The organism is Methylobacterium oryzisoli, from assembly GCF_046557895.1.
Classification (GTDB): Bacteria; Pseudomonadota; Alphaproteobacteria; order Rhizobiales; family Beijerinckiaceae; genus Methylobacterium; species Methylobacterium oryzisoli.
Window position 1 is genome coordinate 1 of record NZ_JBKIBX010000031.1, and the last position, 53,200, is coordinate 53,200.

At 72.8% G+C, this 53,200-nt stretch carries 59 protein-coding genes, 1 tRNA gene, 1 other RNA gene and 1 pseudogene (1 of these 62 cut by a window edge); 43 read left to right on the forward strand and 19 right to left on the reverse strand.

From position 1 onward, the window contains the following. Together ACKUB9_RS23810 and ACKUB9_RS23815 are read left to right on the forward strand one after the other, a co-directional pair. The coding region (locus tag ACKUB9_RS23810) for a winged helix-turn-helix domain-containing protein (protein ID WP_410825931.1) at nt 1-147 on the forward strand (147 nt) is incomplete at its 5' end. Next, nucleotides 147-701, forward strand: a pseudogene (locus ACKUB9_RS23815) (IS630 family transposase); the annotation flags it as partial. The gene ACKUB9_RS23810 and the pseudogene ACKUB9_RS23815, both read left to right, overlap by 1 nt. A 151-nt stretch (nt 702-852) precedes the next feature. Here ACKUB9_RS23815 and ACKUB9_RS23820 read toward each other — a convergent pair. The 6 genes from ACKUB9_RS23820 to ACKUB9_RS23845 all read right to left on the reverse strand — a co-directional run bounded on the left by ACKUB9_RS23820 (nt 853) and on the right by ACKUB9_RS23845 (nt 4,473). After that, the gene (locus ACKUB9_RS23820) at nt 853-1,674 is read right to left on the reverse strand and encodes a TIGR00282 family metallophosphoesterase (protein WP_407527815.1); all 822 of its coding nucleotides are present in this window, start codon (nt 1,672-1,674) and stop codon (nt 853-855) included. A gap of 2 nt (nt 1,675-1,676) precedes the next feature. Continuing rightward, the gene (locus tag ACKUB9_RS23825; RefSeq protein WP_407527812.1) at nt 1,677-2,264 is read right to left on the reverse strand and encodes a 5-formyltetrahydrofolate cyclo-ligase; all 588 of its coding nucleotides are present in this window, start codon (nt 2,262-2,264) and stop codon (nt 1,677-1,679) included. Between the two features lie 7 nt (nt 2,265-2,271). After that, a non-coding RNA gene (gene ssrS / locus ACKUB9_RS23830) (6S RNA) lies at nt 2,272-2,429 on the reverse strand. 57 nt (nt 2,430-2,486) lie between these two features. Continuing rightward, nucleotides 2,487-3,200 (reverse strand): RadC family protein, encoded by a 714-nt coding sequence (gene radC, locus ACKUB9_RS23835; RefSeq protein ID WP_407527809.1) that lies wholly within the window; start codon nt 3,198-3,200, stop codon nt 2,487-2,489. Nucleotides 3,201-3,208: 8 nt separating this feature from the next. After that, complete coding sequence (gene map, locus ACKUB9_RS23840; protein ID WP_407527806.1) at nt 3,209-4,033, reverse strand: type I methionyl aminopeptidase; 825 nt, start codon at nt 4,031-4,033, stop codon at nt 3,209-3,211. A 131-nt stretch (nt 4,034-4,164) separates the two neighbouring features. Next, entirely contained in the window at nt 4,165-4,473 is a 309-nt protein-coding gene (locus ACKUB9_RS23845; RefSeq protein ID WP_407527836.1) for a DUF456 family protein, read from the reverse strand. A 263-nt stretch (nt 4,474-4,736) separates the two neighbouring features. Between ACKUB9_RS23845 and ACKUB9_RS23850 the strand changes: the two genes are divergently transcribed. The 3 genes from ACKUB9_RS23850 to ACKUB9_RS23860 all read left to right on the forward strand — a co-directional run bounded on the left by ACKUB9_RS23850 (nt 4,737) and on the right by ACKUB9_RS23860 (nt 6,335). Continuing rightward, entirely contained in the window at nt 4,737-4,994 is a 258-nt protein-coding gene (locus ACKUB9_RS23850; protein ID WP_407527803.1) for a zinc-finger domain-containing protein, read from the forward strand. After that, nucleotides 4,981-6,189 (forward strand): FAD-dependent oxidoreductase, encoded by a 1,209-nt coding sequence (locus ACKUB9_RS23855; RefSeq protein ID WP_407527800.1) that lies wholly within the window; start codon nt 4,981-4,983, stop codon nt 6,187-6,189. The genes ACKUB9_RS23850 and ACKUB9_RS23855 overlap by 14 nt, the downstream gene beginning before the upstream one ends. A gap of 61 nt (nt 6,190-6,250) precedes the next feature. Then, nucleotides 6,251-6,335, forward strand: a tRNA-Leu gene (locus ACKUB9_RS23860). Between the two features lie 156 nt (nt 6,336-6,491). Here ACKUB9_RS23860 and nagA read toward each other — a convergent pair. Genes nagA through ACKUB9_RS23875 form a run of 3 tightly spaced genes read right to left on the reverse strand, consistent with a single transcriptional unit; the run spans nt 6,492 to nt 9,573 of the window. Continuing rightward, nucleotides 6,492-7,652 (reverse strand): N-acetylglucosamine-6-phosphate deacetylase, encoded by a 1,161-nt coding sequence (gene nagA, locus ACKUB9_RS23865; RefSeq protein WP_407527798.1) that lies wholly within the window; start codon nt 7,650-7,652, stop codon nt 6,492-6,494. Next, nucleotides 7,649-8,686 carry an SIS domain-containing protein gene (locus tag ACKUB9_RS23870; protein ID WP_407527795.1) on the reverse strand — a complete coding sequence of 346 codons (1,038 nt, stop codon included), beginning with the start codon at nt 8,684-8,686 and terminating at the stop codon, nt 7,649-7,651. The genes nagA and ACKUB9_RS23870 overlap by 4 nt, the downstream gene beginning before the upstream one ends. Beyond that, entirely contained in the window at nt 8,683-9,573 is an 891-nt protein-coding gene (locus tag ACKUB9_RS23875; protein WP_407527792.1) for an N-acetylmuramic acid 6-phosphate etherase, read from the reverse strand. The genes ACKUB9_RS23870 and ACKUB9_RS23875 overlap by 4 nt, the downstream gene beginning before the upstream one ends. A 171-nt stretch (nt 9,574-9,744) precedes the next feature. Here ACKUB9_RS23875 and ACKUB9_RS23880 point away from each other — a divergent pair, with 171 nt between their 5' ends. Continuing rightward, entirely contained in the window at nt 9,745-10,026 is a 282-nt protein-coding gene (locus ACKUB9_RS23880) for a hypothetical protein (RefSeq protein WP_407527790.1), read from the forward strand. 179 nt (nt 10,027-10,205) lie between these two features. Here the strand turns inward: ACKUB9_RS23880 and ACKUB9_RS23885 are convergent, their stop codons facing one another. Beyond that, nucleotides 10,206-11,138, reverse strand: a complete 933-nt coding sequence (locus tag ACKUB9_RS23885; RefSeq protein WP_407527787.1) for a homocysteine S-methyltransferase family protein — start codon at nt 11,136-11,138, stop codon at nt 10,206-10,208. A gap of 126 nt (nt 11,139-11,264) precedes the next feature. Here ACKUB9_RS23885 and ACKUB9_RS23890 point away from each other — a divergent pair, with 126 nt between their 5' ends. Further along, the gene (locus ACKUB9_RS23890) at nt 11,265-11,894 is read left to right on the forward strand and encodes a class I SAM-dependent methyltransferase (protein ID WP_407527784.1); all 630 of its coding nucleotides are present in this window, start codon (nt 11,265-11,267) and stop codon (nt 11,892-11,894) included. A 14-nt stretch (nt 11,895-11,908) separates the two neighbouring features. Here the strand turns inward: ACKUB9_RS23890 and ACKUB9_RS23895 are convergent, their stop codons facing one another. Continuing rightward, nucleotides 11,909-12,961, reverse strand: a complete 1,053-nt coding sequence (locus ACKUB9_RS23895; protein ID WP_407527782.1) for an HD-GYP domain-containing protein — start codon at nt 12,959-12,961, stop codon at nt 11,909-11,911. Between the two features lie 143 nt (nt 12,962-13,104). On the opposite strand from ACKUB9_RS23895, the gene ACKUB9_RS23900 reads away from it, so the two are divergent. The 6 genes from ACKUB9_RS23900 to ACKUB9_RS23925 all read left to right on the forward strand — a co-directional run bounded on the left by ACKUB9_RS23900 (nt 13,105) and on the right by ACKUB9_RS23925 (nt 17,871). After that, on the forward strand, nt 13,105-14,079 hold the full coding sequence (locus ACKUB9_RS23900) for an NADPH:quinone oxidoreductase family protein (RefSeq protein ID WP_407527779.1): 975 nt from the start codon (nt 13,105-13,107) through the stop codon (nt 14,077-14,079). A gap of 297 nt (nt 14,080-14,376) precedes the next feature. Further along, a complete protein-coding gene (locus ACKUB9_RS23905; RefSeq protein WP_407527777.1) occupies nt 14,377-15,813 on the forward strand; it encodes a cytochrome ubiquinol oxidase subunit I in 1,437 nt (478 codons plus the stop codon). A 10-nt stretch (nt 15,814-15,823) separates the two neighbouring features. Continuing rightward, entirely contained in the window at nt 15,824-16,831 is a 1,008-nt protein-coding gene (gene cydB / locus ACKUB9_RS23910; RefSeq protein WP_407527775.1) for a cytochrome d ubiquinol oxidase subunit II, read from the forward strand. Continuing rightward, nucleotides 16,831-16,962: a DUF2474 family protein gene (locus ACKUB9_RS23915; protein WP_407527772.1), complete on the forward strand. Its 132-nt coding sequence runs from the start codon at nt 16,831-16,833 to the stop codon at nt 16,960-16,962. The genes cydB and ACKUB9_RS23915 overlap by 1 nt, the downstream gene beginning before the upstream one ends. Before the next feature lie 10 nt (nt 16,963-16,972). Beyond that, nucleotides 16,973-17,551 (forward strand): GbsR/MarR family transcriptional regulator, encoded by a 579-nt coding sequence (locus ACKUB9_RS23920; protein WP_407527769.1) that lies wholly within the window; start codon nt 16,973-16,975, stop codon nt 17,549-17,551. Nucleotides 17,552-17,655: 104 nt separating this feature from the next. Next, nucleotides 17,656-17,871, forward strand: a complete 216-nt coding sequence (locus tag ACKUB9_RS23925; RefSeq protein WP_407527767.1) for a hypothetical protein — start codon at nt 17,656-17,658, stop codon at nt 17,869-17,871. A 91-nt stretch (nt 17,872-17,962) separates the two neighbouring features. Here ACKUB9_RS23925 and ACKUB9_RS23930 read toward each other — a convergent pair whose 3' ends face one another. After that, the gene (locus tag ACKUB9_RS23930) at nt 17,963-20,368 is read right to left on the reverse strand and encodes a DNA topoisomerase (RefSeq protein ID WP_407527764.1); all 2,406 of its coding nucleotides are present in this window, start codon (nt 20,366-20,368) and stop codon (nt 17,963-17,965) included. A 191-nt stretch (nt 20,369-20,559) separates the two neighbouring features. Between ACKUB9_RS23930 and ACKUB9_RS23935 the strand changes: the two genes are divergently transcribed. Beyond that, nucleotides 20,560-20,970 carry a phospholipase A2 family protein gene (locus tag ACKUB9_RS23935; RefSeq protein WP_407527762.1) on the forward strand — a complete coding sequence of 137 codons (411 nt, stop codon included), beginning with the start codon at nt 20,560-20,562 and terminating at the stop codon, nt 20,968-20,970. A gap of 24 nt (nt 20,971-20,994) precedes the next feature. Here the strand turns inward: ACKUB9_RS23935 and ACKUB9_RS23940 are convergent, their stop codons facing one another. After that, nucleotides 20,995-21,225 carry a hypothetical protein gene (locus ACKUB9_RS23940; RefSeq protein WP_407527759.1) on the reverse strand — a complete coding sequence of 77 codons (231 nt, stop codon included), beginning with the start codon at nt 21,223-21,225 and terminating at the stop codon, nt 20,995-20,997. A gap of 229 nt (nt 21,226-21,454) precedes the next feature. On the opposite strand from ACKUB9_RS23940, the gene ACKUB9_RS23945 reads away from it, so the two are divergent. Continuing rightward, nucleotides 21,455-23,848 (forward strand): putative bifunctional diguanylate cyclase/phosphodiesterase, encoded by a 2,394-nt coding sequence (locus ACKUB9_RS23945; RefSeq protein ID WP_407527757.1) that lies wholly within the window; start codon nt 21,455-21,457, stop codon nt 23,846-23,848. A gap of 46 nt (nt 23,849-23,894) precedes the next feature. Here ACKUB9_RS23945 and olsB read toward each other — a convergent pair whose 3' ends face one another. Beyond that, nucleotides 23,895-24,905, reverse strand: a complete 1,011-nt coding sequence (gene olsB / locus ACKUB9_RS23950; RefSeq protein WP_407527754.1) for a l-ornithine N(alpha)-acyltransferase — start codon at nt 24,903-24,905, stop codon at nt 23,895-23,897. A 186-nt stretch (nt 24,906-25,091) separates the two neighbouring features. Next, complete coding sequence (locus ACKUB9_RS23955) at nt 25,092-25,487, reverse strand: DUF2267 domain-containing protein (RefSeq protein WP_407527752.1); 396 nt, start codon at nt 25,485-25,487, stop codon at nt 25,092-25,094. A gap of 234 nt (nt 25,488-25,721) precedes the next feature. On the opposite strand from ACKUB9_RS23955, the gene rplU reads away from it, so the two are divergent. The 18 genes from rplU (at nt 25,722) to ACKUB9_RS24045 (ending at nt 39,537) form a co-directional block, all read left to right on the forward strand. Next, nucleotides 25,722-26,039 carry a 50S ribosomal protein L21 gene (gene rplU, locus ACKUB9_RS23960; protein ID WP_407527749.1) on the forward strand — a complete coding sequence of 106 codons (318 nt, stop codon included), beginning with the start codon at nt 25,722-25,724 and terminating at the stop codon, nt 26,037-26,039. A gap of 52 nt (nt 26,040-26,091) precedes the next feature. Then, entirely contained in the window at nt 26,092-26,358 is a 267-nt protein-coding gene (gene rpmA, locus ACKUB9_RS23965; protein ID WP_407527746.1) for a 50S ribosomal protein L27, read from the forward strand. Between the two features lie 195 nt (nt 26,359-26,553). After that, nucleotides 26,554-27,192 carry a GNAT family N-acetyltransferase gene (locus tag ACKUB9_RS23970; protein ID WP_407527743.1) on the forward strand — a complete coding sequence of 213 codons (639 nt, stop codon included), beginning with the start codon at nt 26,554-26,556 and terminating at the stop codon, nt 27,190-27,192. Nucleotides 27,193-27,305: 113 nt separating this feature from the next. Further along, on the forward strand, nt 27,306-28,334 hold the full coding sequence (gene obgE, locus ACKUB9_RS23975; protein WP_407527740.1) for a GTPase ObgE: 1,029 nt from the start codon (nt 27,306-27,308) through the stop codon (nt 28,332-28,334). Nucleotides 28,335-28,385: 51 nt separating this feature from the next. Further along, nucleotides 28,386-28,652 carry a type II toxin-antitoxin system VapB family antitoxin gene (locus ACKUB9_RS23980; RefSeq protein WP_407527737.1) on the forward strand — a complete coding sequence of 89 codons (267 nt, stop codon included), beginning with the start codon at nt 28,386-28,388 and terminating at the stop codon, nt 28,650-28,652. After that, nucleotides 28,649-29,044 (forward strand): type II toxin-antitoxin system VapC family toxin, encoded by a 396-nt coding sequence (locus ACKUB9_RS23985; protein ID WP_407527733.1) that lies wholly within the window; start codon nt 28,649-28,651, stop codon nt 29,042-29,044. Before ACKUB9_RS23980 ends, ACKUB9_RS23985 begins: the two co-directional genes overlap by 4 nt. Further along, complete coding sequence (gene proB / locus ACKUB9_RS23990) at nt 29,041-30,177, forward strand: glutamate 5-kinase (protein WP_407527730.1); 1,137 nt, start codon at nt 29,041-29,043, stop codon at nt 30,175-30,177. Before ACKUB9_RS23985 ends, proB begins: the two co-directional genes overlap by 4 nt. A gap of 98 nt (nt 30,178-30,275) precedes the next feature. Next, the gene (locus ACKUB9_RS23995; protein ID WP_407527833.1) at nt 30,276-31,571 is read left to right on the forward strand and encodes a glutamate-5-semialdehyde dehydrogenase; all 1,296 of its coding nucleotides are present in this window, start codon (nt 30,276-30,278) and stop codon (nt 31,569-31,571) included. A gap of 12 nt (nt 31,572-31,583) precedes the next feature. Continuing rightward, entirely contained in the window at nt 31,584-32,249 is a 666-nt protein-coding gene (locus ACKUB9_RS24000) for a nicotinate-nucleotide adenylyltransferase (protein WP_407527728.1), read from the forward strand. 4 nt (nt 32,250-32,253) lie between these two features. Further along, complete coding sequence (gene rsfS, locus ACKUB9_RS24005) at nt 32,254-32,703, forward strand: ribosome silencing factor (RefSeq protein WP_407527830.1); 450 nt, start codon at nt 32,254-32,256, stop codon at nt 32,701-32,703. Nucleotides 32,704-32,736: 33 nt separating this feature from the next. Beyond that, entirely contained in the window at nt 32,737-33,225 is a 489-nt protein-coding gene (gene rlmH, locus ACKUB9_RS24010; RefSeq protein ID WP_407527725.1) for a 23S rRNA (pseudouridine(1915)-N(3))-methyltransferase RlmH, read from the forward strand. Between the two features lie 44 nt (nt 33,226-33,269). Next, on the forward strand, nt 33,270-34,529 hold the full coding sequence (locus tag ACKUB9_RS24015; protein ID WP_407527722.1) for a murein hydrolase activator EnvC family protein: 1,260 nt from the start codon (nt 33,270-33,272) through the stop codon (nt 34,527-34,529). Beyond that, on the forward strand, nt 34,529-35,851 hold the full coding sequence (locus ACKUB9_RS24020; protein ID WP_407527719.1) for a S41 family peptidase: 1,323 nt from the start codon (nt 34,529-34,531) through the stop codon (nt 35,849-35,851). The genes ACKUB9_RS24015 and ACKUB9_RS24020 overlap by 1 nt, the downstream gene beginning before the upstream one ends. 213 nt (nt 35,852-36,064) lie before the next feature. Continuing rightward, entirely contained in the window at nt 36,065-37,249 is a 1,185-nt protein-coding gene (locus ACKUB9_RS24025) for a divergent polysaccharide deacetylase family protein (RefSeq protein WP_407527717.1), read from the forward strand. 116 nt (nt 37,250-37,365) lie between these two features. Continuing rightward, complete coding sequence (locus ACKUB9_RS24030; protein ID WP_407527715.1) at nt 37,366-37,917, forward strand: RNA pyrophosphohydrolase; 552 nt, start codon at nt 37,366-37,368, stop codon at nt 37,915-37,917. A gap of 42 nt (nt 37,918-37,959) precedes the next feature. Further along, complete coding sequence (locus ACKUB9_RS24035; RefSeq protein ID WP_407527712.1) at nt 37,960-38,598, forward strand: DUF2939 domain-containing protein; 639 nt, start codon at nt 37,960-37,962, stop codon at nt 38,596-38,598. A gap of 156 nt (nt 38,599-38,754) precedes the next feature. After that, entirely contained in the window at nt 38,755-39,189 is a 435-nt protein-coding gene (locus ACKUB9_RS24040; RefSeq protein ID WP_407527709.1) for an Hsp20 family protein, read from the forward strand. Nucleotides 39,190-39,285: 96 nt separating this feature from the next. After that, a complete protein-coding gene (locus tag ACKUB9_RS24045) occupies nt 39,286-39,537 on the forward strand; it encodes a BQ00720 family protein (RefSeq protein WP_407527706.1) in 252 nt (83 codons plus the stop codon). Nucleotides 39,538-39,575: 38 nt separating this feature from the next. Here ACKUB9_RS24045 and ACKUB9_RS24050 read toward each other — a convergent pair whose 3' ends face one another. Then, complete coding sequence (locus ACKUB9_RS24050) at nt 39,576-40,334, reverse strand: alpha/beta hydrolase (RefSeq protein ID WP_407527827.1); 759 nt, start codon at nt 40,332-40,334, stop codon at nt 39,576-39,578. 199 nt (nt 40,335-40,533) lie between these two features. Here ACKUB9_RS24050 and ACKUB9_RS24055 point away from each other — a divergent pair, with 199 nt between their 5' ends. The 3 genes from ACKUB9_RS24055 (at nt 40,534) to ACKUB9_RS24065 (ending at nt 44,164) form a co-directional block, all read left to right on the forward strand. Continuing rightward, a complete protein-coding gene (locus ACKUB9_RS24055; protein WP_407527703.1) occupies nt 40,534-41,769 on the forward strand; it encodes a glycosyltransferase family 4 protein in 1,236 nt (411 codons plus the stop codon). Nucleotides 41,770-41,994: 225 nt separating this feature from the next. Next, a complete protein-coding gene (infC, locus tag ACKUB9_RS24060; RefSeq protein ID WP_238235796.1) occupies nt 41,995-42,516 on the forward strand; it encodes a translation initiation factor IF-3 in 522 nt (173 codons plus the stop codon). 166 nt (nt 42,517-42,682) lie between these two features. After that, a complete protein-coding gene (locus tag ACKUB9_RS24065; RefSeq protein ID WP_407527701.1) occupies nt 42,683-44,164 on the forward strand; it encodes an AMP nucleosidase in 1,482 nt (493 codons plus the stop codon). Between the two features lie 9 nt (nt 44,165-44,173). Here ACKUB9_RS24065 and ACKUB9_RS24070 read toward each other — a convergent pair whose 3' ends face one another. Together ACKUB9_RS24070 and murI are read right to left on the reverse strand one after the other, a co-directional pair. Next, a complete protein-coding gene (locus ACKUB9_RS24070; protein WP_407527698.1) occupies nt 44,174-44,983 on the reverse strand; it encodes an alpha/beta hydrolase in 810 nt (269 codons plus the stop codon). 20 nt (nt 44,984-45,003) lie between these two features. Continuing rightward, nucleotides 45,004-45,870 carry a glutamate racemase gene (gene murI, locus ACKUB9_RS24075; RefSeq protein WP_407527694.1) on the reverse strand — a complete coding sequence of 289 codons (867 nt, stop codon included), beginning with the start codon at nt 45,868-45,870 and terminating at the stop codon, nt 45,004-45,006. Between the two features lie 279 nt (nt 45,871-46,149). Here murI and egtB point away from each other — a divergent pair, with 279 nt between their 5' ends. From egtB to ACKUB9_RS24095, 4 genes are read left to right on the forward strand one after another with little or no spacing between them, the layout of a single operon-like run. Further along, nucleotides 46,150-47,403, forward strand: a complete 1,254-nt coding sequence (gene egtB, locus ACKUB9_RS24080; protein ID WP_407527691.1) for an ergothioneine biosynthesis protein EgtB — start codon at nt 46,150-46,152, stop codon at nt 47,401-47,403. 41 nt (nt 47,404-47,444) lie between these two features. Beyond that, entirely contained in the window at nt 47,445-48,434 is a 990-nt protein-coding gene (gene egtD, locus ACKUB9_RS24085) for an L-histidine N(alpha)-methyltransferase (RefSeq protein ID WP_407527688.1), read from the forward strand. An 11-nt stretch (nt 48,435-48,445) separates the two neighbouring features. After that, nucleotides 48,446-49,147 (forward strand): vWA domain-containing protein, encoded by a 702-nt coding sequence (locus ACKUB9_RS24090; RefSeq protein ID WP_407527685.1) that lies wholly within the window; start codon nt 48,446-48,448, stop codon nt 49,145-49,147. A 13-nt stretch (nt 49,148-49,160) separates the two neighbouring features. After that, a complete protein-coding gene (locus ACKUB9_RS24095) occupies nt 49,161-49,883 on the forward strand; it encodes a J domain-containing protein (RefSeq protein WP_407527683.1) in 723 nt (240 codons plus the stop codon). Nucleotides 49,884-50,046: 163 nt separating this feature from the next. Here the strand turns inward: ACKUB9_RS24095 and ACKUB9_RS24100 are convergent, their stop codons facing one another. Next, complete coding sequence (locus ACKUB9_RS24100) at nt 50,047-51,546, reverse strand: serine hydrolase (protein WP_407527680.1); 1,500 nt, start codon at nt 51,544-51,546, stop codon at nt 50,047-50,049. A gap of 308 nt (nt 51,547-51,854) precedes the next feature. Between ACKUB9_RS24100 and ACKUB9_RS24105 the strand changes: the two genes are divergently transcribed. The 3 genes from ACKUB9_RS24105 to clpA all read left to right on the forward strand — a co-directional run. After that, nucleotides 51,855-52,193, forward strand: a complete 339-nt coding sequence (locus ACKUB9_RS24105; protein WP_407527677.1) for a phasin family protein — start codon at nt 51,855-51,857, stop codon at nt 52,191-52,193. A 262-nt stretch (nt 52,194-52,455) separates the two neighbouring features. After that, a complete protein-coding gene (gene clpS, locus ACKUB9_RS24110) occupies nt 52,456-52,836 on the forward strand; it encodes an ATP-dependent Clp protease adapter ClpS (RefSeq protein WP_407527674.1) in 381 nt (126 codons plus the stop codon). Between the two features lie 21 nt (nt 52,837-52,857). Further along, a protein-coding gene (clpA, locus tag ACKUB9_RS24115; RefSeq protein WP_407527671.1) for an ATP-dependent Clp protease ATP-binding subunit ClpA crosses the window boundary here: on the forward strand, nt 52,858-53,200 show its start. It continues 2,111 nt past the right edge of the window; 343 of the gene's 2,454 nt are visible here — the first part of the coding sequence; it begins with the start codon at nt 52,858-52,860; the stop codon falls past the right edge of the window.

The window sequence follows — 53,200 nt, forward strand, 5'->3', positions numbered from 1 at the left end:
CGGTTCGACAAGACCATGTGCCCGCAATCCATGTCGCGGGTCGTGCGTCGGCTCGGCCTGTCGAAGCAGAAAGCCAGGCCCGTTCACCCGAAGCGGCACGCCCGTGCCGCTGCCGCTTTCGCCAAAAGGGGCTTCGCACGGCCGTAGCGGCGGCGGTCCAAGCTCATCCGGACAAGACGATCGCGCTCTGGTTCATGGATGAGGCGCGTGTCGGACAGAAGGGCCGGATCGGCCACCGCTGGTGGGTGCGCGGCCAGCGCCCGCCCGGGCTGTGCGACAAGCGCTTCGCCTCGGCTTACATCTTCGCAGCCGTGCGGCCCGCCACAGGCGAGGAGTTCGCCCTCGTGCTGCCGCGCGTCTGCACCCAGGCCATGGACCGCTTCCTGGCCGACTTCGCGGCCAGCATCCCGGCCGACACCCACGCTGTGATGGTGCTGGACGGCGCGGGCTGGCACGACCCGCGCGCGGTGACGCTCCCGCCCAATCTCACCCTCGTGCCGCTGCCGCCCTACAGTCCCGAGTTGAACCCGGTCGAGCGTGTCTGGCTCTACCTGCGCGAGCGCTATCTCTCCCACCGGCTCCTGGCCGACTACGAGGCCGTCGTCGAGGCGTGCTGCCGGGCCTGGACTGCGCTCGCGGCAGAGACCGGCCGCATCAAGACCCTCTGTGCCTACCCCTACCTCGAACAGATCAGTTCATAAGCGCGGCGGTATCATACGAAATCCGATTGATCGCTTCGCCACAGTAGACCTTGGCGATGCGGATTTCGGCTTCGCTCAGGTGCGCGGAGCCTTCGGCTCCGCCGCGCGGGCTGCCTGATCCGAGATCCGAACTGATCGTCCGGATCTCGTATCAATCCCAGTGGCGCGGCCACGTCTCTTCGAGATGCGGCCCGAGCCGCACGGCCGAGACGCGTCGGGCGAGCCCGGTGGCGTCGTCGGTCTCGACCGCGATGCCGCACAGCGTGCCCTCGCCGCTGGCGGCTTCGAGACGCGCGCCCGGCGTCTTCTGCAGGAAGCGGCGCAGCGGCTCGTCCTTGTGCATGCCCAGCACCGAATCGTAGTCGCCGCACATGCCGGCATCCGACAGGTAGGCGGTGCCGCCAGGCAGGATGCGGTGGTCGGCGGTGGGCACGTGGGTGTGCGTTCCGACGACCAGGGTGGCGCGACCGTCGAGGTAGTGGCCGAAGGCCTCCTTCTCGCTCGTCGCCTCGGCGTGGACGTCGACCACCACCGCGTCCGCCGCCGCGCCGAGCGGACAGGCGGTAACCTCGCGCTCGGCCGCCGCGAAGGGATCGTCGAGGGGATCGAGGAAGATCCGCCCCATCACGTTGACGACGAGCACCCTGGCGCCCGCGCGGGTCTCCACCACGGTGGCGCCGCGCCCGGGCGTGCCCTGGGGGTAGTTCGCGGGCCGGATCAGCCGCGGCTGGCGCTCGATGAACACCAGCGCCTCGCGCTGGTCGAAGGAGTGGTTGCCGAGCGTGACCGCGTCGGCGCCCGCGTCGAGCAATTCCTCGCAGATCGCCTCGGTGATGCCGAACCCGCCCGCCGCGTTCTCGCCGTTGATCACCACGCAGTCGAGGCGCCAGCGCTCGCGCAAGGCCGGCAGGCGCTCGCTCACCACGCTTCGGCCCGGGCGCCCGACGACGTCGCCGAGGAAGAGGAGGCGCATGGTCAGGCTCCGGCCGGTGCGATGGCGCCGTCCTCGGTGACGATGCGGTCGAGCCGGCGGTCGTGGGGCGTATCGGGCACGGCGGGGATCTCCTGCGCCGCGAAGGCGATGCCGATCGCCAGCACCGGCCCGTCGCGCGACAGGTCGGCCAGGGCGCGGTCGTAGTAGCCCTTGCCGTAGCCGATGCGGTGGCCGCGCCGGTCGAAGGCCGCGAGCGGCACGAGCAGCGCGCGCGGGCACACAGCCGGCGCCTCGGGACCCGGCTCGCTGAGTCCGAAGCCGCCGGCGGCAAGCGAATCGGCCTCGTCCACGCGGCGGAAGACCAAGCCCTCCGGCGTGACCTGCGGGAGGGCGACCGCTTGGCCGCGCGCGCGCAGCGCCGCGATCAGCGGGCGCACGTCGACCTCGCTGCGGATCGGCCAGAAGGCGCTCACGAGGTCGAAGCGGGCGAGGTCGGGCAGGGCGAGCACGCGCTGCGCGATGCGGGCGGAGGCCTCGGCGCGGAAGGCCGGGTCGAGCGCGTCCCGCCGCGCCAGAACCTCCCGCCGGAGAGAGGCCTTTTCGGGGGATGCAGCCGGTGTGTCTGTCATGAAGGAGCGCGGAGCCACGAGAGCCGTTGGAGAATCGATCCCGGGAAACCTACAGCGTAGGTGGGCGCCGTGTGCCCCGGTCCACGGACCAGGGCGGGGACAGCTCCCGAGGGAGTCGATAAGGCCCCGGGGATATGTGTCTCCTGACGCGCCCCGCAGCCCCGCCCACCTCATGTAGCGTCGGGCGGGGGCCGGCGCCAGAGGTCTCAGGCACCTTGAGCCTCACATCAGCTTCAGCCCTTTCAGGCTCGCGTGGCCGTCGCGCCCGACGATGATGTGGTCGTGCACCACGATGCCGAGCGGCGAGGCCGCCGCCACGATCTCGCGGGTCATCCGGATGTCGGCCTGCGAGGGCGTGGGGTCCCCCGACGGGTGGTTGTGCACGAGGATGAGCGCGGTGGCCGAGAGTTCGAGGGAGCGGCGCACCACCTCGCGGGGATAAACCGGGGTGTGGTCGATCGTGCCGTGGCCCTGCACCTCGTCGGCGATGAGCCGGTTGCGCTTGTCGAGGAAGAGGATGCGGAACTCCTCGCGGGGCGAGAAGGCCATCGCGGCCCGGCAATAGTCGATCACCGCGCTCCACGAGGTGAGGAGCGGGCGCTCCGCCACCGCGCCGCGGGCGAGCCGGCGGCCCGCCGCCTCCAGGATCTTGAGGTCGCCGATGACCGAAGGGCCGATGCCGTCGATCTCGGCGAGCAGGTCGGGCGGCGCGGAGATCACTTCGGCGAAGCTGCCGAAGCGCTGGATCAGCGCCTTGGCGATCGGCTTGACGTCGCGCCGCGGGATCGACCGGAACAGGACGAGTTCGAGGAACTCGTAATCGGGCAGCGTGTCGCCCTGCGCGAAGCGTGCCCGCAACCGCTCGCGGTGGCCGTGATAGTGCGGCGCCTCGCCCGCGCTGTCGGCGAGGCCGGGACGGTCGACGGAGCGGGCCATGCGCCCGCTCAGGCAGGGCTCTTCGGCAGGTCCAGACCTTTGGGCGACAGCGTGAAGATCTCCACGCCCGTCTCGGTCACCGCGACGGTGTGCTCGAACTGGGCCGAGAGCGAGCGGTCGCGGGTCACGGCGGTCCAGCCGTCGGAGAGCACCTTCACGTGCGGACGGCCGAGATTGATCATCGGCTCCACGGTGAAGAACTGGCCGGGCCGCAGCACCACGTTGTAGCTCGGCTCGACGTAGTGGAGGATCGTCGGCGCGTCGTGGTAGACGCGCCCCAGGCCGTGGCCGCAGAAATCGCGCACCACCGAGCAGCGCTCGCCCTCCGCGAAGGACTGGATGGCCGCGCCGATGTCGCAGGTGGTGCCGCCGGGGCGGATCGCGTTGATGCCGCGCATCATCGCCTCGTGGGTGATCTCGCACAGGCGCGCAGCCTTGCGCGGCACCTCGCCCACATAGGCCATCCGGCTCGAATCCCCGTGCCAGCCGTCGAGGATGAGGCAGATGTCGAGGTTGACGATGTCGCCCTCGCGCAGCGGCTTGTCGTTCGGGATGCCGTGGCAGACGACGTGGTTGATCGAGGTGCAGATGGATTTCGGGTAGCCCCGGTAGAACAGCGAGGCCGGGTAGGCGCCGTGATCCATCGCGAAGGTGTAGGCGAGCCGGTCGAGGGCCTCGGTGGTGACGCCGGGCTCCACCGCCTCCATCAGCAGGTCGAGGGCCTCGGCCGTCAGCCGGCCGGCCTTGCGCATGCCCGCGAAGGCTTCGGGACCGTGGATCGGCGGTTCCTGCCGACGGCCGTCCTGGGCCGCCTTCTGTTCGTCACGACTCATGGATCACGACTCTTGGAACCGGGTCCGGCTTGAGGTCGGCATCATCTGCGGGCGCATGCCCGGATGTAGGCCCTTCCGCCCCCGAAGCCAAGCGCGGCCCGCGCACGGAGGCCGCCGCGGACCGGCGATTCTCAGCGCGGGTTGACCCAGCCCGACGCGCCGGCGGGCGGGCGCTGCGCGACCCGGGCGGGGGGCGTCGGCGCGGGGGCGGCCCGCGCGGCCTTCGCCCGCACCGGCCGGCGCCGGGCGGCGTAGCGGCGCCGAGGCTTGCTCGATTCACCCCAGGCCGCCCCGACGAGGCCGCCCACGACCGCGCCGACCGGCCCGGCGACGATGGCGCCCGCCACCACGCCCGCGCCCGCGCCGACGGCCGTGTTGCTCTGCGCCCGGGCCTCGTGCGTCCCGCACAGGCAGGCCGCCAGCGCGGCCCCGATCAGCATCCGTCTCACAGGCCCCATCCTCCCCGGCCGCTTCGAATCGTGCGGGCGTGTCGGCGCCAAAGGTGTCCAAACCGGGGCCGGCGGCGGCGCCGGGCCACCTTTGCGGAGCGCCCCGAAGCCGCGGGAGCCGCGCCCGATCGCGTTGCCATCGGGCGCGGCTCACAGGCTTTGATCGGCCGCATTTTCCGCCACGAACCGGGATCCACTTCGTCGGAAAATGCTCTAGAGGGAGCCGACGACCCCGGGCACAGGATCCTCGCGCGATGGCAGACAAGGCGGTTCCGCACTTCCACAACCAGGACGGCGTCCGGGTCATCCACGTCGGGTCGAAGGAGTTCATGTGCATCGGGGCGCTGCCGCCCTTCGATCATCCGCACGTCTTCCTCGACATGGGCGCCGAGAGCGAGATCATCTGCCAGTACTGCTCGACGCTCTACCGCTACCGGTCCGACCTGAAGGCCGGCACGGCCGATCCTGCCGCCAGCGTCTGGGACGACCGCGCCCGCCTTGCCGCCGAATAGCCGCGCCCCCGACCGGCCGGGCCTCCGGGTCGCAGTCGTCGGCGCCGGGATCGGGGGGCTGACCGCCGCGCTGGCGCTCGCCGCCCGCGGGCACGCGGTGACGCTGACCGAGCGCCGCACCGGCTTCAGCGCGGTCGGGGCCGGCCTCCAGCTCTCGCCCAATGCCAGCCGCGTGCTGATCGACCTCGGGCTCGGCCCCGCCCTGCGCCGCGCCGCGTCGGAGCCGCCGGGGGTGACGATCCGGTCGCTGGCCCAGGGCCGGCAGATCGGCGCCGTGGCGCTCGGCGCCGCCATGCGCGAGCGCTTCGGCGCGCCCTACCTCGTGATCCACCGCGCGGACCTGCAGACGATCCTGCTCGACGCCGTCCGCAGCCGGCCCGGCATCCGCCTCCTCGTCGGGCGCAGCGCAGCCGGCATCGAGGAGAGCGCGTCCGGCGTCGCCCTCGCGCTGGAGGGCGGGGGCGGGCGCGCCGAGACCCTGGCGGCCGATCTCGTCGTGGCGGCGGACGGCGTGCGCTCCGCCCTGCGGGCCCGGCTCGACCGGCGGCCCCTGCGCCCGGTCGGCGAGGCGGCGTGGCGTGCGATGGTGCCGCGCGACGCCGTTCCGGCCGCCCTCCGCGGCGGGGAGACCGGGCTCTGGCTCGGCCGCGGCCGGCACGTGGTGCACTACCCGGTCGCCGGGGGCGAGCGGGTGAACATCGTGGCGGTGCTGCCGCAGCCCGGCGACGATGCCGATTGGGGGGCGCCGGGCGACGCCGTCCGGCTGCGCGCCGCCTTCGCGGATGCGGCGCCCGACCTCGCGGCGCTGCTCGCCCTGCCGGAATCCTGGCTGGTGTGGTCGCTGGTCGATCGCCGGGCGGCGTCCCCGATGGCGCGCCGCCGCCTCGCCCTCCTCGGCGATGCCGCCCATCCGGTGCTGCCCTTCCTGGCGCAGGGGGCGGCGCTCGCCATCGAGGACGCCGCCGTGCTCGCCGCCTGCCTCAGCGACGCGGCGGATGTACCTACCGCGCTCGCGCGCTACGCCGCCGCGCGGGCACCCCGGGTGCGCGCCATCCAGAGGCAGGCCCGCCGCAACGGCCGCATCTACCACGCGGGCAGCCTCGTGGCCGCCGCCCGCGACGCCGTGATGGCCCGGCTCGGCCCGGACCGGATGACGGAGCGCTACGCGTGGCTCTACGGCTGGCGTCCGGCTTGATCTCGCCGGGGCCTGTGGCTAACCCGGATCGGCCGGGCGGACCGACGGGCCGTGCGCGCATGCGGGCGTGGTGAAACCGGTAACCACATCAGACTTAAAATCTGACGCCGAGAGGCTTGCGGGTTCGAGTCCCGCCGCCCGCACCAGCGCTGCTCGGAGAGGATAAGGTCGCGTAGCGCACGAGGCGAAGCGCGAGCGGCGAAATCGAACGATCGCCACCTCAGCCACCCAGGCCACGGAAGAGCGCGGGATCCCCTCTCCCGTGCCTTCCTCGTCGCCGTCGAGCCATCCCCCGCCGCACCTCACACCGCCAGATCGCCATCGCCCCCGATGACCGTGCCGAGAACGTCCAGCCCCGCGTCGAGCGCGACGAGATCCGCCGCGTAGCCGGGGGCGATGCGGCCCATTCGGCCGTCGAGACCGAGGAAGCGGGCCGGCGTCAGGGCGGCCATCGTCAGGGCCTCCGCCAGGGAGGCGCCGCCGCGGGTGCTCATGTGCCGCACGGCGCCCGCCATCGTGAGGGCGGCGCCCGCGAGGGTCCCGTCGGCGCTCGCCAGGCGGTTGCCGTCCCGGTGGATGGTGCGGCCGAACAGGGAAAAAGTTCGGCGCTCGTCGGGATCGCCCACGGGCGACATCGCGTCGGTGACGAGCATCAGGCGCTCCGGTCCCTTGAGGCGCCGCGCGATCGCGAGCTGGGCATCGCCGACATGGTGCCCGTCCGCGATGATGCCCGCGAACAGGCGCGGCTCGGCCAGCGCGACACCCACCGCGCCGGCCTCGCGCGGGCCGAGCTGCGACATGGCGTTGAACAGATGGGTGACGCCGTCGAGCCCCTCGTCGAGGGCGCGCCGGAGGGCGCTGCCGTCATCCGCGGTGTGGCCGGCGCAGACGCGGGCGCCGCGCGCCTTCAGGGCCGCCACGGTGCCGGGCGGCACCGCCTCCGGAGCGAGCGTGATCAGGGTGAGGCCGCGATCGCCCAGGCCCGTGAGCAGGTCGGCATCGCCCGGCCCGAACGGGATCAGCCGCGCCGGATCGTGGATGCCGGGGCGCTGCGGGCTGAGGAACGGGCCTTCGAGGTGGAGGCCGAGGATGCCCGGCACCCCGGCGGCGATCGCCGCCGCCACGCCCGCGATCGCCGCGCTGATGGCCGGCCGGGTGTCGCTGATCAGCGTCGGCAGGAGCGCCGTGGTCCCGCCGACCCGCCGGTGGGCGGCGGCGATGCGGGCGATGGCCGCCGGGCTCGGATCGTCGTTGAGGAGGACCCCGCCGCCGCCATTGACCTGCACGTCCACGAAGCCGGGCGCCAGGATCGCGCCCGCGGGCAGGCGAACGGTGCGCAAGCCGGCGGGCGGGGCGGGCGTCAGGTCGGCGATGAGGCCGTCGCGCACCACGACGGCGCGGTCGCTCAGAAAAACCTCGCCGTCGAAGACGCGGCCGGCCAGGAGGGCGAAGGGCGCGGTCACAGCGTCTCCGTCACCTTGGTCAGGCCGGCCGGCGCGTCGGGATCGAGGCCGCGGCGGCGCGCCTCGCGTTCGATGGCGCGGTAGGCCGGTACCAGCATCACGATCGGGTCGCAGGCCGGGTGCCCGTCGCCGAGCCAGGGCAGGGTGCCGGCCGGTCCGCCGCAGGCATGGACCCGCACGCCGTCCCGCCGCAGGTCCGCCGCGAGCTGGTCGATGCCCTCGGCCACCGGGTCGGCCTGCCGCAGCGCCAGGACCGGGGTCGCTGCCGAGACCGAGGCGCGGGGGCCGTGCCGCAGCTCGGCGGCGCTGTAGCCGAGGGCCGGCAGCCGTAGGGTCTCGGCGAGCTTGAGGGCGATCTCCCGCACCGTGCCGAGCCCGTGCCCGCGCCCGGTGACGAAGGCGGCCGGAGCCGCCGCGAGGTCGGCGGTCCAGGCCGACCAGTCGAGGCCGAGCGCGCGCTCCAGGCGGTCGGGGAGGGCGGCGAGCCCCTCCGCCAGCGCCCGGTCGCCGGACCACGCCGCCGCGAGCGCGGCGCTCGCCACCAGGGAATTGACCACGGTCTTGGTCGCCGCCACCGCGCGCTCGGGTCCCGCCCCGATGGGCAGCACGAGGTCGCAGGCCGCGGCGGCGGGCGAGGCGGGGTCGTTGACGAGGGCGAGCGTCAGGGCGCCGCCGGCCCGCGCCGCCTCGGTCGCCGCCACGAGATCCGGCGAGCGGCCGGACTGCGAGATGACGACGAACAGCGCGCCCGCGACGCGCGGCGGGCGGGCATAGCCCGTCACCACCGAGGGCGCCGAGGCCGAGACCGGCAGGCCGAGCCGGGTCTCGATCAGGTAGCGCAGAAACACGCCCGCGTGGCCCGAACTGCCCCGGCCGCAGACGACGACGAACGGGAAGGTCCGCCCGGCCAGTTCGCCCGCCACCCGCGCCACCTCGCCGCCGCCCGTGCAGAGGGGCGCGGCCACGTGCGGCACCTCGGCGGTCTCGCGGGCCATGAAGGTCGGCGCGCCGGTCTCGTTCGCGGTCCGGCTCATGCGCCCGTCCCCCTGGCGGCCAGCGCGCGGCGCAGGTTGCCGTCGTGGCGCGCCAGCAGGCGCTCGGCCTCGTCCCGGTCCACCCCGCGCGCGATCAGGACCGCGAGCTTGATGTCGCCGTCGGCCTGCAGCGCGGCGCGTCCGGCCGCGTCGGCGTCGCAGCCCGCCAGTTCCGCCACCATGGCGGCGCCCCGCGCGCGCAGCTTCCGGTTGGTGGCCCGCATGGCGATCATGCGGCCGCGATAGACCCGGCCGAGCCGGATCATGATCAGGGTCGAGAGCAGGTTGAGGACGATCTTTTGCGCCGTGCCCGCCTTCATGCGGGTCGAGCCGGCGATCACCTCGCCGCCGGTGGCGACGAGGATCGGGTGGCTGCACTGCTCCAAGATCGGCGTGCCCGGGTTGTTGGCGAGCCCGATCGCCACGGCGCCCCGCGCCCGGGCCGCCTTGAGCGCCGCGAGCGTGAACGGGGTGGTGCCGCTGGCCGAGAGGCCGACCACGACGTCGTCGCCGCCGATCCCCGTCTCGGCGATCCAGGCCGCGCCGTCGACGGTGGAATCCTCCGCGTCCTCCACGGCCCGCAGGATCGCGGTGGGGCCGCCCGCGATGCCGAAGCCCAGCCGCTCCTCCGGCCAGTCGAAGGTCGGCGGCAGCTCCGCCCCGTCCTGCACGCCGATGCGCCCTGACGTGCCGGCCCCGACATAGACGAGGCGTCCGCCGCGCCGCAGGCCGGCTTCCGCCGCCTCGGCCGCCGCCGCGATGGCCGGCAGGGCCGGGCCGACCGCGGCCACCGCCGCGAGTTGTCCCTCCCAGAGCGCCCGCAACACATCGAGACTGTCCCAGGCGTCGAGGTCGACGTAGCGGGCGCTGGCGTCCTCGGTTCTCATCCGTCAACGTCCTCGGGCCACCGCGCCGGCACGGCGCGATCCGCGTCTCTAACGACCCTGGCTGTGGCGGGATCCGTTCGATGCGGCCGGGCCGCGCCGATTCTCGCACGAACGCCCGCCGCCGTCGCGCCGCGATCTCGGCGTCTTCCGTGCAAGCCGTGGCGCGGCCGGGTGAACTTTCCTGCCGCGCTCACGTTGTCGGCCCGCGCACAGGGTGGCTGGTACGGCAGAGTAACGCGGATGGATCAGGCCATTACATTCAAGGGACGCGGCAAGGCCGTGCTGGATCAGGGTCGGATCATCCTGCACGTCTGCCCGTTGTGCTCGCAGAAGAACGCACCGGAGATCGCCCGCAAGGGTCTGTGCAACTGGTGCTGCTACGAGCCCGACCTGCGGGACGCGATGCCGCTCGGACTGGAGGATTGCCGGAGGGAAGAGCGCGCCGCGCCGTGACGCGGGCCGCTACCCGGCCGACGCTCGCTTAGCCCCTGACCGGACGGGTTGCGGGACTCATCGACCAGCCCGGGCATGGCCGTGCGGGATTGCCCTCTCGATCGACGGGCCGCGGTCGCGTCCGGAGCAGTGGTCGTTGCACCTCCCGCCGTCTGGCAACGCGCCGGCGCAACGACGAGTCAGGACGACAGGCACGCCTCACAGATCGCCGCGATGTGGCGATGGTCGGTGCCGCAGCAGCCGCCGAAGACGCAGAGGGCGGGCAGGGTCCGGCGCAGGGCAGCGCAGTCCCGCGCGAGCTGAAGCGGGTCGCCGGGATCGAGATCGCTGGCCGCGTCGAGCTCCGCGTGGCTGCGCAGCGACGCGTTCGGCCGCACGCCCCGGATGCGGTCCAGCCACGCCGCCCCGGGCTCCAGGGCCGGCGCGAGATGCTGCGGGTGGGCGCAATTGACCATGTAGTAGAGTGGCGCGCCGTCGGTGGCAGCATCGGTCTCGGTGATGGCCGCGCCGAGCGCCTCGCCGGAGGGCAGGGTCCCGTCCGTCTCCACCGTGAACGAGACCGCCACCGGCAGGCCGGCCGCCTGCGCCGCCCGCACGATCCCCACGGCCTCGTCGCGGCTCGTCATGGTGACGGCGCTCACGAGATCGGCGCCGCCGCCGCGCAACGACTGGACCTGGGGCGCGTGGTAGGCCTGCGCCGCCTCCGGGCTCATCGCCTCTCGGGCGTGATAGCCGTCGCCGCGCGGCCCGACGACGCCGTTGAGCAGGACCGGACCCGTGCGCCACTCCGCGCTCAGCGCGGCCAGGAAGGCCACCGCCGCGCGGTTGATGGCGTCGAGGTCGCCCGCCGCCATCCCGAGGCGCGCCCCCCAGTCGGGGTTCGCCCGCCAGGTCGGGGTGTCGAGCATCAGGCCTGTGCGGTACCGGCGCGCGAGGTCGGCGTAGGGCGCGAAGTAGCGCGCCAGCCGCGCGCGCCCGTCCTCGCTCGCCAGGAGCGGAAAGGCCGCGAAGCAGGGGAGGTCGATCCCTTCGAGGAAGACGAGCGTGGTCTCCAAGCCGCCATCGGCGAGGAACGGGCGGGACGGGTGCGGCAGGTCGGCGGGCGACGGCATGGGGTCTCTCCGGCGGTCGGAACAGGCGGGCAGACTACGCCGGGGCGTCGCCCGCCTGCGTGATCTGGATCACAAAACGCGCCGTCGGATCGCCGGATGCTGGCGCGAGCATCCAGGAGTGATCCCATGAGCCTTGCCACCTTCTACGCCCGCCACCTCGGTCCCCGCCTCGTGGGCTGCCTGTGCGCTGCGCCCGACATCGCCGCCCAGCGCGAGGCGGTGGTGCCGCACGCCCGCGGCGTCGTGCTGGAGATTGGGATCGGCCCCGGCCTCAACCTGCCGTACTACGACCCGGATCTCGTGGAGCGGGTCATCGGCGTCGATCCGCATGCCGGGTTCCTGGCGCTCGGCGAGGCGGCGCGCCGCAACGCCGTCATGCCGGTGGAGATCCTGCAGGCGCCGGCCGAGCAATTGCCCCTCGCGGAGGCCAGCATCGACACGGCGGTGATCACCTACACGCTGTGCTCGGTGGACGATCCCGCCCGCTGCCTCGCCGAGGTGCGGCGGGTGCTCCGGCCGGATGGCTGTCTCCTGTTCTTGGAGCACGGGCTGTCGGCGGAGCCCGCCGTCGCGCGCTGGCAGCACCGGATCGAGCCGCTCTGGCGTCCGCTCGCCGTCGGCTGCCATCTCACCCGCCCGACGGTGCGGCTGCTGCAGGAGGCGGGCTTCGCGGTGGCGGAGGTCGTGGAGGCGTACCTGCCGCGCGTGCCGCGGGCGCTCGGCTTCCAGTGCCGCGGGCTCGCCTACCCGGCCTGAGCGGCGACGGGCGCTCAGCCCAGGATGGCGCGGCCGAAGGCCTGCACGAAGCCGGGTTCGAGCTGGCGCTCCATGCCGGCGAGCGTCGCCATCGCCTCGCCGGGCGCCATCGCGGGCCGGAAGGGACGCCGCTCGGTGAGGGCCGCGTAGACGTCGCAGATCGCGATGAAGCGGGCGACGTCGCTGATCGCCTCGCCGGAGCGGCCGTCCGGGTAGCCGCTGCCGTCGAGGCGCTCGTGGTGGTGGCGCGCCGCGTCCAGCATCGCCGCGTCGGCGTCGACGCTCGCCCGCAGGATGGCGTGGCCGAGTTCGACGTGGCTGCGCATCACCGCCGTCTCGGTGGCGTCCAGCGCGCCGCGCTTCAGGAGGAGGCTGCGGGGGATGCGCGCCTTGCCGACATCGTGCACCAGGGCGGCCCGCACGAGGCGCCGCTGCTGGACCAGCGGGAAGCGGACATGGGCGGCGAAATGCGCCGCGAGCCCGGCCACCACGAGGCAGTGCCGGTAGGTGACGTCGTCGTGCGCCCGGATGGTGTTGAGCCAGCGGGCGAGGCCGCCGTCGCGCAGCGAGTCCAGCAGCGGATCGACCGAGCGGTCGACCCCCGCGAGGTCGATGCGCCCAGCCTGGGCGGCGGACTGGAAGAGGTCGCCCAGCGCACCTGCGGCCCGCGCGGCGCAGCGGCGGATCTCCGCGTTGAGGCTGCTCTGGCCCGGATCGACGAGGTTGAGCACCGCCGTCACCACCACGTGCGGCTCGGTGTAGAACGGCAGGCAGGCGGCGGCCCCGAGCAGATGCGCCTGGCGCAGCGCCCGGTCGGTGCCCCGCAGCGTCAGGCAGAGCACGGGCAGGCCCTCCGCCCAGGGCTGGCCGCGTAGCGCCAGCAGGCAGTGCATCGCGGCCGACCGGGTGAGGTCGAGATCGGCCACCACCGCCGCCACGCCGGCATGGGCGGACCACGCCACGTCCGGGTCGGCCACGGCGCAGGGCGCGAGGCCCCGCAGCGCCTCCACGTGGGGAGCGCTGCGGCTGGGATGATCGGTGACCAGCACCACGCCTTCGCCCAGCACGATGGTCCTCTCCCGGCGACCCGGATCCGGTCGTAGCGCGAAAGCCTTACCGTGCCGTGCAGACGGCCTTGCCACGCGCCGCCGCCTGCCGCAGGGAGGCGGCACGGGATCCGCCGCGCGGCGGCTGCGAGGGAGGACGAGGCATGAAGGCGCTCCTGTGCAAGACGCTCGGCGGGCCGGAGGAGCTGGTGATCGAGGACCTGCCCGATCCGGTGCCGGGCCCCGGCGAGGTGCGGGTGCGCGTCGCGGTGGCGGCGCTCAACTTCTTCGACACGCTGATCATCGCCGGGCGCTACCAGGTGAAGCCCGACCTGCCGTTCTCGCCCGGGGCCGAGGCGGCCGGCGTGGTCGACGCGCTGGGGGAGGGCGTCACGGGCCTCCGGGTGGGCGAGCGGGTCATCGCCCATCTCGGCTACGGCGCCTGCCGCGAGGCCGTTCTGGTGCCGGCCGCCGCGCTCAGCCGGGTGCCGGACGGCGTCAGCGACGAGCAGGCGGCGGGCCTCACCGTCACGTACGGCACCTCGCTCCACGCCCTGAAGGACCGGGCCGCCCTGAAGCCCGGTGAGACGCTCGCGGTGCTCGGCGCCTCGGGGGGCGTCGGCCTCGCGGCGGTGGAGCTCGGCCACGCGATGGGCGCGCGGGTGATCGCCTGCGCCTCCTCGGCGGACAAGCTGGAGGCCGCCCGGGCGCACGGGGCCGACCTGCTGCTCGATTACGGGCAGGAGAACCTGCGCGAGGGCCTGCGGCGGCTCGGGGGCGAGACCGGCATCGACGTGATCTACGATCCGGTCGGCGGCGACTTCGCCGAGCCGGCCCTGCGCGCGCTCAACTGGAAGGGCCGCTTCCTCGTCATCGGCTTCGCGGCGGGGCCGATCCCGAAGATCCCGCTCAACCTCGTGCTGCTGAAGGGCATCGACGTGCTCGGCGTGCACTGGGGCGCCTTCGTGCGCCACGAGCCGCAGGCGCATGCGGCGAACCAGGCCCAGCTCCTCGCCATGGTGGCGGCGGGCAGGCTCACCGCCAAGGTCCACGGGGTCTACCCGCTGGAAGAGGCGCAGGCAGCGCTGGGCGTGCTCTCGCGCCGGGAGGCCGTCGGCAAGGTGCTGCTGCGCCCCTGAGCGCCGGCCGTGCCGGCCGCGAACCATCAGGGCATCGCGCAAGCGGGAGCGGACGCCCGCTCCCTGCGGGAACCGTCGCTCGGCCTCGCCGTTCGGATTTCGGGGAGACGCGCCGCTCGGACGGTGCCGTCGCGCCGCGGCCGGGGATGATGTCCCGCCCTTAGCACCGGAGCGGCGGCTTCGATTGCGTCGATGCGCCGCGTCGATTCTCAATTTTCAGAAATTCCTGAAAATACGATAAGAGCCGCAACCACAGCCCAGTCACCAGCCCCATTTCCAGCCTCTGAGAGGGTTGCCATGCTGTCGGGTGTCGACGCGCTGCTCCTCGCGCGGATCCAGTTCGGATTCACGGTGGCGTTCCACATCATCTTTCCGGCCTTCTCGATCGGGCTGGCGAGCTACCTCGCCGTCCTCGAAGGCCTCTGGCTCGCCACCAAGCGGCAGGTCTACCTCGATCTGTTCAAGTACTGGATCAAGATCTTCGCCGTCGCCTTCGCGATGGGCGTCGTGTCGGGCCTCGTGATGTCCTACCAGTTCGGCACGAACTGGTCTGTCTTTTCGGACAAGACCGGCCCGGTGCTGGGCCCGCTGATGGCCTACGAGGTTCTGACCGCGTTCTTCCTGGAAGCCGGCTTTCTCGGCGTGATGCTGTTCGGCATGAACAAGGTCGGGCCGCGGCTGCATTTCGGGGCGACGCTGATGGTGGCGCTCGGCACCTTCGCGTCGGCGTTCTGGATCCTGTCGGTGAACTCGTGGATGCAGACGCCGCAGGGCCACGGGGTGAACGCGCAAGGGCAGTTCATCCCGCTGGACTGGTGGGCCATCGTGTTCAACCCGTCCTTCCCCTATCGCCTCGTCCACATGGTGCTGGCCGCCTACCTGACCACGGCGCTCGTGGTCGGCGCGGTGGGCGCGTGGCACCTGCTGCGCGACCGTCACGCGGCGGTCGGGCCGTCGAACGAGGGCGCCCGGACCATGTTCTCGATGGCGATGTGGATGGCGGCCCTGGTGGCGCCGATCCAGATCGCGGCGGGCGACGCGCACGGGCTCAACACCCTGGAGCATCAGCCCACCAAGGTGATGGCGATGGAGGGCCATTTCGAGAGCCACCCGGCCGGCGCGCCGCTGGTCCTGTTCGGCCTGCCCGACGAGGAGGCCGGGCGGGTGCGCTACGCGCTCGCCATACCCAAGCTCTCCTCGCTGATCCTCAAGCACGACCTCGACGCGCCGCTGAAGGGCCTCGACTCGGTCCCGCGCGAGAACTGGCCGCCGGTGGCGATCGTCTTCTGGTCCTTCCGCATCATGGTCGGCATCGGCTTCCTGATCCTGGGCCTCGGCCTCCTGAGCCTGTGGGCGCGGGTGCGCGGGCGGCTCTACGACTGGGTGCCGCTGCACCGCTTCGCCCTCGTGATGGGACCGGCGGGCTTCGTGGCGGTGCTGGCGGGCTGGATCACCACCGAGGTCGGGCGCCAGCCCTTCACGGTCTACGGGCTGCTGCGCACGGCGGAGTCCGCCTCGCCGCTCTCGGCGCCCGCGGTGGCCGGCTCGCTGATCGCCTTCGTGCTGATCTACTTCGCGGTGTTCACGATGGGCGTGCTCTACATCCTGGCGCTGATGCGCAAGCCGCCCTACCGCGGCGAGCCCGGCCCCGAGGAGGGCCAGCCGATCCGCACGGCCGGCATCACCCCGGCCCCCGCGGTCCAGCCCGGTACGAACCTGCAGCCGGCCGAGTGAGGAGGGGAGCATGCTCGACGGCATCGATCTGACGGTGGTCTGGGCCTTCGTGATCGCCTTCGCGGTCTTCGCCTACATCGTCATGGACGGGTTCGACCTCGGGATCGGCATCCTGTTTCCGGCCTTCCGGCCGGGGCACGAGCGCGACACCGCCATGAACTCCGTCGCGCCGGTCTGGGACGGCAACGAGACCTGGCTGGTGCTCGGGGGAGGGGGGCTGTTCGCGGCCTTCCCGCTCGCCTACGCGATCCTGCTCCCCGCCCTCTACGCGCCGATCATCGCGATGCTGCTCGGCCTGATCTTCCGCGGCGTCGCCTTCGAGTTCCGCTGGCGCGATCCCGCGCATCGGGCCTTCTGGGACGTCGCCTTCACGGGCGGCTCCGTGGTGGCGGCACTGGCGCAGGGCATCGCGCTCGGCGCCATGCTCCAGGGCATCGAGGTGCAGGGCCGCGCCTACGCGGGCGGCTGGTGGGACTGGCTCTCGCCCTTCAGCCTGCTCGTGGGCGTGAGCGTGGTGTGCGCCTACGCGCTGCTCGGTGCCACCTGGCTGGTGATGCGCACGGAGGGCAGTTTGCAGGACCGGGCGCGCCGCCTCTCGCTCTGGCTCGGCGCCGGCACCGTGGCGGCGATCGCCGCGGTGAGCGCGATGACGCCCTTCCTGGAGGAAAAATACTGGCAGCGCTGGTTCGAGATGCCGAACGTGCTCCTGACCGCGCAGGTGCCGCTCCTCGTGGCGCTGGCATCCTACTTCTTCTTCCTGCTGCTGCGCCGCGGCGCCGACGCGGCCCCGTTCCTGATCGCGCTCGGGCTGTTTCTGCTCACCTTCGCAGGCCTGGGCATCAGCATCTTCCCCGACATCGTGCCGGGTCGGGTCACGATCTGGGAGGCGGCCTCGCCGCGCTCCAGCCAGATCTTCATGCTGGTCGGCGCCTCGGTGCTGATCCCGATCATCCTGGCCTACACCGCGTATTCCTACTGGGTCTTCCGCGGGAAGGTCGATTCCACGGGCTACCATTGATGCCGGTCCCGTCCGAAAGGCCGGGGCCGCTCCGGCAGCGCCTCCTCTGGTTCGTGGCGATCTACGGCGGCAGCGTGCTGGGTCTGGGCCTCGTTTCGTTCGCCCTGCGCGCGTGGCTGAAGGCCGGGTGAGGAGGGCGCCGTGCAGCTTCCCCCCCTCGTCCAGACCTTCGTGCTGCATTTCGGCGAGATGGGCTCGCGCTGGGGGATCAACCGCACCGTCGGGCAGATCTACGCCCTGCTCTTCGTCGCCGAGCGGGCGCTCAACGCCGACGAGATCGTGGAGCGGCTCGGGCTGTCGCGCTCGAACGTCAGCATGGGGCTGAAGGAGCTGCAGGCCTGGAACCTCGTGCGGCTCCAGCACGTGCCCGGCGACCGGCGCGATTATTTCGCCACGCCGGACGACATCTGGCAGATCGTCCGCACCCTGGTGGAGGAGCGCAAGAAGCGCGAGGTCGACCCCACCCTCACGCTGCTGCGCGAGATCCTGATGCAGGAGCCGGGCACCCCCGAGGAGCTACACGCGCAGGCCCGCCTGCGCGAGATGCACGACCTCTTCGAATTGTTTTCCGGCTGGTACACGGACGTGCGCAGGCTCGACACCGAACGTCTGGTGCAGCTCCTCACCCTCGGCGCCAAGGTCCAGCGCATCCTGGAGATGAAGGACCGGCTGCGGCTCGTTCCCAGCCGTCGCCGCCGCGACCCGGGCGAGTCCGACTAAGTGCCGGCGGGACAGGGCGGGATGGCGGCCTCTTCGCGCGTGCAGCATCGCGGTCGCTGTGGCATGGTCTCGCGACGCTTCTCCCTGCCTGGACGCGCGCCCGGATGTCCTCGATCGACCCCGCTTCCACCGACCTCCGGCACCTCGAAGCCGCCGGCGAGGCCGCCCTCAACGCGGCCCTGAGCCGCCTCTCCCCGGCAGAGCGCGACGCCTACTGGGCATCCGTCCGCCGCTGCTACAACACCCCCTACAACGACGCCGTGCCGAAGGTCCGCGCGCCACAGGCTCCGGCGGAGCGCGGAGAGGTGCGGGCGGGCTGAGCTCGGGGTCCCGTCACCGGTCTCCGCCGGATTCCACGCCCAAACGATCAGCGCGGGGTCCGGAGCCGCCGGCGTCGGGGTGCCGGCGGGTTCACGGCGAGGCCGATTCCGCGTCCGCGGGCACGCCTCGCCGCCGCGAGGCCCGTGGCCGGCGCACGGGGCGCGGCGCAGCCGGGCGTTCGGCGGCCGGATCGGCGCCGGACCGGCCCCTCGCCTTGGCCCCGGGCCTTGCCCGCGATTTGCCGCCCGATTCGGCCTCGCCTGCACGCGGCGCGTGGGCGTCGAGGAAGCGGCGGCAGGCGGCGTAGTCGGTCTCGACCTCGGCCGGCAATCCGTCGAGGGCTTTGTCGCGGGCCAGGCTCTGCGCGAAGCGCAGCATCGCCGGGGTCGGCGGGCGGGAGGCTCCGGAGGGCGGGGCCTCGCGGCGCTCCGCATGCGCGTCGAGGAAGGCCCGGCAGGTGGCCGCGCTGGTCTTGAGCCCCCGCGGCAGCCGCACCCCCTTGCGGGCGGCGAGCGCGGTCGCGAAGGCGATCATCGCCGGGGTCGGAGCCCGGGCCGGGGCGGCGGGACCGCCCTCCACCGCGAGACGGTCGGCGCCCGCCACGGCGGCGATGAGAGCGTCGAGCCGCCCGCGGGTGCGGCGGCAGAACTCCTCCGCGCGCCGGGACGCCTCGGCCCGGGTCGGCGCCCGGCCGATCTCGGCGAGGTCGGCCTCGAACACCGCGCGCCCGACCGGGTCGCCGTAGGCCGGAAACACCCGCCGCACCGCGTCGATGAAGGCGAGACCCGCCTTCGTCACCTCGATCGCCGGATCCTTGCCGCGGGCGAGCGCCACGTAGCGGCTCTTGACGAGCTTCGGCAGCACCGCGTCGCGCGTCGCGGCGGTGCCCAGGCCCTTGGGCTCGTTGGGATTGACCGGATTCTCCAGCGCCCGCTTGAGCGCCGGGTCCTCCACCTGATCGACGAGGCGGCCCATCACCACCGGCAACTCGCCCCGGGTGATGCGCCGCGGCGGCTCGGTGCGGGCGGTCTCGACGCGCGCCTCCATGGCCCGCGCGGGTTCGCGGTCGCGCAAAGGCGGCAGCCGGCCCGCGGCCGGCTCGTCGTCCTGACGCGCCTTGCCGGGCACCGGGTCGTCGTCCTCGGCCTCCGCCCCGTAGAGGGCGCGCCAGCCCGGCGCGCGCACGACGCTGCCGGTGACGGCGAAGCGCCGCGGGCCGAGCGGCGTCGCCACCTCGGCCGAGACGGTGGTGCGCGCGTCGATCCCGTCGGGCAGGTGGGCGGCGATGAAGCTCTTGGCCACGAGGTCCCACAGGCGCCACGCCTCCGGCCCGACCTCACCCGGGCGCGGCACCTTGCGCAGGGGCACGATGGCGTGGTGCTCGCCCGGATCCCGGACGTAGTGGCCCCGCGGCCCGCGTCGCACCACGATCGCGTCGGACCCAGGCGCCAGCTCGGGTGGCAGGCCGAGGACGCCGGCGGCCGCCGCGACGACGAGCGCGGCGTCGCCGGCCTGCGCCTCCGGCAGGTGCTCGGATTCGGTGCGCGGATAGCTCAGGAAGCCGCGGTCGTAGAGGTCCTGCGCGTAGCCCGCCGTGACCTGCGGGTCCCAGCCGAAGCGCTTGGCGCAGCGGCGCGCCAGCGTGTCCTTCGAGAAGAGCCGCGGGGGCGGGCGGCGCACGTCCCGCTGCGCCACGGCGAGCGGCCCCGCCCAGCCGGCCGCGGCCTCGCGGATCGCCTCGGCCTCCTCGCGCGCGAAGATCCGCTCCTTCGGCGCGTGCCAGAGCGTCAGCGCCGCGCCGCTCTCGGTCTCAACCGGCAGGGCCACCTTGAAGAAGTCGCGCGGCACGAAGTCCCGGATGCGCCGTTCGAGGTCGGCCAGGATCGCCAGCGTCGGCGTCTGCACCCCGCCGAACCGCCACGGCTCCCGGAAGGCCGGCGGGCGCAGGCGCAGCGACATTGCCCGGGTGCCGTTGAGGCCGAGATGCCAGTCCTCGTAGCGGCGGCACTGCGCCTCCAGGTAGGCGGCGTAGTCGCGCTCGCCCGAATCCGGCTCGCGGGCGAGCGCCGCGAAGGCGCGCCGGACCGACACGTCGTCCAGCGCGCCGAGCTTCAGCCGGTCGACGCGGCCGCGATAGCCGAGATACTCCAGCACCTCCCAGGCGATCATCGAGCCCTCGCGCCCGGGATCGGTGGCGATGATCACCCGCTCCACGCCCGCGAGCGCGGCCCGGATCGCCTCGATCCGGCCGGCATGCGAGGCACCCGAGCGGCTGCGCGCATAGGCCACCGGGATCCGCTCGACCGCGATCGGCAGCGCCTCGAAGCGCCACGGCTTCCACTCGGCCCGGATCGCCCCCGGCTCCTCGGAGGCGAGCAGGTGGCCTTCGGCGGCGACGCAGACCGTGGTGGGCGCGCGGAAGTAGCGCTGCAGCTGGCGCATCGCCGACGGCTTCTCGAAGAAGAACAGCGTCCTGCCGGTCTGCATTGTGGCCATGGCGGGTGAGGGCGATTCGCTGGCACGTCCCGAACAGACAGAGAACATAACCGCTGCCCGCGGCTCCGGTCAACCATGGCGTCGAGCCACTCTCCACCGCGCCTGTGCGTCGGATGCACTTGAGCGTTTTCAATAAGGGCAACTAATGACATTCTGCCGCGAAGGGGTGCTTCAGGTGGAGACCAGATGACATGTGGGCACGCAACTTCCGCGGACCGGCGGCCTTTCTCCTGCTCGCGGCGTCTTGTCTTGGCGCCGCCTCCGGTGCGCTGGCGCAGGGCGCGCTGATCGCACCGGCACCGGGCGGGCGCGTGATCATTCCGGTCGTGCCGGGCTCGCCGCTCACGGATGGATCGATGGTCTTCCACGGCAATTTCTGCGGCCCGGGCCAGCGCGGCAGCCGGCCGGTGGACGCCCTCGACGTCGCGTGCATGAACCACGACGCCTGCACGCCGGCAGGCGGCATCCCGTCCTGCGCCTGCAACGCCCGGCTCCAGCGGGAGGCCGCGGCGGTCGCGCGCAGCAGACGTCAGCCGGCGGACCTGCGCGACCTCGCCGCGCTGGTGTCCCAGTCCGCCACGGTCATGCCCTGCGATCCCTGACCGCCCGCCGGGGCTCCTGACGGATCAGGGACCCGGTTCGGGCACGATGTGCAGGCGGACGCCCGCCTGCCCGAGCCGGGCCACGGCCCGACGCGGCAGGGCCACGTCGTCGTTCGCCGGCAGAGAATCCCAGGGCGTGTAGGCGTCCAGGATGTCCACCACGTGCAGGCAGCGGGTGCTCGCGGCCTCCTGCTTGCCCCGACGCGCCCTGCGCGGTCGCGTCGCCGTCCATTTTCCCCTCCCACGCGTGCTCATGGTGCCCGCCTCTGCGATGAGCGCTCCCGGCCACTCGACCGGAGTCGTATGGCATTAAATACGAATTGTCCCCTGGCGCGGTGCTCTGGCGCACAAGCCCGGCGGGAACCTCTGCGTCAGGGCGGCGAAACCTCGACTGTACGGCGGCCGCCTTCGGGCCCCGCGACTTTACCGATCCGCAAGGGCGCCTGACGCAGCATGCCGGCCGCGAGGCGCGGACAGGCGGGTGATGAGCGATCTCTTCCAGGCGGTGGCCGAGGGGCACGACCTCAGGCTGCTGGGCCTCTCGATGCTGATCGGGGTGCTCGCCTCGCTCACCGCCCTGGACCTCGCCCATCACGCGCGGGCGGCCACGGAGCGCACGCGCGGGGCTTGGCTGGCACTCGCCGCGGTCGCGAGCGGCTTCGGCCTGTGGGCCTCGCACCTCGTGGCGGTGCTCGCCTCGCGCCCGGGCGAGCCGATCGCCGCCCATGTCGGGCCGACGATCCTCTCGGGGGTGGCGATGATCACCCTGTCCGGCGCCGGCCTGCGCACGAGCGTGTCGGTGGGGAAGGCCTGGGGACCGCCGCTCGGCGGAGCGCTGATCGGGGCAGGTCTGGCCGTCGCGCACGCGGTCGGTCTCGGCAGCTACCTCGCCGCGGTCCCGGTGGCGCTCGACCCGTTGCCCCTCGCCACGGCGGCCGCGGCGGCCGCCCTGCTCGGAGCGCTGGCGCTCTCGCAGGTGCTGCGCGACGGACCGGCGCACCAGAAGACGGGCTGCCTCATCCTCGCCCTCGCGCTGCCGGTCCATCACGTCCTGGCGGCGGGCGGCGTCGCGATCGACCGGACCGGAACCGATCACGGGCTCGCGGTTCAGATCGGCTTCGCCAGCCTGACCCTCCTGGTGCTCGCCTTCACGGCCGTCACCCTCGACAGCCGGGCGCGGCGGCGGCGGGAGCAGCAGGAGCTGATCCAGAGTCTCGCCAATGCGGCGGTCGAGGGGATCGCCGTGTGCGACGGCGACAGGATCGTGACCGTCAACACCAGCCTCGCGCAGCTCCTGGGGCGCAGCGCCGAGAGCCTCGTCGGGCGCCCGCTGGCCGAGATCGTTCCGGCGGAGGTGGCCGAGCGCGCGACCACAGCGGCCACCGGCAGCATCGTCGAGTCCCAGCTTCGCGAGCCGGACGGCACCCCGATCCCCGTCGAGATGATCCTGCGCACCATCGCCTTCGCGGGCCGCCCGCATCTCGCGATCGCCGTGCGCGACCTGCGGGCGCGCCGGCAGGCCGAGCAGCACATCCAGTTCCTCGCCCGCCACGACGCCCTGACCCGGCTGCCCAACCGCGCGAGCTTCAACGAGCGGGCCGAGCAGGAGATCGAGCTCGCCAAGGCGAGCGGCCGGTCCTTGGCGGTGCTCTGCCTCGACCTCGACCGCTTCAAGGACGTGAACGACCTCTTCGGCCACGCCGCGGGCGACGCGATGCTGCAGGCGCTGGCCTCCTGCATCCCCTCGCTCCTCGACGGACGCCAGATGATGGCGCGGCTGGGCGGCGACGAGTTCGCCATCCTGGCGCCCGATGTCGCCGAGGCCGAGGCGGTGCAGCTCGCCGAACGGATCCTGCAGGCGATCCGGTCCGAGAACCTCCGCACGACCGGCCTGCCGCCGATCTCGACCAGCATCGGCATCGCCTTCTGCCCGCGCGACGCGGACGAGCGCGAGACGCTGATGAGCCACGCGGATGCCGCCCTCTACCACGCGAAGGCCGAGGGCCGGGGCAACTTCCAGTTCTACGACGCGGCCCTGGGCGCCCAGATCCGCGACCGGCGCTCGCTGGAGCACGACCTGCGCCTGGCGGAGTCGCGCGGGGAGTTCGCGATCCTGTACCAGCCGCAGATGGACGTGCTGTCGGGGGAACTGGTCGGGTTCGAGGCGCTGCTGCGCTGGCACCATCCCGAGCGCGGAAGCGTGCCGCCCGACCGCTTCATCCCGGTCGCGGAGGAGACCGGGGCGATCCTGCCCATCGGCGACTGGGTGCTGCGCGAGACCTGCCGGGAGGCCGCCGGCTGGGAGCGCCCGCTGCGCATTGCCGTGAACGTCTCGGCCGTCCAGCTCCACGGCCCCGACTTCGCCCAGACCCTGCACGAGATCCTGCTCCGGACCGGCCTCACGCCCGGACGTCTCGAACTGGAGATCACCGAGACCGCCCTCGTGCGTGATCCGGCGCGGGCGCTCGCCACCCTGCGCCGCCTCAAGGCCCTCGGCGTGCGCATCGCGATGGACGATTTCGGCACCGGCTACTCGTCCCTGTCGAACCTGCGCGCCTTCCCGTTCGACAAGATCAAGGTCGACCGCTCCTTCATCCGCGCGGTGGACGTCAACACCGAGACCGCGGCGATCCTGCGGGCGGTTCTCGGGCTCGGCCGCGGGCTCGGCCTGCCGGTGCTGGCCGAGGGCGTCGAGACCCAGGCGGAGCTGCGCTTCCTGGGGGCGGAGGATTGCCAGGAGGCCCAGGGCTACCTCCTGGGCCGGCCGGCGCCGATCGAGAACTTCGCCGAGGCGATCCGGCTCGGCCGGGTGGTGGACGCGGCGATCCACGCGGCGTCCGAGCCGGTCAGGACCCTGCGGGCGGCGAGCGCGGCCTGATCCGCCGCGCCCTCAAGCCTCCGTCGCGGCCGGGCGCCCCGGCGGCTCAGGCGGCGTGCCGGTCCGCTCCCGCGCCGAAATGCCCGACGTAGCGGGGGGCGATCGCCGCCACGGGCAGCACCACGAACACGTCCGTGGTGCCGAACTGCCGGTCGATCACCGCACCGTCCCCGAAGGTCGCGCCCACGCGCAGGTAGCCCTTGAGCAGCGGCGGCAGCGCCTGGAGCGCGGCCTTCGGATCGATGGCCTCGCGGCCGAGGCGGTCCATCGGCACGTACCGCTCCGGCAGCGCCCGGGCGCGCCAGCGCTCCGGCGCCCGGGCGAAGTGGTGGAGGAAGCTCAGGGGCAGGGCGAGCCGGTCCGGATCGGTGCCCTCCAGGCTGGCGCAGCCGATCATCGCGTCGATGCGGTGATGCAGCACGTAGGTCCAGATGCCGTGCCACAGGAGTTCGACGGTCCGCTTGGTGCGGTAGGGCTTCAGCACGCAGGAGCGCCCGAGTTCGAGCAGGCGCATGCCGCGATTCGCGTCGAGGAGCGGCGCAAGGTCGTACTCGCCCGACGAGTAGAAGCCGAAATGCCGGTCCGCCTCGTCCTGGCGCAGCAGGCGGTAGGTGCCCACCACCTTCGGGCGCGGCTTGCGGAAGGGCTTGGCATCGGTCGCGGCGTGGTCGAGGACGAGGAGGTGGTCGCAGACCGCGTCGTACTCGTCGATGTCGCGCCGCTTGAGCGCCGCGAGGCCGAGCGGCACCGCGCTCATCTCCTCGTAGAACACGCCGTAGCGCAGGCGCTGGGCGCGCTTCACGTCCTTGGGGCGCGTCGCGAGCCGCACTTCGAGGGAGCCGATCCGGCCGAGCACCGGGTCGAGCCCGTTGGTCGGCAGCCGGGTCGGCAGGCGGGCGAGGCGGGGAAACAGCCGGGCGGGTGCGCCGGTCCCGCGCAGGTCGATCGCCGGCCGCGGGTCGCTCAGGCCGGGGCGCTGCAGCAGCCGCGCGAACGGCATCGGCGCGCGCGCCTCGCGCCCGGCCGGGGAAGCACCGCGGGTGAGGAACGGAACCATGATCGTGGCATCCCGTGCGGCGCGATTCCGGCTCTCGTGAGCCGTCGCTTGGCCGCCTGCGGGGGGCAGAACATCACGAAGCGCAGACGGTTTTGTGACACGCCGGCCCGATCGTTCTCAAGGACTTGCAGGAGGGACTCGCAGACGGCCGCCCCGGGCGCCCGCCCGAGACAGCCGGATCCGCCGTCAGACGAACTGGCTGAGGCCCGGGATCGAGCCGACGATCGGGCCCATCACGTCCTCGCCGGCCTTCTCGCGGCCGTAGGCGAAGAGTTCGTGGCCGAGCGGCTGCATCTGGCCCATCGGCACGCCGGCCGCCATCAGCTTCTGGCCGAGCGCCATCACGCCCCCGCCCATCATGCCGCCCAGCATGCCCATCAGGCCGCCGCCGCCCTCGCCGGGACCGCCGTCGCCGGCCTGCGCGACCACGGCGTCCGCGCCCGGCATCGCGGCGATGAGCCGGCTCACCTCCTCGGGCGGGCCCTCCTTCTGCAGGAAGGCCAGGATGAGGCCGATCGCCTTCTGGGCCGTGGTCGCGTCCAGCCCCGTGGCCTGCACCACCCGGGCAACAAGTTCTTCCATCGCGGTCTCCTGCACAACGCGGGACCGCTCTTCGGCGATGCGCCCCCCGAAATCAAGGCGCGGCATTGACAGAGGAGGGGACGCGCGGGTATCGAGCCATCCTTGGCGCGCGGACCATCCGGTTCGCGCGCCGTCGCGTTCGCGGTGTCCGCTTCAGGGCGCCGAGACGTCAACTGTCAAGAAGACGGTGCCCGGCCTCATGCCGGAGCCCGGATGGAACACGAGACGACAACGATGTTCGCAGTGATCAAGACCGGCGGCAAGCAGTACCGCGTCGCCGCCAACGACGTCATCACGGTCGGGAAGATCGAGGGCGAGGCCGGCACGGCCATCACCTTCGGCGAGGTTCTGCTCTACGCCGACGGCGCGGGCGCGACCCAGGTGGGCGCTCCGGTCGTGTCGGGCGTCAGCGTCGCGGGCGAGATCGTCTCGCAGACGCGCGGGCCGAAGATCATCGCCTTCAAGAAGCGCCGCCGGCAGAACTCGCGCCGCAAGCGCGGGCATCGCCAGGACTTCACCGTGGTGCGCGTGACGGGCATCAGCGCCGCCTGACCCAGCGCCGGCAGCAGAGCCCGATCGTTCAGAGAATTCAGGAGTTAGCCAAATGGCTCACAAGAAAGCAGGCGGTTCGTCCCGCAACGGCCGCGATTCCGAAGGCCGCCGCCTCGGCGTGAAGAAGTTCGGCGACGAGGCCGTGCGCGCCGGCAACATCATCATTCGCCAGCGCGGCACGCGCTGGCATCCCGGCGTCAACGTCGGCATGGGCCGCGACCACACCCTCTTCGCGCTGACGGACGGCCGCGTCCGCTTCGCCACCAAACACGGCCGAGCTTTCGTAACGGTCGTTTCGGCCCAAGAGGCCGCAGAGTAACCCGACGGAGCCAGTGACGAAGGTGCTCCGCCGGTGTCCCCACACCGACCCGGCGGATCCGAACCGAAGTCCTGGCCCATGACGGCCAAGCTCCGATCGAGACCCGAGGGGAGGGTGGGGGACCACCTTCCCCTTCGTCGTTCTCGTGGCCGGTGAGGCGCAGCGCGCCTCGACCGGCAGGATCGGAGTCAGGCGATGTTCCCCGACCTCACCCGTGACGACGTCTTCCGCCTCGAGACCCGCCGGCTGTGGCTGCGTTGGCCGCGCCAAGCGGATGCTCAGGCCATCGTCCGGCTCGCGGGGGAGAAAGCCGTAGCCGACATGACCGCCCGGATCCCGCATCCGCTCGAACCGCCGCAGGTCGAGGACTTCGTGCTGCGGTCGCGGCGCGACAACGCGGAGGGCCGGGCGCTCACGATGGCGGTGACGCCGCGGCGCCAGCCGCAGACGCTGATCGGCGTGGTGGGGATCGAGCCCGATTCCGACGGTGCGCCGCATCTCGGCTACTGGCTCGGCATGCCGCACTGGGGGCAGGGCCTCGCCACCGAGGCCGCGCGGGCGATGATCGACGCCTTCTTCGCCTACACGGACGGGGTGGAACTCACCTCGGCCGCCCGGGTGGTGAACCCGGCCTCGCGGCGAGTGCTGGAGAAGTGCGGCTTCGCGGCGGTCGGTTCCGGCCTCCAGGCCTTCCCGGCCCGCGGCGGGGTGTTTCCGGTCGACCGGTTCCGGCTCGACCGGCGGGCCTGGGACAGCCTGAAGACGTGGCACGCCGCGGGCCTCGTCTTCGACCGGCACCGGACCTCGTCCGAGGGCCTGTGCGCCGGGGCGTGACCGAGGCCGGCCCCGGGTTCCCGCCCGCGGGATCGGACGCCGGAGCATGAACGAGACCGGCCGGAGGGTGCGCCCTCCGGCCTCCCCGCGTTGAGGTGAGTGGAGACGGTGCCGTGAAGTTCCTCGACGAAGCCAAGGTCTACGTACGCTCCGGCGACGGCGGGGCCGGCAGCGTCTCGTTCCGGCGCGAGAAATTCATCGAGTTCGGCGGGCCGGACGGCGGCGACGGCGGCCGGGGCGGCGACGTCTGGGCCGAGTGCGTGGAGGGGCTGAACACCCTCATCGACTACCGCTACCAGCAGCACTTCAAGGCCAAGAAGGGCGAGCACGGCTCCGGCCGCAACCGCGCCGGCGCCAAGGGGCCGGACGTGGTGCTGAAGGTGCCGGCCGGGACCCAGATCCTGGACGAGGACGGCGAAACGCTGGTGGCCGACCTCACGCGGGTCGGCCAGAAGGTGCAGCTCGCGCGCGGCGGCAACGGCGGCTTCGGCAACGCCTACTTCACCACCTCGACGAACCGCGCCCCGCGCCACGCCAATCCGGGGCAGGAGGGGCAGGAGCGCTGGCTGTGGCTGCGCCTCAAGCTGATCGCCGATGCGGGCCTCGTCGGGCTTCCCAACGCCGGCAAGTCGACCTTCCTGGCCACCGTCACGGCGGCCAAGCCCAAGATCGCCGATTATCCCTTCACGACCCTGCATCCGGGCCTCGGCGTGGTGCGGGTCGACACCCGCGAATTTGTGCTCGCCGACATCCCGGGCCTGATCGAGGGCGCCCACCAGGGCGTCGGCCTCGGCGACCGCTTCCTCGCCCACGTGGAGCGCTGCCGGGTGCTGCTCCACCTCGTCGAGGGCACGAGCGAGGATGCGGGCGCGGCCTACCGGCTGGTGCGCACCGAACTCGACGCCTACGGGCACGGCCTCGCCGAGAAGCCGGAGGTCGTCGCGCTCTCCAAGGCCGACGCCCTCGATCCCGAGACGCTGGAGGCCCAGGTGGCGCGGCTGACGGAGGCGGCCGGGCGACCGCCGCTGGTGCTCTCCGCCGCGACCCGCCAGGGCGTGCCCGAGGCCCTGCGCCTGCTGCTGGCCCGCATGGACGAGGCCGCCTCCGACGATCCGGCCCCGATGGGCGCGTGGCAGCCTTGAGCGCGCGGCACCCGCGGGCGTAGTCTGGCGGGGCGTGCGGCACGGGTCGTCATGAGCGAAAAACTGGTCATCGAGAGCGACGAGGCCGTGGGCCTCGCCAGCACCATTGCCGAGCGGATGGGGATCACGCCCCACGAGGCCGTCCTGCGCGGTCTGCGCGCGCTCGACACGGACGTGCGCCACGCCCGTCCGGAATGGGACCGGTCCGCCTTCATGGCGAAGATCCTGGCCTTGGGCGAGACGGCGCGGGCCGAACTCCCACCCGGCACGACCTCGGACCATTCCGATCTCTACGACGAGACCGGTCTGCCGCGATGATCGCAGTCGACACGTCGGCCCTCGTCGCGATCGCCTTCGGCGAGGAGGATGCGGCGACGCTTGTCGATCGGCTGACGCGCCAGGACAGCATCGTCGGGGCGCCGTCGCTGTTCGAGGCCTACCTCGTCGTCCACAACCAGATGTCCATGGTGCCGAAGACGATCCTGGCCGACCTGCTGACCATACCGACGCTGCGCATCGTCCCCTTCACGCAGGCCCACGCCACCCTCGCGCGCGACGCCTATCTGCGCTACGGCAGGGGCCGGGGGCATCCGGCCAAGTTGAACTTCGGCGACTGCCTCGCCTATGCGGTGGCCAAGCGCGACGACCTCCCCCTGCTCTTCAAGGGCGACGACTTCGTGCACACCGACCTGATTCCGGCCGCCCCATGACCCCGCTTCCCGGCACGCCCGCCCTCGACCAGTTCCGCCGCGTCGTCCTGAAGGTCGGATCCGCACTCCTCGTCGACCGGGCGCGCGGGCGGCTGCGGCACGCGTGGCTCGCGGCCTTGGCCGAGGACATCGCGGACCTCCACGCCCGCGGGGTCGACGTGCTGGTGGTCTCGTCGGGCTCGATCGCGCTCGGCCGCACGGTGCTGGGTTTTCCGGCCGGGGCGCTGCGCCTGGAGGAGAGCCAGGCCGCTGCGGCGGTGGGGCAGATCGCGCTCGCGCGGCACTGGTCGGAGGCGCTGGCGCATCACGGCATCGCCGCGGGTCAGATCCTCGTCACGCCGCACGACACCGAGGAACGCCGCCGCTACCTCAACGCCCGCGCCACCACCCTGAAGCTCCTGGAGGTGCGCGCCGTGCCGGTCGTCAACGAGAACGACACGGTGGCGACCTCCGAGATCCGCTATGGCGACAACGACCGCCTGGCCGCCCGGGTCGCCACCATGATCGGCGCCGACCTCCTGGTGCTGTTCTCGGACATCGACGGGCTCTACACCGCCCCCCCCGCGAGCGACCCGAGCGCCCGGCACCTGCCGGTCATCGAGCGGATCACTCCGGAGATCGAGGCGATGGCGGGCGGTCCGGCCTCCGACCTGTCGCGCGGCGGCATGCGCACCAAGATCGAGGCGGGCAAGATCGCCACCGGCGGCGGCACCCATATGCTGATCGCGGACGGCCGGGGCAAGAATCCGCTGCGGGCCGTGACGGCGGGCGCGCGGGCCTCGTGGTTCCTGTCGGGCTCGACTCCCACCGCGGCGCGCAAGACCTGGATCGCCGGCTCGCTGGAGCCGCGCGGCGTGCTCACCATCGACGCGGGCGCCGAGCGGGCGCTGGCCGGCGGGGCCAGCCTGCTGCCGGTGGGGGTCGCGCGCATCGACGGCGCCTTCGCGCGCGGCGACGCGGTGATCATCCGGTCCATCGGCGGCCACGTCCTCGGGCGCGGCCTCGTCGCCTACGACAGCGACGACGCGGCGCGGATCGCCGGGCGCTCCAGCCGGGAGATCGAGGGGGTGCTCGGCTATCCCGGCCGGGCCGAGATGGTCCACCGGGACGACATGGCCCTCATCGGCGAATAGCTCCCGCGCGCCGGCCTCGCTTGTCGGCGGGAATACCCGGTGGCATGGAGGGGGGATGCGCTCCTGCCGGAGCGCCAGCGATTGCCAGGATGACGGCCGTGTCAGTGCTCACCCTGAAGCCCCGCGCCGCGACCGACGACGTCGACGCCCTCATGCGCGAGATCGGCACCCGCGCCCGGGCGGCCGCGCGGCAGGTGGCCCGCATCCCTGCCCAGCAGAAGGACATGGCCCTGCGCGCCGCCGCGGGCGCGATCCGCGCCGCCGCGCCGACGATCCTAGAAGCGAACCGCGCCGACGTGGCGGAGGCCCGCGCCAAGGCGCTGCCCGCCGCCACCATCGACCGCCTGGAGCTGAACCCGGATCGCATCGAGGGCATCGCCGCCGCCGTCGAGAACATCGCCGGGCTGCCCGACCCGGTCGGGCGGCAGCTCGCCGCCTTCGAGCGCCCCAACGGGCTCGCCATCGAGCGCATCTCGACGCCGCTCGGCGTGGTCGGCGTCATCTTCGAGAGCCGGCCCAACGTCACGGCCGATGCGGGGGCGCTGTGCCTCAAGGCCGGCAACGCCGCGGTGCTGCGCGCCGGCTCCGAGAGCCTGCGCAGCGCGGACGCCATCGCGGCCGCGATGACCGAGGGGCTGGTCGCCCAGGGCCTGCCGCAGGACGCGATCCAGCTGGTGCCGGTGCGCGACCGGGCCGCGGTCGGCGCCATGCTCACCGGCCTCGACGGCTGCATCGACGTGATCGTGCCGCGCGGCGGCAAGAGCCTCGTGGCGCGGGTGCAGTCCGAGGCGCGCGTGCCGGTCTTCGCGCATCTCGAAGGCATTTGCCACGTCTACGTGCACGCGGATGCCGATCTCGGCATGGCGCTCACGCTGGTGCGCAACAGCAAGCTGCGGCGCACCGGCATCTGCGGCGCCGCCGAGACCCTGCTGGTCGACCAAGCCTGCGCCGCCACGCATCTGCGGCCCCTGGTGTCCGACCTGCTCGACGCCGGCTGCGCGGTGCGCGGCGACGCGGCTACGCAGGCGGTCGACCCGCGCGTCACGCCCGCGAGCGAGGCCGACTGGCGCACGGAATACCTCGACGCGATCATCGCCGTGCGGGTGGTGGACGGCCTGGAGGCCGCCATCGACCACATCGAGACCCACGGCTCGCACCACACCGAATCGATCATCACCGAGGACGAGGCCGTGGCCGACCGCTTCCTCGCCGAGGTCGATTCCGCCATCGTGATCCACAACGCCTCGACGCAGTTCGCCGATGGCGGCGAGTTCGGCTTCGGGGCCGAGATCGGGATCGCGACGGGCCGGATGCACGCCCGCGGCCCGGTGGGCGTCGAGCAACTCACCACCTTCAAGTACCGGGTGCACGGGTCGGGCCAGACGCGGCCCTGACCCAGCCTTCCCGTGATCGTCCGCCTGCCGCCGAGCGCGCCGGGGCTGCGCGTCGGCCTCTACGGCGGCTCGTTCAATCCCGCCCATGCCGGCCACCTGCACGTGAGCCGGCTCGCTTTGCGCCGTCTTGCCCTCGACCGGATCTGGTGGCTGGTGAGCCCCGGCAACCCGCTCAAGGACCGCACGGTCCTGGCGCCGCTCCCCGAGCGCGTGGCCGGCGCGGCGGCCATCGCCCGCGACCCGCGCGTCAGCGTCACGGATTTCGAGAGCCGGATCGGGGCGCGCTACACCCGGGAATCGCTGCACTGGCTGGTGCGCCACCGGCCGGGCCTCCGCTTCGTCTGGATCATGGGCGCCGACAGCCTCGCGGGCTTCCACCGCTGGCAGGGCTGGCGCACCATCGCCAGCACGATGCCGATCGCGGTGATCGACCGGCCGGGCTTCACCCTCACGGGGGTGGCCGGCCGCGCCGCGCGGGCGCTCGGCCGCTACCGCCTCGACGAGAGCGACGCCGCGCTCCTGGCCGACGCCGTGCCCCCCGCCTGGGTCTTCCTGCACGGCCCGCGCTCCGACCTGTCCTCCACGGCGCTGCGCAACGCGCAGGCATCGACGCAATGGCAAGGTGAGGATGCCGGACAAGACCGTATTGAAAGCGGAGCCCCTGCGCCCTTATCTTGATGGCATGGCGCCGACCGGCGCCGATCAACAGGGGTCGGCACTGAACCAACTCTCCTCTCGCGAAGCTCTCGTCCACGAGCTTCCCGCTCGGTCCGACGCGGATGCGCCGGCGGCCGAGGATCTCCGGTCGGTCGCTCTCGGCTGCCTCGCGGACATGAAGGCCGAGGACACGGTCGAGATCGACCTCGTCGGCAAGACCTCGATCGCCGACGCGATGATCATCACCTCCGGCCGCTCGCAGCGGCACGTCGGCTCCATCGCCGACAAGCTGCTGCAGGAGCTGAAGGCCAAAGGCTTCGGCAACGCCCGCGTGGAGGGGCTGCCGGCCTGCGACTGGGTGCTGATCGATGCCGGGGACCTTCTGGTCCACATCTTCCGGCCCGAGGTGCGCCACTTCTACAACTTGGAGAAGATGTGGGGCGCCGACCGGCCGGGCGACCGCCTCGCCGGCTGACCGCTTCGTCCCGCGCCAGGGAAGGGGCCGCCGGTGCGCCTCGCCCTCGTGGCCGTGGGCCGGCTCAAGCGCGGGCCGGAGCGCGACCTCGCCGACAGCTACCGCGCCCGCGCGGATGCGCTGGCGCGCGGCCTCGGCCTCTCGCCCGTGCAGGTCACCGAGATTTCCGAGAGCCGGGCGCGCCGGGCGCCCGACCGCTGCGACGAGGAGGGATCCCTGATCCTCGGCGCGGTGCCGCCCGGCAGCGCCCTCGTCGTCATGGACGAGGGCGGTCGCCCGGTCACCAGCACCGGCTTCGCCGAGCAGATCGGCGCGTGGCGGGACGGCGGGCGGCCCGGTCTCGCGATCGTGATCGGCGGGGCCGACGGTCTGGGCGCGGCAGTCAGGCAACGCGCCGACCTGGTGTTCGCGTTCGGGGCCGCGACCCTGCCGCACGGGCTTGTGCGGATCCTCGCCCTGGAGCAGGTCTACCGCGCGATGACCATCCTCGCCGGCCATCCCTACCACCGCGGCGCCCCGTGATCCGACGCCTCCCTCTCGCCCTTCTGATCCCGGCCGGAACGGCGATGCTGGCCGGAACGGCCAGCGGGCAGGAGCGCGCGCCCCCGAAGCCCGACGCGGTCGAGCAGGCTCAGGCCGAGAAGGAGCAGCGTGCCGAGAGCCTGAAGGCGCTCGAAGCCGCGATGGCCGCGAGCACCCAGGCGCGCGAGCGCCTGGAGAAGGAGGTGGCGGACCTCAAGGGCGACCGCGCCAAGCTCAACGAGGCGCTCATCGACGGCACCAAGCGCGCGCAGGAGGCCGAGGAGCGGATCGCCGCCCTGGAGACCCGCCTGCAGACCCTCACGGCGAGCGAGGCCGCGATCCGCCGCTCGCTCCAGGCCCGCCGCGGCGTGATCGCCGAGGTGCTGGCGGCGCTCCAGCGCATGGGCCGCCGCCCTCCGCCGGCCGTGCTGGTCCAGCCCGAGGACGTGCTCGCGGCGATCCGCACCTCCATGCTGCTCGGCGCGGTGGTGCCCGAACTGCAGGGCGAGGCCGAGACCCTGGCGGGCGACCTGACCGAACTCGTGCGCCTGCGCGGCCTCATCGCGGGCGACAAGGAGAACCTCGCCCAGGGCCTCAAGGCCTGGGCCGGCGAGCAGCAGCGGCTCAGCGCCCTGATCGCCGCCCGCCAGTCCCGCCTCGGCGAGGCCGAGAGCGGGCTCGCGGGCGAGCGCGAGCGGGCCGCGACGCTGGCCGGGCAGGCGCGCTCGCTGCGGGACCTCGTGGAGCGGCTGGAGGGAACGATCTCCGGGGCGCGCCGCGCCGCCGAGGCCGAGCGCACCGAGACCCGGGAGCGTTTCGCCGCGGCGGCCCTGCGCGATCCGGCCCGGCTGGCGCCGAAGGTCCCGTTCGCCCAGGTGCGGGGCGCGGTGCCGCGGCCGGCGAGCGGCGAGGTGGTGAAGGCGTTCGGCGCCTCCGACGGCAGCGGCGGCACCACCCGCGGCATATCGCTCGCGGTGCGCCCGCGGGCGGTGGTCGCCTCTCCGGCGGACGGCTGGGTCGCGTATGCGGGCGCGTTCCGCTCCTATGGACGACTCTTGATCATCAACGCGGGCGACGGCTACTATCTGCTTCTGGCAGGCATGGAACAGATCAACGTGGAGGTCGGTCAGTTCGTGCTCGCCGGGGAGCCGGTCGCCGCCATGGGAGAGACCGGCTCGGCGCCTTCCGCCGGAGCCGGCGGGCGGAACGATCCCGTCCTCTACGTCGAGTTCAGGAAAGACGGTGGCTCCATCGACCCGGAGCCGTGGTGGGCCAGAGGGTCAAGCGAGAAGGTTCGCGGATAATGCGCAAAGTTTCCCTCGTCCTGTTCGGAGCGATGCTCGGGGCCGGGACAGCCACGGTAGCGACCCAGACGCACCTGCTGTCCGGCACCAGCGCCGTGGCGGCCTCGGCCGAGACCTACCGTCAGCTCAGTCTGTTCGGCGACGTCTTCGAGAAGATCCGCACGGATTACGTCGAGAAGCCCGAAGAGGCCAAGCTGATCGAGGCGGCCGTCAACGGCATGCTGACGTCGCTCGATCCGCATTCGAGCTACATGGATTCCAAGAGCTTCCGCGACATGCAGGTGCAGACGCGCGGCGAGTTCGGGGGTCTGGGCATCGAGGTCACGATGGAGGACGGCCTCATCAAGGTCGTCACTCCGATCGACGACACGCCGGCCGCCCGCGCCGGGCTGCTCGCCAACGACATCATCACCCAGATCGACAACGAGCAGGTCCAGGGCCTGACCCTGAACCAGGCCGTCGACAAGATGCGCGGCCCGGTCAACTCGCCGGTGAAGCTCAAGATCACCCGCAAGGAGGCCAAGGACCCGATCGAGGTCACGCTCAACCGCGACCTGATCCGCATCAAGCCCGTGCGCTCGCGGGTCGAGGGCGGCGACATCGGCTACATCCGCCTGACCCAGTTCAACGAGCAGACCTTCGACGGCCTCAAGGCGGCGATCGAGAAGCTCTCCACCGACCTGCCCGGCGACAAGCTCAAGGGCTACGTCCTCGACCTGCGCAACAACCCGGGCGGGCTGCTCGATCAGGCCGTGATGGTCTCGGACGCGTTCCTCGACCGCGGCGAGATCGTCTCGACCCGCGGGCGCAACCCCGACGAGACGCAGCGCTTCTCCGCCAAGTCCGGCGACCTCACCAAGGGCAAGCCCGTGGTGGTGCTAGTCAACGGCGGCTCGGCCTCGGCCTCCGAGATCGTCGCGGGCGCGCTCCAGGATCACAAGCGCGCCAACGTCATGGGCACGCGCTCCTTCGGCAAGGGCTCGGTGCAGTCGATCATCCCGCTCGGCGGCAACGGGGCGCTGCGCCTCACCACGGCGCGCTACTACACGCCGTCGGGCCGCTCGATCCAGGCCAAGGGCATCGAGCCGGACCAGGAGATCCTGCAGGAGATCCCGGACGAGCTGAAGGGCAAGGACGAGACCAAGGGCGAGGCCGGCCTCAAGGGGCACCTGAAGCAGAAGGACCAAGAGGAGCGCGGCGGGTCCTCGGCCTACGTTCCGCCGGACCCGGCCAAGGACAAGCAGCTCACCGCCGCCCTCGACTTCCTGCACGGCGCGTTCAAGGGTGCGGCCAACACCGCCAAGTCGAACGTTCCCAACTGATGCCGCGGCGGCGCAGCCGCCTTTAACGCAACGTTAACCATGAAGGCCCGCAATGGCGGTCGACTGACCGGCGCTGCGGGCCTCTTCTTTCTCCGGCGCCGGGCCTGAACGGAAGTGCCCCGGGCGGTGCCGCTCGGGTTCCTGTTTCCGCATCACGCTCGCCGCCGCACGGTCACCGCGTCGGCGAAGGATGCTCTGCCGGGACCGACCGCCGTGACCTCCGCCGATGACGTGCTCACCCGTCCCCTGGGTCTCACGGACGAAACACCCTCCCGCCTCGCGCGCTGGCGGGCGCGGGTGCCGGTCGGCCCGATCCTGGCGGCGGGCCTGAGCGTCGCGGTCGTGGGGCTGGCCGGCATCGTCGCCTTCACCGAGGATCCGCTCGGCGGCGAACCGCACGCCCTGGTGGCGATCGAGCGCCGCGCCCCCGCGGCCTCGGCCGAACCGGCCCCGCCGCCCGTCGCCGAAGGCCCCAATCGTACGGCCCGCGAGGTCGAGCGCGCCTCGGGCGTCACCGTGACCCGGCTCGACGGCGGAGCGGCGCCCGACTCGGTGGTGATCCGGGTGCCCGGCCCGGCCGAGGTCACCCTCGCGCCCGCGCCCGACCCGCGCCTGACCGAGCGCAGCCGCTATGGCAGCCTGCCGAAGCTCGGCCCCGGCGGCCTGCGCGCCCTCGACCTCTACGCCCGGCCGGAGGCGACGGCGCTCGGCAGCGGGGCGCCCCCCGCCGGGCGCATCGCCCTCGTCCTCACCGGCCTCGGCATCGGCCAGACGGCGACGCAGGACGCCATCACGCGGCTGCCGCCCGCCGTCACCCTCGCCTTCGCGCCCTACGGGCCGGACGTCGCGCGCAGCGCCACCCGCGCCCGCGAGGCCGGCCACGAGGTGATGGTCCAAGTGCCGATGGAGCCGTTCGACTATCCCGACAACGATCCCGGTCCCCAGACCCTGCTGGCGGGTGCCAAGCCCGCCGAGAATGCCGATCGGCTCGCCTTCGTGCTCTCGCGCATCCCCGGCGCGGTCGGCGCCGTGAACTACATGGGCGCCCGCCTCACCGCGGAGCCGGCCGCCCTGGAGCCGGTCCTGCGCGAGATCGGCGCCCGCGGCCTCGGCTTCCTCGACGACGGGGTCTCGCCGCGCTCGCTCAGCCTGGAGGTCGGCCACCGCACCAAGGCGCCGGTCGCCCGGGCCGAGGCCATCGACGCGATCCCGCGCGCGGATGCCATCGACCGCGAACTCGCCCGGCTGGAGGAAATCGCCCGCCGCAAGGGCTTCGCCCTCGGCTCGGCCGCGGCGCTGCCGCTGACCATCGACCGCCTCGCCCGCTGGTCGCGCGACCTCGAGAGCCGCGGCATCCTGCTCGTCCCGGCGAGCCGCAGCCTCAGGACGGCCCGGTGAGCGGCCAGCCGCGCCGCGTCTCCGGGGCATTGCCGTCCGGGCATGAGCCTTGCCGCGCCGCGACTTCTCTCGCACAAACGCGGTCAGCCCCACGACTGACCCGGCCGATCCGCAGCATGACGCGCCCCGTGACCCGAGCCCCCGGCGGATCCGCCCTGGCCGATCTGCCCTACCGCCCCTGCGTGGGCATCGCCCTGTTCAACCGCGACGGCCTCGTCTTCGCGGGGCGCCGCCGCCTGGACGGCCCGCTCGCGGGCGAGGCGGGCGGCTACGCGTGGCAGATGCCGCAGGGCGGGATCGACGCGGGCGAGACGCCGCACGCGGCGGCTCTGCGCGAACTGCACGAGGAGACCAACGTCGCGGCCGGCTCGGTGCGGCTGCTCGCCGAGGCGCCCGGCTGGTACAGCTACGACCTGCCGACCTTCGCGGCCGGCCAGCCCTGGAAGGGCCGCTACCGCGGACAGACGCAGAAGTGGTTCGCCTTCGCGTTCGAGGGGAACGAGGCCGAGATCGACATCCACCGGCCGGCGGGAGGGGCCCACAAGGCGGAGTTCGACGCGTGGCGCTGGGCGCCGCTGGCGGAACTCGCCGACCTCATCATTCCCTTCAAGCGGCCCGTCTACGAGCAGGTGATCACCGCCTTCTCGCCCTTCGCCAGGCCAGCCTGATGGGTCCCGGCGCGGGGCGGCGTCCCGGGACCTTCTCCTGACATGCGGTGGTGGTGCGGCCTCTTCGCGCTCCTGTTGCTGTGGATCGGCTACGCGCTCTCGCCTTACGTGGCGCTCTACCGCCTGAGCGAGGCGGTGCGGACGGGCGACGCACGGGCGGTCGCCGACCGGGTGAACTTCCGCACCCTGCGCCTGTCGATCTCCCGGCAGGCCGTCGCGGCGGGGCTCGACGCCGTGGCGGCGCGCCGGGACCTCTCGCCCCGCGAGCGCCAGATGCTCACCGACGCGGTGACCGGGCTGACCGAGCCGGTGGTGACGGCGCTGCTGATGCCCGAGACCCTGGTCGAGCTGCTGCGCGGCAATTGGCCGAAACGGCTCGACGGCGAGCGCCCGGAGGGTGAGCCGCCGGAGCCCGAACCGGCCCGGACGGGCGGCCTGACCGGCCGCACGCTGCCCCAGCTCCTGGCGCTCGCCGGCACGGCCGAGATGCGGGGGTTCCGCACGGTAATCTTCGGCTACCCACCGGACGCTCCCGAGGAGAACCGGTTCCGCCTGCGCCTGCGCCTGCGCGGCTGGACCTGGCGGGTGACCGAACTCGAACTGCCCGCGGAACTGCGCGAGCGGATCAGCCGCCGGCTCCTCCGGCTGCAGCAGCGCACCGAGACGAGCCGGGTCCGCTAGGGGCGCGGCACCCCCGTGCGAGAGCTACGCCCCTTGATGGGCCGCGCAGGCACGACCATATCGACGAAAGCCGGCGGACCGCGCCGGCGCATCGGGCGCTGCCTCGGCGGGCCCGTTCTCCGAAGTGCCTCGTCGCAGAAGGGCTTCGTTCGTTCCATGTCGCGTCCCTCGCCCTTCGGGCATCCGTTCCTCCTGGGCTTCGACGAGATCGAGCAGGCGCTCGACCGCGTCGCCAAGGCGGCGAACGACGGCTATCCCCCCTACAACATTGAGCGCCTCGTCCGCACAGAGCGGGACCCGGAGCGTCTGCGCATCACGCTGGCGGTGGCGGGCTTCACCCGCGACCAGCTCGACGTGACGCTGGAGGAGAGCCAGCTCATCGTCCGTGGTCGCCAGACCGACGACAAGAGCCGCACCTACCTGCATCGTGGCATCGCCGCGCGGCAGTTCCAGCGCGCCTTCCTGCTCGCGGACGGCATGGAGGTGCTGGGCGCCGACCTGTCGAGCGGGCTGCTCTCGATCGACCTCGCCCGGCCGGAGCCGGAGCGCATCGTGCGACGGATCGACATCGCGTCGCGCGACGCCGACTGAGGATCCCCATATCACCCCTGTCCCCGATCGTCCGGCGTCGCCACGGGGCGCCCCCGCGATCGACCGCTCTGCCGCCTCGTGAAGGAGGGCGACACCATGACCGACACCAACCTCCCGTTCGACACCGACGCGCTCGCGGCCCTCGGCGAGGGCCACGTGGCCTACGTCAAGCCGATGCGCTCGGAGGACGTGAAGCGCCTCTTCCCGCAGGCGCCCGACCTCACCCCCGGCCTTCACCTGTTCGCGCTCCTCTCGGCGAGCGGCGCCCCGATCCTGCTCACCGACAGCCTTGACGCGGCCATCGCCAACGCCTGGGCGCACGACCTCCAGGCAGTCAGCCTGCACTGAGGCCGCTCGGTCGCGGTCGGAGGAGGGGAGACGCCGCCTCAGGCGATCCCCTCCACGGCCGCGATCAGCCGCGCGAGGCTCGCCGGGTCCGACAGGCGGTGGTCGCCGTCCTTGATCAGCGTGACGACCACGTCGCGCTCCGGCAGCCGCTCCACCAGCGCCATCGCGTGGGACCAGGGCACGTCCGGATCGGCCATCCCCTGCAGGATGTGCACCGGGCAGCCCGGATCGATCGGCCCGCCGAGCAGGAGGTGGTGCCGCCCGTCCTCGATCAGCGCCCGGGTCACCGCGGTCGGCTCGGGCGAATAGGCCGAATCCCGGTGCCAGACTCCGGCCTCCATCACCTGGCGGCGGATATCGTCCGGGAAGCGCTCCCACATCAGCGCCTCGGTGAAGTCGGTGGCGGGCGCGATCAGCACGAGCCCGGCCGGGCGGACCTGCCGCGCCGCGAGCAGCGCCACCCAGCCGCCCATCGAGGAGCCGACGAGGATCGGGCGCTCCGCCGCGTGGCGGCCGATCACGGCTTGCGCATCCGCGAGCCAGTCGGAGATCGTGAAGTCGGCGAAATCCCCGTCCGATTCCCCGTGGCCGCCGTAGTCGAAGCGCACGAAGGCACGGTTGCGCGCCGCCGCCCAGGCATCGAGCGCCTCGGCCTTGGTGGCGCGCATGTCGGAGCGGAAGCCCCCGAGCCAGACCACCGGCGGTCCCTCGCCGGACCGCACCAGGGTGGCGACGCGGCGGGCATCCGGCCCGGGGCCGACCGGCATCAGGGTGGCGGGGGGCTGCATAGCGGGCATAACGGGCATAGCGGTCCTGGGGCTGCGGCGTCTCCGGATGGGCGCAGGAAGCGTTTACACCTCGGAAATGCGATCGGGCGAATGTCCGGGCATGCTCGACCTCAGCGATCGTCTAAACCAAGGATTGCAGTTCGGGACAACGTCCGCCTGGCGCGGTCCGGCTCCCGAGGCCATCCTCCGTCCGAGACCCCGGAGCCCCATGCCGTCGAGCCAGGCCACCTCCTTCCCGGTCTCCGCCGGCCATCCCCTGGCCGGGGCGACGATCCTGCAGATCATCCCCGAGCTGGATGCGGGCGGGGCGGAGCGCACGACTGTCGACGTGGCGGCGGCGCTGGCGGCGGTGGGCGCCCGCGCCCTCGTGGCTACGGAGGGCGGACGGCTGGTGGGCGAATTGCAGGCCAAGGGCGGCATCTGGGTGCCGTTCCCGGCCCGCACCAAGAACCCCTTCGCGATGGCGCTCAACGTCGGGCGCCTCGCCCGGATCTGCCGGGCCGAGGGCGTCGACCTCGTCCACGCCCGCTCGCGGGCGCCGGCCTGGGTGGCGCTCGGGGCGCGCAGGCGGCTGGGCCTGCCCTTCGTCACCACCTATCACGGCAGCTACTCGGCCCGCACGCCGGTCAAGCATCTCTACAATTCGGTGATGGCGCGGGGCGATGCGGTGATCGCCAACTCGCACTACACCGCGGATCTGATCCGGGCCGAGCACCCGCAGGCCACGGACGCCCGGCTGCGGGTGATCTATCGCGGCACCGATCTTACCGCCTTCTCGGCCGCGCAGGTGGAGCCGGGACGGGTCGAGGCGCTGCGGCGCGCCTGGGGTGTCGCACCGCACGAGCGCGTGGTGCTGCTCGCCGCCCGGCTCACGGGCTGGAAGGGCCAGCGCGTGCTGATCGAGGCGGCGTCCGCCCTGCGCGACCAGGGCCTGCGCGATGTCGCGGTGGTGCTGGCGGGCGATGCGCAGGGGCGCACCGCCTATGTCCGCGAACTCGACGCGCTGGTGGCCACGCACAACCTCTCGGGCATCGTGCGCCGGGTCGGGCACTGCACCGACATGCCGGCGGCCTTCCGGGCGGCCTCGGTGGTGGCGGTGCCCTCCACGGAACCGGAGGCCTTCGGGCGGTCGGCCGTGGAGGCGCAGGCAATCGGCACGCCCGTGGTCGTCTCGGATCTCGGCGCCGTGCGCGAGACCGTGCTGGCCCCGCCCGACGTGCCGCGCACCGAGCGCACCGGCTGGCGCGTGCCGGCCGGGGAGGCGGCCGTGCTGGCCGAGGCGATCGCCGAAGCGCTCCAGCTCGGCGCCAGCGCCCGCGACGCGCTGGCCCGGCGGGCGCGCCAGCACGTCGAGCGGAATTTTTCGCTCGAGCGCATGACCGCCGATACTCTCGAAGTCTACACCGCGCTCCTGGCCGCCCCGCCGGCCGGCGCGACGTCCTGAACCGCCGGTCGGGCGGCGGCACAAGATCTCGTGTGCCGCTCACCCTGGCGCAACCAAGATCCGCATCGGCGAGTTGACATCGCGTGCGGTTTGGCCAAGGTGTCGCAGTTCACCCGAGTTTGACCGCGCAGCGGCCCGGACCTCCCTGAGGTCAAGGGGTTCGTGGCCGGCAACCGGGCGACACCCATTGAGGAGACCAGAGCCATTCGCAGACCTATGAGAGCCATGCCGGCCCCGCAGAAGGACGGGCCGCGCGCCAACCGGGACATTCGCGGCGTACGCGAAGTGCAGCTCATCGACGATGCCGGACAGAACCGCGGCGTGATGGGCTTCTTCGAGGCGCTGCAGCTCGCCGAAGAGGTCGGACTCGATCTCGTCGAGATCGCGCCGAATTCCTCGCCGCCGGTGTGCAAGCTCCTCGACTACGGCCGTTACCGCTTCAACGAGCAGAAGAAGCAGGCCGAGGCGCGCAAACGCCAGAAGACCGTCGAGGTCAAGGAGATCAAGCTCCGTCCTGGCATCGACAAGCACGACTACGACGTGAAGATGAAGGCCGTGCAACGGTTCTTCGAAGAGGGCGACAAGGTCAAGGTGACGCTGCGGTTCCGCGGCCGCGAGATGGCGCACCAGGATCTCGGGCTTCGCCTGCTCGAACGCGTCAAGGCCGAGACCCAGGAAGTCGCGAAGGTCGAGAGCGAGCCGCAACTCGAAGGCCGCCAGATGATCATGATCCTGGCGCCGCGCTGACGCATCGGACCACGCGATCGGACGACCGGCTCCCGGGAGGTTCGCCTCGCCGGGGCTTTCGTGCTGGCGGCGAGCGGTCGCGCCCTTCGGGCTGGACGTGCGGGCTTGCCTTGAGGGCCGCCGCGCGGCACGGGTGAGGGCCTGTCCGTCCAGGGAGCCCTCGATCGTGATCGCCGACGAACTGAGACCGATGGAGACGGTGGCGGATCCGGAGACGGCGGTCGACCGTCTCGCGGCCCTGCATGCCGGGGCCACCGAATCCCTCAAGGCGGCGCTCGCCCGCTTCCTGTCCGACGGCGTGCCGCCGGACCACGCCGAGCGCCTGAGCTTCCGCTACCCGGAGCTGCGCCTCACCTACCGGCCCACCGGGCCGACGCCGCGCATCAAGCGCGCCACCGCCAAGTTCCAGGGTCCGGGCCTCTACGCCACCACGGTGACGCAGCCCGCGCATTTCCGCGCCTACCTGCTCGAACAGCTCCGTCCCCTGGTGGCCGATTACGGCGCCACGATCGAGGTGGGCCTGAGCGCGCAGGAGATCCCCTATCCGTACGTCGTCGAGCCGGGGGCCGAACTCGCCCGCGGTGGCCAGACGTCGAGCGACCTCGCCCGCTTCTTCCCGACGCCGATGCTCTCCAGCGTCGGCGATGAGGTGGCGGACGGGCTCTGGCTCGACAAGGGCGACAAGCCCCGGCCGCTCTCGCTGTTCGACGGACCGCGGGTCGACTACTCGCTGCGGCGCCTCGTGCACTACACCGGCTCCGACTGGCGCCACCTCCAGCCCTGGATCCTGCTCACGAACTACCACCGCTACGTCGACCAGTTCGTGCGGGTCGGCCTGCGCACCCTGGCGGAGGCGCCCGAGCGCTACGACCGGCTGGTCCTGCCCGGCGGGCTCGCGGTGGCGGCGGGTGAGGCCGCCGAGGCGGATGCCGATGCGGTCATCGCCGCCTCGCCCTGGCACCGCTTCCAGATGCCCGCCTACCACCTCGTCGCCCGCGACGGGCAGGGCACGAGCCTCGTCAACATCGGCGTCGGGCCGTCGAACGCCAAGACCATCACCGACCACCTCGCGGTGATGCGCCCGCATTGCTGGCTGATGGTCGGGCATTGCGGGGGCCTGCGCCAGTCGCAGACCATCGGCGACTACGTGCTCGCCCACGCCTATCTGCGCCGCGACCGCATCCTCGACGAACTCGTGCCGCCGGACGTGCCGATCCCGGCGCTGGCCGAGGTTCAGGTCGCGCTGCAGGAGGCCGCCGCCGCAGTCACGGGGGAGCGCGCCGAGGCGCTCAAGCGCCGCCTGCGCACCGGCACCGTGGTCACCTACGACGACCGGAACTGGGAACTGCGCTGGTCGCAGGAGCGGCGGCGGATCAACCTGTCGCGGGCGATCGGCGTCGACATGGAGAGCGGCACCATCGCGGCGCAGGGCTACCGGCTGCGGGTGCCCTACGGCACGCTGCTCTGCATCTCCGACAAGCCTCTCCACGGCGAGATCAAGCTCCCGGGCGCCGCGAACGCCTTCTACGAGCGGGCGGTGGGCGAGCACCTGCTGATCGGCCTCGCCACCCTCGATGCCCTGCGCCGCGACCGCAGCCAGCTCCATTCCCGCAAGCTGCGCAGCTTCGACGAGCCGCCGTTCCGGTAGGGTTGGGCTTCAGCCGGCGACGCAGCCGGGCGCCGGGATGCGGGCGCGAAACAGCGCCTCCGCCTCGCGGTCCTGCTTGCCGAGCAGCGAGACGTGGTCGCCCGGGACCACCCTGAACCGCGTGCCCGCCGGCGCCGCCTGGGCGAGCCGCCAGCCGAACTTCGTCGGGATCACCGGGTCCGCATCGCCGTGCACGATCAGGATCGGTCCGGCGACGGCACCGATCAGCCGGTCCGAGCGGTAGGTGTCGCGCAGCAGCGCGGCCGGGAGATAGGGGAAGTGCAGCCGCGCCATCGCGATCATCGAGTCGAACGGCGCTTCGAGGTAGAGGCCGAGATGCGGATGCGCGGCGGCCATCGCCACCGCCAGGGCGGCCCCGAGCGAGTGGCCGTGGAGCAGTAGCGGCGCCCCGGGCGCCCGTGCCTGCGCCGCCGCCAGCGCCGCGCGCCCGTCCGCCAGGAGCCCCGCCTCGCTCGGCCGCCCGGTCGACCCGGCATAGCCGCGATAGGCCACCGCCAGCACGCCCCAGCCCTGCCAGGGCGCGCGGACGAAGCGAGCCGCGTGGCTCTCCGGCACCGAGGCATTGCCGTGGAACGTCACCACCACGCCGCAGCCGGGCGCGGGTGGACGCCACAGGGCGTGCAGGGTCTCGCCGTCGGCGGTGGGGATGCGGATCGCCTCGGTGCTGGGCGGCGCCGCGAAGCGCAGGGCCGCCCGGGCCGCGCCGGCACCCGGATAGAGCAGGTCGCGCTGGAGGACCCAGAAGACGCCTACCACCACGGCGTAGACGACGAGCGGGACGAGAAGGAAAGCGAGCACGAGCGGGCGCCGCGTCCCGCTCACTGGCGGCGGAGCGGCATGGCCTCGACCGTCACGGCGTCGAGCCCCCGGGCGGCGAGTGCACCCCGGAGCGCCGGGGTGATCCGGTCGCCGCCCGTAAAGGCCGCGACGGCCGGCGCCCCGCCCACCTCCGGAATGGCCGGCCCCAGAAGCTGGGCCATCCGCCGCGCGATGGCGGGGGCCGGGTCGATCCAGGTGACGGGCCAGGGGGCGAGACGCTCGAAGCGGCGCAGCAGCAGCGGGTAATGCGTGCAGGCGAGCACCACCACGTCGGTGCGGGCCTCGCCCGCGCGCACGAAGCAGGGGGCGATCTCGGCGGCGAGATCGGCATCCTTCACGGGTGCGCCGGCGAGTTCCGCCTCCGCGAAGCCGGCGAGCCGCGTGGCGCCCACCAGCGTCACCGCGCAAGCACCCGCATAGGTCTCGATCAGGTCGCGCGTGTAGTCGCGCCGCACCGTGCCCGGCGTCGCCAACACGCTGACGAGGCCCGAGCGGGTCGCCGCCGCGGCCGGCTTGATCGGCGGCACCGTGCCGACAAAGGGGATCGCGAACTGGCGCCGAAGGGCCGGCAGCACCAGCGTCGAGGCGGTGTTGCAGGCGATCACCACGAGGTCCGGGGCATGGCGCGTGATGAGCCGGTCCATCACGGCGATCACCCGCTCCACCAGGGCCGTCTCGGTGAGGTCGCCGTACGGGAAGGCCGCGTCGTCGGCCGCATAGACCACCCGCGCATCGGGCCGCGCCCGCTGCACCTCGGCCAGCACGGTCAGGCCGCCGAGGCCGGAATCGAACACCAGCACCACCGGCGCGTGCGGCACGGAGGCGAGGGGCAGCGAGATGGTGCCGGCCAGGAGATCGAACCGCATGCTTGGAAACCCGTCGGAACGGAGCGCGTCTGGAGGGACCTGGGCCGGAATCTCCGGTGTGATCCTTAAGGCTTGGTCACTGGGGCGGGAAAAAGGCCGCCCGTCCCCGTAACCCTCACGGGGCGTGCAGCGAAACCCAACGAGCGTGGCCGGCATGCCGTTCCGCGCACCCGGCCGCCGCGGAGCCGAACGCCTGTGCAGCGTGGCCGCAGCGGAGAAACGATTCCCACGGCGCAGCGTTGACGCTGCACAAATAACCTATGTGCAAGGGACACCGACATGGCAGCGACCGCGCAGGCCGGCGAGGCACGCCCGGCCTTTCCGCCGCCGGACGTCGCCGCCCGGCCGATCGACCGGGCGGCCTGGATCGCAGCCTTCCGGGAGGTCCGGGACGAGACCGAGCGCCGCGCCGCGCCGCTCTCGCCGGAGGACCAGCAGATCCAATCGATGCCCGATGCGAGCCCCACCAAGTGGCACCGGGCGCACACGACGTGGTTCTTCGAGCAGTTCCTGCTGCGGCCGCACGTGCCGGGCTACCGGATCTTCGACGAGCGGTTCTTCTACCTGTTCAATTCCTACTACGTGGCGGCGGGTCCGCGGGCGCCACGCATCAGCCGCGGTCTCGTCACGCGGCCGACCTGCGCGGAGGTCGCGGCCTACCGCGCCCATGTCGACCGCGCCGTCGCTGCGCTCATCGGGGAGGCCCCCGAGGCGGCGCTCGCCGAGGTGATCGGCATCGTCGAGATCGGCCTCCACCACGAGCAGCAGCACCAGGAACTGCTGCTGACCGACATCCTGCACGCCTTCGCGCAGAACCCGCTGGCGCCGGCCTACGACCCGGCGTGGCGCTTCCCGGCCCCGGCCCCGGCCGAGGGCGCGCTGCCCCTCGACGGCGGCATCGCCGAGATTGGGCACGCGGGCGGCGGCTTCAGCTTCGACAACGAATCACCCCGCCACGCCGTGCTGCTGCAGCCGGCCGGCCTCGACCGCGCCCTCGTGACCAACGGCGAGTGGCTCGATTTCATGCAGGATCGCGGCTACGCGCGGGCGGAACTCTGGCTCTCGGACGGGTTCGTCGCGGCCCAGACCGAGGGCTGGGAGGCGCCGGGCTACTGGCGCCGGACGGAGGACGGCGTCTGGGCGAGCATGACGCTCGCCGGGCTCAGGACCGTGGATCCGGCGCTGCCGGTCACGCATGTGAGCTACTACGAGGCCGACGCCTTCGCGCGCTGGGCCGGGCGCGAGTTGCCCACCGAGGCCGAGTGGGAGGTCGCCGCGAATGCCGGTCTCGACGGCGCCTTCGGTCATGTCTGGCAATGGACCCGCAGCGCCTACAGCGCCTATCCGGGCTACCGGCCGGTGCCGGGGGCGCTCGGCGAGTACAACGGCAAGTTCATGGTGAGCCAGTTCGTGCTGCGCGGCTCCTCCGTGGCGACGCCGCGGGGCCACAGCCGGGCCACCTACCGCAACTTCTTCTACCCGCATCAGCGCTGGCAGTTCACCGGCCTCAGACTATCTCAAGGCCGAGCCTGAGAGGGGGTTCGCCCGCCTCGCGCCGTTCCCCGGAGTGCGCCGTGACCGTTCCGCTTCCCCACCTGTCGCCGGCGGCCCCGCCGGCCGATCCGCAGAGCCGCGCCTTCGCCGAGGACGTCCTCGCGGGCCTGCGCGCCCCGCGCAAGCACCTCGCGGCGAAGTACTTTTACGACCGGCAGGGCTCCGCCCTGTTCGAGGCGATCACCCAGCTGCCGGAATACTACCCGACCCGCACGGAGTTCGGCATCCTCGAACGCGACGGCGCCGCGATCGCCGCCGAGGTGGCGCCCGGCTCCGCGCTGGTCGAGTTCGGCAGCGGCTCGACCCAGAAGGTGCGGCGCCTGCTGCCGCACCTGCGCGACTTGGCCGCCTACGTGCCGGTGGACGTGTCGGAGGAATTCCTGCGCAGCGAGGCGCGCGACCTCGCGGCCGACTTCCCGCGCCTGCGCGTCGAGCCGGTGGCCGCGGACTTCACGCAGCCTTTCGCGCTGCCGGCGGATCTCGCTGGCGTGCCGCGGGCCGGGTTCTTCCCGGGCTCGACCATCGGCAATTTCGAGCCTGACGTCGCGGCCGGACTGCTGCGCCAGTTCGCAGCGACCCTCGGGGCGGGAGCGCGGCTGATCGTCGGGGTCGACCTCGTCAAGGACAAGGCGGTGCTCGACGCTGCCTACGACGACGCGGCCGGCGTCACGGCGGCCTTCAACCTGAACCTGCTCACGCGCATCAACCGGGAGATCGGGGCCGATTTCGACCTCGACGCCTTCGCGCACCGGGCCTTCTTCGAGCCCGGCCGCTCGCGGATCGAGATGCATCTCGTGAGCCGCCGCGCCCAGACCGTCACGGTGGCGGGCGTGCCCATCGCCTTCGCGGCCGGCGAAACGATCCACACCGAGAACAGCTACAAGTACACGGCCGAGAGCTTCCGGGCGCTCGCCCGCTCGGCCGGCTGGGAGGGCAGGGCGGTCTGGACCGATCCGGACCGGCTCTTCTCCGTCCACGCGCTCGGCCTGACCAGCATCCGGCGACACTGACGAGGCAGACCATGAGCGACCGCGCCGGCCCTCCCACCTCGCCGAACGCGGTCGCGGCCTTCCTCGACGAGGCGCGCCGCGTCGCGCCGGCGGCCTCCGGCACGGCGCCGCGGTTGATCTTCGCCCTCGACGCGACGATGAGCCGGCAGCCGACCTGGGACCTCGCCTGCAGCGTCCAGGCGGGCATGTTCGAGGCGACGGCGCGGCTCGGCGGCCTCGCCGTGCAGCTCGTCTATTTCCGCGGCTTCGGCGAGTGCCGCGCCTCGCGCTTCGTCGGCGATCCGCGGGCGCTCACCGGCCTGATGGCCGGCATCACCTGCCGCGGCGGACAGACGCAGATCGGCCGCGTGCTGCGCCACGCCCGCAACGAGGCCGGCAAGGGCCCGGTCAAGGCACTGATCCTCGTCGGCGACGCGGTCGAGGAGGATCTCGACGGGCTCTGCGCGGTGGCGGGGGAACTCGGCCTCCTCGGCCTGCCGGCCTTCTGCTTCCACGAGGGCCACGACGGTCAGGCCGCGTCCGGCTTCACCGAGATCGCCCGGCTGTCGGGCGGCGCCTACGCGCGCTTCGACGCGGGCGCGCCCGGCACGCTCGCCGGGCTGCTGCGGGCCGCGGCGGTCTATGCGTCGCGGGGACTCGACGGGCTGCGCCTCGCCGCGCGAGAAGACACGGAGGCGCGCCGGCTCCTCGGCGCGATGACCTCCGGCCGGTGACGACCCCCTCGCGATGATTGCCCTCGGTCTCGGCGTCCTGTGCCTCCTCGGGCTGTGGTGGCTCGGGCGCAATGCCGCGCATGCCAACCCGGCCTTCCTCGCCAAGACCCTGCGGCGGGTCGGCGGCGGGGCCGCCCTCGCGGTGGCGGCCGTGCTCTTCCTGCGCGGGCGCTTCGATATGGCGACCGCGGTGGGGCTCGCCGGGGCGTGGCTGCTCGGCTGGCGCCAGATGCCGCCCCTGCCGTTCGGACTCGGCGGGGGTCGAGCCGCGCGTTCGCCGGGCGGCGTCTCGCGGGTGCGCTCCGCGACGATCGAGATGGAACTCGACCACGAGACCGGCGCGATGCGCGGCACGGTGCTGGCGGGCGCGCAGGCGGGGCAGGCGCTCGACGCGCTGCCCCTCGACGCCCTGACCGAGCTGCTGCGGACCTGCCGCGGCGGCGACCCGGAGGGAGCGCAACTCCTAGAGGCGTATCTGGACCGCCGGTTTGCCGGCTGGCGTGTAGACGCTGAGCGCGATGCCGACCCGCGGCCGGGCGGTCCGCTTCAGCCAGGGGCGATGACGGAGGAGGAGGCTTATCAGATCCTGGGGCTTGAGCGCGGGGCGGCCGTGGAGGACGTGCGACGCGCGCACCGTGCCCTCATGAAACGGCTGCACCCGGACCAGGGGGGATCGGTTTATCTCGCGGCGCGCGTCAACGCGGCCAAGGACCGGCTTCTCAACCGACATCGCTGATACTCCACGCGCGTGTCGACGGGGCCGCGGCGAGACGCGCCGCGGATAGGGACGGGCGGACGGACCGCCCGCCGGGTTCGAAATTGGATCGCAGCCCTTCGGGCCGGACGTCCGGGGATCCTCGCCAGAAACCTCGCCAGAAACCTCGCTTGGCCCGCGGCGCTCAGCTCCGGGTGGCGAAGCAGGTGAAGCCGCTGCGCTTGAGCGCCCGGCAGGCGTCCTGCGCCGCCTCGGCCTCCGAGAAGCCGGAGAAGCGGGCGCGGAACAGGGTGGTGCCGCCGTGCGAGACGCGCTCGGTGAAGGGCGCCGCCTTGGCGAGCGCGCCGCCGCTGCGCTGGCGGGCCTCGCTCAGCATCGACTTGGCCTTGCCCTCGTCGTCCATGGCGCCGAGCTGGATCACCCAGGGCGTCACCGTGACGGGCTTCTGGGCGGGGGCCGGGGTCTCGGAGCGCGGCGCCGGGGCGCGGGCCTCGCCGGGCTCCACCGAGGGCAGGCGGGCGGCGTACTTGGCGCCCGGCGGCGGGGCCGGGAAGCCGTTCTCGGGGGAGGGCGCGTAGGCCTGGGCGTTGCCCGGCACCGCGCCGCCGGTGCCGGTGCGCCACTTGGTGCCGGCCGGCGTCGTCGTCTGGCGCATGGGCGAGATGTCGAGGGGCTGGCCGCCCCGGCCGGTGGAGGCGGTGGTCTCGATGGCGTCGTCGTCCGCCGAGGCCACCATCGTGCGGGTCGCCACCGGCTTTTCGGCCACCACGGCCGGGCGGGCCCGCTCGGCCACCTCGACCACCGGCGGCGTGCTGCGCGCACCCGCATAGGCCCGGGGCAGGTTCGCCTGGACGAGCCGCTGCATGATCGCGTCGCGGCTCGCCCCCGACTTGCCGCCGAGCACGATCGCCACGATGTGCCGATCCTCCAGGCGGGCCGAGGTCATCAGGTTGAAGCCGGAATCCCGCGTGTAGCCGGTCTTGATGCCGTCGACGCCCTCGACGCGCCCGAGCAGGCGGTTGTGGTTGCCGATCACCCGGCCGCGGAACGCGAAGGAGCGGGTCTGGAAGTAGCGGTAGTAGCGCGGGAAGCGGTCCTGGATCGCCCGCGCCAGGAGCGTCAGGTCGCGCGCCGTGGTGATCTGGTCGGAATCGGGCAGGCCGGAGGCGTTGGCGTAGTGCGTGCGCGACATGCCGAGCGCTTGGGCCTTGCGGGTCATCATCTCGGCGAAGGCGCCCTCAGAGCCGGCTATGTTCTCGCCGATCGCGCAGGCGACGTCGTTGGCCGACTTGGTGACGAGCGCCTTGATGGCCTCCTCGGCGGTGATCGTCGAGCCGGGACGCAGGCCGAGCTTCGAGGGCGGCTGCCGGGCGGCATTCGCCGAGATCTCGAGCGGCGTGTCGAGGGACATTCGGCCCTTCTCGATCTGCTCGAACAGCAGGTAGAGCGTCATCACCTTGGTGATGGAAGCGGGGTGGCGCAGCGCGTCCTCGTTCACCGCGTGGAGGACGCGCCCGCTCTTCACGTCGACCACCATGGCCGCGTAGGGAGGGTTGTAGCCGCCCCCGCCGCCATGGTGGCTCCGACGCCGGGCATCGGCCGGACTCGTCAGGGCGGTGAACACAGCCGCGGCCGCGATCAAGGCCGGAACAGCACGACCCGAGGTGCCGCGAACGCAACGCATCACGAACCTTCCTACGCCAAACCGCCGGGAGCGGCCGACGCGGGGACGGTGACCGGCTCCGAGGCGCACCGCAGGCCGGAGCGGACGGCTCCGACGCGACGGCATCACTGTCAATCAGGCTAGGTCGGTGCGGTTACGCCCGGGTTAATGGATGCGCGTCACGGGATTGTGCGCTGCACAAGATTCCCTTGACGCATCTTTGTGCATCGCACATATGGGGCGGCAGGGAGCTGCGATGCGCGGGCGCTCCACGATCTTTGGGAAGAGACGCGCGATGAGGGGCGGCGCCATGGGCGTCGTGCAATGACATGAACCAGCAGTTCGAGACCGCTCAGAAGTTCGGCAAGGAGAGCATGGACACCATGCTGCGCAGCTTCGGCACCCTGTCGAAGAGCAGCCAGGCGATCGCCGTCGAGACGACCGATTTCGCCAAGCAGTCCTTCGAGCAGGCCTCCGCCACGCTGGAGAAGCTCGCGGGCGTGCGCTCGCTCGACAAGGCGCTCGAGATCCAGACCGAGTACCTCAAGACCTCCTACGAGCGCCTGCTCGCCCAGTCGAACAAGATGGCCGAGCTGTACGGCAGCCTCGCCAAGGAGATGCTGAAGCCCTACGAGGCGTTCACCGCCAAGGTGCAGAACGCGGCGTAAGGCCGGCGGCGGTCCCGCGCGGGACCGCCCGAACCCGTTTGAGCGGCGGTGCGGGCGAGAGGTCGTCCGCGCCGCCGTTTCGCGTTGGGGCGCCGCCCTGCCCCGCGCGCATGACAAGAGCGCGCAGGCGACTGGCGCGGGGCGGACTCGGCCTATAGATTGAACCTCGGATCCGGCACGTGACGTGCTACGTTGGCGGTCCGCAGCGCAGGCGCCCGCGGACGGGCGCAGCGTCGGCGAGGGTTGAGGTCGATACGTTCGAATGGCTCAGGTCCGGATTCAGGACAGGTCTTCCGCGACGCCCGTCGCGGCCGCTACCCCCCGCGCCCCCGGCAACGGCGACGGGCGCTCAGGCACCGCCGTCATCACGCGCACCAAGCCGCGCACCAAACGGCCCAACCTCTATCGCGTCCTGCTCCTCAACGACGACTACACGCCGATGGAATTCGTCGTGCACGTCGTGGAGCGGTTCTTCAACAAGTCGCGCGAGGACGCGACGCGGATCATGCTGCACGTGCATCAGAACGGCGTCGGCGAATGCGGCGTCTTCACGTACGAGGTGGCGGAGACCAAGGTGACGCAGGTGATGGACTTTGCCCGCAAACACCAACATCCTCTCCAATGCGTCATGGAAAAAAAATAGGCACCAGCTCAGAGGCCCGCTTTGCCCAGCTTCTCACGCAGCCTTGAACAAGCACTCCACCGCGCCCTGGCGCTCGCTGGCGAGCGCCGCCACGAATACGCCACGCTCGAACACCTCCTCCTGGCCCTGGTCGACGACCAGGATGCGGCCGCGGTCATGCGGGCCTGCAGCGTCGATGTCGACGTCCTGAAGCGCAACCTCGTCGAGTACATCGACACCGAACTCGCCAACCTCACCGGCGACGGCCGCCAGGACGCCAAGCCCACGGCCGGCTTCCAGCGGGTGATCCAGCGCGCGGTGATCCACGTGCAATCCTCCGGGCGCGAGGAGGTGACGGGCGCCAACGTGCTGGTGGCGATCTTCG

What these genes read in the sequence shown, in the direction of transcription:
- ACKUB9_RS23820 (WP_407527815.1), bottom strand. Translation starts at nt 1,674, where the DNA reads ATGCGCCTCCTCTTCCTCGGCGACGTCGTCGGGCGCCCGGGCCGAAGC.
- ACKUB9_RS23825 (WP_407527812.1), bottom strand. Translation starts at nt 2,264, where the DNA reads ATGACAGACACACCGGCTGCATCCCCCGAAAAGGCCTCTCTCCGGCGG.
- radC (WP_407527809.1), bottom strand. Translation starts at nt 3,200, where the DNA reads ATGGCCCGCTCCGTCGACCGTCCCGGCCTCGCCGACAGCGCGGGCGAG.
- map (WP_407527806.1), bottom strand. Translation starts at nt 4,033, where the DNA reads ATGAGTCGTGACGAACAGAAGGCGGCCCAGGACGGCCGTCGGCAGGAA.
- ACKUB9_RS23845 (WP_407527836.1), bottom strand. Translation starts at nt 4,473, where the DNA reads ATGCTGATCGGGGCCGCGCTGGCGGCCTGCCTGTGCGGGACGCACGAG.
- ACKUB9_RS23850 (WP_407527803.1), top strand. Translation starts at nt 4,737, where the DNA reads ATGGCAGACAAGGCGGTTCCGCACTTCCACAACCAGGACGGCGTCCGG.
- ACKUB9_RS23870 (WP_407527795.1), bottom strand. Translation starts at nt 8,686, where the DNA reads ATGAGCCGGACCGCGAACGAGACCGGCGCGCCGACCTTCATGGCCCGC.
- ACKUB9_RS23875 (WP_407527792.1), bottom strand. Translation starts at nt 9,573, where the DNA reads ATGAGAACCGAGGACGCCAGCGCCCGCTACGTCGACCTCGACGCCTGG.
- ACKUB9_RS23885 (WP_407527787.1), bottom strand. Translation starts at nt 11,138, where the DNA reads ATGCCGTCGCCCGCCGACCTGCCGCACCCGTCCCGCCCGTTCCTCGCC.
- ACKUB9_RS23890 (WP_407527784.1), top strand. Translation starts at nt 11,265, where the DNA reads ATGAGCCTTGCCACCTTCTACGCCCGCCACCTCGGTCCCCGCCTCGTG.
- ACKUB9_RS23900 (WP_407527779.1), top strand. Translation starts at nt 13,105, where the DNA reads ATGAAGGCGCTCCTGTGCAAGACGCTCGGCGGGCCGGAGGAGCTGGTG.
- ACKUB9_RS23905 (WP_407527777.1), top strand. Translation starts at nt 14,377, where the DNA reads ATGCTGTCGGGTGTCGACGCGCTGCTCCTCGCGCGGATCCAGTTCGGA.
- cydB (WP_407527775.1), top strand. Translation starts at nt 15,824, where the DNA reads ATGCTCGACGGCATCGATCTGACGGTGGTCTGGGCCTTCGTGATCGCC.
- ACKUB9_RS23915 (WP_407527772.1), top strand. Translation starts at nt 16,831, where the DNA reads ATGCCGGTCCCGTCCGAAAGGCCGGGGCCGCTCCGGCAGCGCCTCCTC.
- ACKUB9_RS23925 (WP_407527767.1), top strand. Translation starts at nt 17,656, where the DNA reads ATGTCCTCGATCGACCCCGCTTCCACCGACCTCCGGCACCTCGAAGCC.
- ACKUB9_RS23930 (WP_407527764.1), bottom strand. Translation starts at nt 20,368, where the DNA reads ATGGCCACAATGCAGACCGGCAGGACGCTGTTCTTCTTCGAGAAGCCG.
- ACKUB9_RS23935 (WP_407527762.1), top strand. Translation starts at nt 20,560, where the DNA reads ATGTGGGCACGCAACTTCCGCGGACCGGCGGCCTTTCTCCTGCTCGCG.
- ACKUB9_RS23940 (WP_407527759.1), bottom strand. Translation starts at nt 21,225, where the DNA reads ATGAGCACGCGTGGGAGGGGAAAATGGACGGCGACGCGACCGCGCAGG.
- ACKUB9_RS23945 (WP_407527757.1), top strand. Translation starts at nt 21,455, where the DNA reads ATGAGCGATCTCTTCCAGGCGGTGGCCGAGGGGCACGACCTCAGGCTG.
- olsB (WP_407527754.1), bottom strand. Translation starts at nt 24,905, where the DNA reads ATGGTTCCGTTCCTCACCCGCGGTGCTTCCCCGGCCGGGCGCGAGGCG.
- ACKUB9_RS23955 (WP_407527752.1), bottom strand. Translation starts at nt 25,487, where the DNA reads ATGGAAGAACTTGTTGCCCGGGTGGTGCAGGCCACGGGGCTGGACGCG.
- rplU (WP_407527749.1), top strand. Translation starts at nt 25,722, where the DNA reads ATGTTCGCAGTGATCAAGACCGGCGGCAAGCAGTACCGCGTCGCCGCC.
- rpmA (WP_407527746.1), top strand. Translation starts at nt 26,092, where the DNA reads ATGGCTCACAAGAAAGCAGGCGGTTCGTCCCGCAACGGCCGCGATTCC.
- ACKUB9_RS23970 (WP_407527743.1), top strand. Translation starts at nt 26,554, where the DNA reads ATGTTCCCCGACCTCACCCGTGACGACGTCTTCCGCCTCGAGACCCGC.
- ACKUB9_RS23980 (WP_407527737.1), top strand. Translation starts at nt 28,386, where the DNA reads ATGAGCGAAAAACTGGTCATCGAGAGCGACGAGGCCGTGGGCCTCGCC.
- ACKUB9_RS23985 (WP_407527733.1), top strand. Translation starts at nt 28,649, where the DNA reads ATGATCGCAGTCGACACGTCGGCCCTCGTCGCGATCGCCTTCGGCGAG.
- proB (WP_407527730.1), top strand. Translation starts at nt 29,041, where the DNA reads ATGACCCCGCTTCCCGGCACGCCCGCCCTCGACCAGTTCCGCCGCGTC.
- rsfS (WP_407527830.1), top strand. Translation starts at nt 32,254, where the DNA reads ATGGCGCCGACCGGCGCCGATCAACAGGGGTCGGCACTGAACCAACTC.
- ACKUB9_RS24015 (WP_407527722.1), top strand. Translation starts at nt 33,270, where the DNA reads ATGCTGGCCGGAACGGCCAGCGGGCAGGAGCGCGCGCCCCCGAAGCCC.
- ACKUB9_RS24020 (WP_407527719.1), top strand. Translation starts at nt 34,529, where the DNA reads ATGCGCAAAGTTTCCCTCGTCCTGTTCGGAGCGATGCTCGGGGCCGGG.
- ACKUB9_RS24030 (WP_407527715.1), top strand. Translation starts at nt 37,366, where the DNA reads ATGACGCGCCCCGTGACCCGAGCCCCCGGCGGATCCGCCCTGGCCGAT.
- ACKUB9_RS24035 (WP_407527712.1), top strand. Translation starts at nt 37,960, where the DNA reads ATGCGGTGGTGGTGCGGCCTCTTCGCGCTCCTGTTGCTGTGGATCGGC.
- ACKUB9_RS24040 (WP_407527709.1), top strand. Translation starts at nt 38,755, where the DNA reads ATGTCGCGTCCCTCGCCCTTCGGGCATCCGTTCCTCCTGGGCTTCGAC.
- ACKUB9_RS24045 (WP_407527706.1), top strand. Translation starts at nt 39,286, where the DNA reads ATGACCGACACCAACCTCCCGTTCGACACCGACGCGCTCGCGGCCCTC.
- ACKUB9_RS24050 (WP_407527827.1), bottom strand. Translation starts at nt 40,334, where the DNA reads ATGCCCGCTATGCAGCCCCCCGCCACCCTGATGCCGGTCGGCCCCGGG.
- ACKUB9_RS24055 (WP_407527703.1), top strand. Translation starts at nt 40,534, where the DNA reads ATGCCGTCGAGCCAGGCCACCTCCTTCCCGGTCTCCGCCGGCCATCCC.
- infC (WP_238235796.1), top strand. Translation starts at nt 41,995, where the DNA reads ATGCCGGCCCCGCAGAAGGACGGGCCGCGCGCCAACCGGGACATTCGC.
- murI (WP_407527694.1), bottom strand. Translation starts at nt 45,870, where the DNA reads ATGCGGTTCGATCTCCTGGCCGGCACCATCTCGCTGCCCCTCGCCTCC.
- egtB (WP_407527691.1), top strand. Translation starts at nt 46,150, where the DNA reads ATGGCAGCGACCGCGCAGGCCGGCGAGGCACGCCCGGCCTTTCCGCCG.
- ACKUB9_RS24090 (WP_407527685.1), top strand. Translation starts at nt 48,446, where the DNA reads ATGAGCGACCGCGCCGGCCCTCCCACCTCGCCGAACGCGGTCGCGGCC.
- ACKUB9_RS24095 (WP_407527683.1), top strand. Translation starts at nt 49,161, where the DNA reads ATGATTGCCCTCGGTCTCGGCGTCCTGTGCCTCCTCGGGCTGTGGTGG.
- ACKUB9_RS24100 (WP_407527680.1), bottom strand. Translation starts at nt 51,546, where the DNA reads ATGCGTTGCGTTCGCGGCACCTCGGGTCGTGCTGTTCCGGCCTTGATC.
- ACKUB9_RS24105 (WP_407527677.1), top strand. Translation starts at nt 51,855, where the DNA reads ATGAACCAGCAGTTCGAGACCGCTCAGAAGTTCGGCAAGGAGAGCATG.
- clpS (WP_407527674.1), top strand. Translation starts at nt 52,456, where the DNA reads ATGGCTCAGGTCCGGATTCAGGACAGGTCTTCCGCGACGCCCGTCGCG.